The following is a 57,671-nucleotide window of genomic DNA, read 5'->3' as shown; positions in this document are numbered from 1 at the left end:
AGCTTTTCAACATCGATAATGTACCTCTTGCGAACAGGAAACGCTATATATAATAATTAGCAATTAAATAGACTCGATTAATATTGTCAACATACTAAGATAAAAAAAGGTGGGCAAGTCCCACCTTTATCACTAAACTATTGTCCTTGCTCCACTGCTGCCACCATCAATAAAGTTTTGAGGACAGAATCAGGATTAAGACTGATAGAATCGATGCCTAATTCCACTAAAAATTGAGCAAATTCGGGATAATCACTGGGAGCTTGACCACAGATACCAATTTTGCGATTATGGGCTTTAGCGGTTTCAATGGCCATTTTCACCATGCGTTTAACTCCCTCATTCCGTTCATCAAAAAGATGGGCAACCAGGGCAGAATCCCGATCTAATCCTAAGGTTAATTGGGTCAAATCATTAGAACCGATCGAAAATCCGTCAAACACCTGAGCAAATTGGTCAGCAAGAATTACATTACTTGGTAACTCACACATCACATAAACTTGCAAACCATTAACCCCGCGTTCGAGACCATTTTTCGCCATTTCTTCGAGGACTCTCATCCCTTCTTCGGGAGTACGACAGAAAGGAATCATCGGAATCACATTAGTTAATCCCATTTCTTCCCGTACCATTTTCAGCGCCCGACATTCCAAAGCGAAAGCCTCGCGATAATTAGGATCAGTATAACGGGAAGCGCCGCGCCAACCGATCATCGGGTTTTCTTCCTTGGGTTCAAAGGGTTTGCCACCCAATAAATTAGCGTATTCATTGGATTTAAAATCGGACATCCGCACAATTACATCTTTGGGGTAGAATGCGGCTGCAATCATGGCAATTCCCCGGGCCAATTTATCGACGAAAAATTGGGGTTTATCCTCGTAGTGTTTGGTTAATTCGGCGATTTGGTCTTTTACGTCTCCTTCTTCCAATTCGTGGAATTTCAGCAAGGCGCTGGGGTGGGCCTGAATATGGTTAGCGATAATAAACTCTAGACGGGCTAAACCGACCCCTTGGGCAGGAATATCGGCAAAAGCGAAGGCTTTTTCAGGATTACCGATATTCATGAGGATTTTTGTCCGAGTTTGGGGCAAATTGTCCAGGGGAGTTTCAAGAATTTCAAAGGGTAGCAATCCGAGGTAAACTTTCCCTTCATCCCCTTCCGCACAGCAAACGGTGACTTCCTGACCGGTTTTAATCGTTTCCGTGGCATTATTGCAACCCACGATCGCCGGAATGCCCATTTCTCGCGCGATAATAGCGGCATGACAAGTACGACCACCCTGATTAGTAACGATCGCGCTTGCTTGTTTCATAATCGGTTCCCAGTCGGGATCCGTGCGATTGGTGACGAGAACTTCTCCCGGTTTAAAGTTGTTGATTTTATCTACACTGAGGATGACTCTGGCTTTTCCTTGACCGATTGCCGCACCTACACTCCGTCCCACCGCTAAAACTTGACTTCTTTCTTTAATTTCGTAGGATTTAAGGATATTAGCTGCTTTTTGCGATTGTACGGTTTCTGGACGGGCCTGAACGATAAAGAGTTCTCCCGTGATCCCATCTTTTGCCCATTCGATGTCCATGGGGGTGTAGGTTCCGCGCACTTGCGAGTAATGTTCCTCGATTTGGGTCGTCCAACGGGCTAAAGTAAGGATTTCTTGGTCACTAATGCAGAATTGATCCTGTTCTAGCTTGTTAACTCGGATATTCTTGGTTAGACGCGATCCTCCATCATCGTAGATCATCTTGATCGCTTTACTGCCGAGGCGTTTGTCGAGGATGGGTTTGTAGCCGTTTTTAAGAGTGGGTTTAAAAACCAGATATTCGTCGGGGTTAACAGCACCTTGCACGACATTTTCCCCTAAACCGTAGGCTGCGGTGATTAAAGTGGCATTTTTGAACCCTGTTTCCGTATCGATGGAAAACATCACCCCGGAGGTGGCTAGATCTGAACGCACCATTTTTTGGACACCGACGGAAAGGGCGACGGCAAAGTGATCGAAACCGTTATGATGACGGTAGGAAATAGCGCGATCGGTGAATAAAGAGGCAAAACATTTATGGCAAGCTTCTAAAACTCCCCTTACCCCTTGCACGTTGAGATAGGTTTCCTGTTGTCCGGCAAAACTCGCTTCGGGTAAGTCTTCGGCAGTGGCGCTTGAGCGAACGGCCACATCTATGGAATGATAGAGATCATCGCCATAACGTTCACAGAGTCGGCGATAGGCAATAGCGATCGCATGACTTAAATCATCGGGGAACGGTGTATTGAGGATTAATGTGCGCGCTTGTTTACCTTTTTCTTGCAAGTTCTGCACATCATTTTCGTCTAAATCTTGGAAAATTTGTCTTAATTGTGCGTCTAGTCCGGCTTTTTCGACAAAGTGACGGTAAGCGTAAGCGGTGGTGGCGAATCCTGTGGGGACATTAATCCCTTTCGGGGTTAATTGTTGGATCATTTCGCCTAATGAGGAGTTTTTCCCACCGACTAATCCCACGTCTTTGCTGTCTACTTCTTCAAACCACAGAATTAATGCTTGTTCTCTAGAGGTTCTCGCAACATCTTGTAGTAGCATCATAAGTATTTTTACCTCTGTACTTTATACTTTCAGTTTAGCGACATACCATCTTCAAAAACCCTTGAGTTTGATATTTATTTACAAAACTCTATAATAGCAAACTCAGCTACGATCACCCTATCTCTAAAGGGTTTAATTGTCTAGCTAGTTGATACAAAAATTAATAAACTAATCAGGAGTCTCAACAGTAACTTTCCTCAATGATAGCCTTAGTTATCTCAAAATAGTTACAGCAGTTATCTCAATGGTGAGATAAGTAGGTGGGTGGAATTAAATATAGGATGAACGTAGAACGTAGGTTGGGTTGAAGCATGAAACCCAACGCCCGCATAGTTTACAGTACCGCTAACCCATCCTACAAATAATTGTGCCTCCCTACTTAGGAAGTTTTCGTTTTGGGGAGTCGGTCGTCAGCAGTCAGGAGTCAATACCAAATTAGGTTATACTTTTTTTTATGAGAAGGGCTGTAATTTAGCTTTAGGCATTTTCAAGGTCTGATAATAGTTCTTCTTCTGTTAAGTCAATCATCCCTACGCCAAAATCGGTCAATCTCAATAAAAAATTAACCCTATCCACTCCTAATAAATTGGCAGCCATACCCGATGAAATACGTTTCATCTCAAAGAGTTTTACTACCATAGCCCAGGTTGCTTCTCTCTCGAATTCCTCTTGCGTTTTTTGAAGAAAGTCGGGTAAATTTTCAGGATAATTTATGGTGAGTTGTAAAGTCATATCTCGTGCTATATTTATCTCATTTTTCTAGGTTGGATTTCACCTAGTTTATCTCCATCCAACCTAGATTTATTTATAGTTGTGTAATGGTGACATCAACAGTTTTAACCGTAGTTCCCAAACTGGATAAAGGAGGTTGAATTTCCTGTTCATTACCCACCACAAGAGTCACAATTTGATTCGGTTGCAGATATTGTTGGGCCACTCGTTGAATATCGGCAATTGTCACCCCTTTTACCGCTTGTTGATAACGGAAGATAAAATCTTGGGGATAACCATAGTATTCATAGGTCATCAATCGCGATAAATTTTGAGCAGGTTTCTCAAACTTAAAAACAAAAGAATTGAGAATAGCATTTTTAGCGTCTTCTAATTCTTTGGCAGTAACGGGTTGATTGCGAAGTCGCTCGATTTCGCCTAAAATTGCCTTAATAAAAGGTACGGTGGCATCGGTGCGAGTTTGACCTCCAGCAATAAATAAACCGGGATAATCATAACGACTATTCCAGATACCATAGACAGAATAAGCTAATCCTTGACGGGAGCGCACTTCATTAAATAAACGACCACCAAAACCGCTTAAAATCTCATTTAATACCGTTAAAGCGGGATAGTCGGGACTATCCAAACGACCCCCAAGATGACCTAATAAAACGCTACTCTGGGTTAATTGGGGTTGATTGACAACAAAGACACCTTGAAGATTTTTTTGGGTTGCAGAAGGGGTGACAATTTTAGTGGCAGTTGCGGGATTTTTCCAATCGCCAAAAGTTTTATTGATTAATGCTTTCATCGACTGAGAATCAAAATCACCGACAATTCCTAAAATTATTTGGTCGGGACGGACATAGGTACGATAAAAATCGATTAAATCCTGACGGTCAATATTAGCTAAAGTGCTATATTCTACAGTACGAGCGTAGGGGCTATTATCACCATAGACTAGCTTTCTAAACTCCCGACTAGCAATATCATCGGGATCATCATTACGTCGGGCAATCGCCCCTTTTTCCTGAACTTTGGCTAATTCTACCCTCTGACTTTCAAAAGCTGGGGAACGCAAAACCTCGGCAAAGAGATTAAAAACTGTTTCTAAATCTTCACTAAGAGCGCTAAAACTAGCAGTTCCAGCGTTAAGATCGATCGAGGTTTCTACTAGGGCTGCTCTTTGTTCTAATAACTGATTTAAGACATTAGAAGGATGTTTTTCAGTGCCACCACTACGCAGCACGGTTCCAGTAATATCGGCTAATCCGACTTTTTCCCCGGATTCTAATCTCCCTCCTGTCCGAATCATCGCCGTACCACTCACTAAAGGTAAGCTCCGATCCTCCACTAAATAAACCACCATACCATTATCTAGTTGATAACGTTCGTATTGGGGAACTGTAACTTCAGGAAGGGGAGGAAAAGTTAAATCGGTAAAATGTCGCGGGGTTTGGGCAATTGCCGGGGAACGAAAAGCTAGGACACCTATCAGGGTGAGCAGGATTAAACCTAGCCATTGTAAGCGTTTTTTCATGATTTGAGTCAAAATTATCGGAAGGAATAGATAAGAGGGAGTAAAAAGCAAACTTGGCCGCTTGTTACTTCGGTAAAATTCGGCCAATAGTGCGATTTTCGGGGGTAAAAGTCTCTTTAGCCACCCGTTGAATATCAGCTGCCGTGACAGCATTATAAGCATCTAATTGGGCGAATAAATTACGCCAATCGCCGGTTTTTACCTCGTATTCAATCAAGGATCGCGCCATGCCCATGTTAGAATCAAGACCTCTTAATAGGGCTGCCCGTAGTTGATTTTTAACCCGTTCTAATTCCTGTTCCGAAACCGGTTCATTTTTCAATCTTTCCAATTCCAAATTCAAACTCTGCGCTACTTCCTCCACACTGGCATTAGGAGCGGTAAGAGCATAGAATAACAGCAAATTCGGGTATTTATCTCCCGGAAAGCCGTTAAATCCCTGAGCAGCGAGGGCAAGTTGTTTGTCCTCCACTAAAGCTTTATACAGTCGCGAAGTTCTTCCTTCACTCATTAAAGTGGCGATAACCTCGTAAACCGCATGATCGGGATGATTGAGGGCGGGACGATGGTATCCTTCTAAATACCAAGGCTGCGAGGCTAATTTTAGGGTAATTTCCTTTGTTTTGGTTTGGTTCGGTTCCACTACCGTCACCTGGGGGGGTTTCGGTTTAGCGGGAAAACGACCAAAATAAACCTTAGCTAACTGTTTGACCTGTTCTGGGTCCACATCCCCGGCGATAGCTATGGTTAAATTACTGGCAGCATAAAATTTATCGAAAAAGTTTTGGATATCTGAGGGTTCCAGATTGCGAATATCTCGATCGTAGCCGATAACGGGACGTTTGTAGGGATGGACAGTATAAGCTTGATCGAGAAAAGCTTCGATTAATAGACCCAAGGGGCTATTATCCGTCCGCATCCGTCTTTCTTCCAGAATTACGTCTTTTTCTTTGTAAAATTCCCGTTGGAACACCGGTTCTAAAAATCGTTCCGATTCCAAAGACATCCACAATTCCAATTTATTCGACGGGAAACTGTAAAAATAGCTAGTTGCATCGGTGGAAGTGGTGGCATTTAAACCGACTCCTCCCTGAGTTTCGACGATTTGCCCGTATTCGTTGCGTTGGACGAATTTCTCGGACTCTGCCTTCGCTTGTTGAAATTCTTCCGTTAATTTAGCCACTTCTGCGCTTTTACTCGCTTTTTTGGCCGCTTGCAGTTCTTTGTCTATAGCTTCAAGGCGATCGAGGACTTTTTTCTCGCTAAGATAATCGGTAGTACCGATGGTTTTTGTGCCTTTAAAGGCTAAATGTTCCAAAAAGTGAGCAACTCCTGTTTTACCGTCCGGTTCATCGGCACCTCCCACATCCGCATAGGTGACAAAGGAAATAACCGGGGCATCGCGATTTTCTAGGATAATGAATTTTATTCCGTTATCGAGGCGAAATTCGGTAATTTTTTGTTGAAATTGCTTAAGGTAGGGGGTAATCGATTGCACATCGGCTGATTGCTCTTTCGCTTGGGCAAGAAGGGGTGAGAAACTCCCAAAACCCCAAAACACAAGGAAAGCGACCCAAAAGCCGATTACAGCCCGATAATAGGGGTTATTTTTAATGATCATGGATAGTTTTATCAGGTATCGTGGGAGCGAGAGATCGATCGCTATCTTCGATCTTAGCAGTCGATTGTTAGGAGAGGGGGAGTGGGAATTGTGAATTATGAATTATGAATTATGAATTATAAATTATGAATTGGGAAGTGGGGAAGTGGGGAAGTGGGGAAGTGGGGAGAATAAATAAAAGCAATCTCCTGACTCCTATCTCCTGACTCCTGTGTTTTAGACAAAAAATCTCCCCCTAAAGAGGAGAGAAGTCAAAAAAAGCACGAATAACAATGGGGGGGAGGCGGTTTTTATAGGTCGCCACCACGAAAAGCTAGTAGGAAAATGACAAAGGGGCCAGCTAACATGATTAGCGCCACGAAGGTGAGTTGAAAAATGGGTTCTAAATTGAGAGCCGCAAATAATTCCATGATGTCTCCTAACCTGTTTACAATGATTTAAAAGGCTAATCTGGTCAAAACCATTGTCTATCATACAGGGGATGATTCGCTGGTTTTCCTGATTCGATACAAAAATACATAAAGTTTTGTTGCAATTCTGAATTTTCCCGCTTTCCTCTTTCCTTCCCACCGAGGGACCATCTCAATGTTCAACTCTCTGACCACATCTCCCGACTCGTTAACCCGGATTTATACTGGTTTTCAGGCACTCTCGGATCCCCTGCGACTGCAAATTTTGCAACTGTTGCGACATCAGGAATTATGCGTCTGTGAATTGCGCGACCATCTCGATATCGCCCAATCTAAATTATCTTTTCACCTAAAAACGCTAAAAGAAGCTAATTTAGTCCGCAGTCGTCAAGAGGGTCGTTGGATCTACTACAGCCTAAATCTGTCTCAATTTCTTCTCCTAGAAGAATATCTATCCGAATATCGTCGTTTTGCCGCCCTTGTCCCCGCTCGTTTCTGCGAGGAAAATCAGTAACCAATCAAGATTTTTAGAAATATTAAAGCTTTATAACTAGCTTTTACCCTTGACATATCAACTTTTTTTGAAATAATAAAGTTGGGTTGCCCAATCTCCCATTATTCCCTTTCCACCTTTATGCGATGACTAATCAAATCAATCCTAAAGCCGCCAAAGCTGGCGGTAGCCTTAGTGTTTTTGAAAAATATCTTACCCTTTGGGTTATTTTCTGTATTTTGGCGGGAATTGCCCTCGGTCGGTTATTTCCGGACGTAGCGCGGACTTTAGATGCCATGAGTATCTATAACGTTTCTATTCCGATCGCCATCTGTCTTTTCTTCATGATGTATCCGATCATGGTTAAGATCGACTTTTCTCAGGCTCTCCGGGCTGCCCGTACTCCGAAACCAGTTATTTTAACTTTAGTGGTTAATTGGCTGATCAAACCCTTTACCATGGTGGCGCTGGCTCAATTTTTTCTCGGCTGGCTGTTTCTGCCTTGGTTGAGTCAAACGGAGATTATCCGAGGACAGACGGTAAGTTTAGCTAGTTCCTACACTGCTGGAGCTATTTTACTAGGAATTGCTCCCTGTACGGCCATGGTCTTGATGTGGGGCTATCTTTCCTACAGTAACCAGGGTCATACCCTAATTATGGTAGCAGTCAATTCCCTAGCGATGCTTTTTCTCTACGCTCCCCTAGGTAAATGGTTACTGGCAGCTAATAATTTTGTAGTCCCCTGGCAGACCATTGTTCTTTCTGTGTTAATCTACGTTGGTTTACCGCTTATTGCCGGTATCTATAGCCGTCACTGGATTTTTAAACATAAAGGACGGGCCTGGTTTGAATCGCGTTTTCTTCACTATCTCAGTCCTGTGGCAATCACTGCCTTATTGTTAACCTTAATCCTCCTCTTTGCTTTCAAAGGCGATTTAATTGTTAGTAATCCCCTGCATATTTTCCTGATTGCTATTCCCCTCTTTATTCAAACTAATCTGATTTTTTTTCTTAGTTATGTGGCCGCTCTCAAACTCAATTTAGTTTACGAAGATGCGGCTCCCGCTGCTTTAATTGGTGCTAGTAATCATTTTGAGGTAGCGATCGCCACTGCGGTGATGTTATTCGGATTGAATTCGGGGGCTGCTTTAGCGACAGTAGTGGGGGTATTGATTGAAGTACCTGTGATGTTAATGTTGGTAGAATTCTGTAAAAAAACCGCCTTTTGGTTTCCCAGAGATCCAGAAAAAGCCACCCTTCTCGATCCTCGTTGCTTGAGTTCTTACAAATAATTATTCACCATGATCCAATCGACTCACAAACCGAGAATTCTTTTTCTGTATGGCTCTTTGCGGGAACGTTCCTACAGTCGTTTATTAGCGGAAGAAGCTGCCAGAATTATCACTGAATATGGGGCAGAAGTGCGCTTTTTTGATCCGCGTGAATTGCCGATTTATGGCAGTGTTCCCGATACTCATGCCAAGGTGCAAGAATTACGAGAATTAAGTCAATGGTCTGAGGGTCAAGTCTGGTCATCTCCCGAACTTCACGGCAATATTAGCGGCATTATCAAAAACCAAATTGATTGGATTCCCTTAAGTATTGGTGCGGTTAGACCTACCCAAGGCCGCACCTTAGCAGTCATGCAAGTAAGCGGAGGTTCCCAATCTTTTAACGCGGTTAATACCCTGCGAATTCTTGGTCGTTGGATGCGAATGTTTACTATTCCTAATCAATCTTCGGTGGCTAAAGCTTATCAAGAGTTTCACGAGGATGGCACGATGAAAGATTCCCCCTATCGAGATCGAGTTATTGATGTGATGGAGGAACTTTATAAGTTTACCATTCTCCTGCGAGATCAGGTAGATTATCTGACTGATCGCTATAGTGAAAGGAAGGAAAAAGAGAAAAAACGGTGTTAGGGGTTGGGTGTTGGGGTGTTGGGGTTTTAGTTGAATTTCCCCATTTCCCCATTTCCCCATTTCCCTATTTCCCTATTTCCCTATTTCCCCATTTCCCTATCCCCTAATTAAATTTCTAGGAGTTAAAATTGTGAAAAAAGTCATGTTTGCCTGTAGAAAAAATTCCTGTCGTTCCCAAATCGCCGAAGGTTTCGCTAAAACTTTAGGCGCGGGTAAAATTGCCGTCACAAGTTCCGGATTAGAAGCGGCCAAAGTTCACCCCGGTGCAATCGCAGTTATGGAAGAAATTGGCATTGATATTACTGACCAAACTTCTAAATCAATTAGGGATTTTAATCCCGAAGATTACGATGCCGTTATATCCCTATGTGGTTGCGGTGTCAATCTGCCGGAAGGATGGGTTTTACAGGAAATTTTCGAGGATTGGTTAATTGATGATCCCGATGGTCAACCCATCGAAACTTTTCGCCGAGTTCGCGATGAAATTAAGGCTAAAGTTGTGGGATTAATTGAACAGTTAAGTAGGTAGGTGTTAAAAGTTGTCAGATCCCCACCTTATCAAGGAGTTTGGGTAGGGTTGATTCATGAATCAACCCTACTATGAATCAACCCTACTATGAATCAACCCTACTATGAATCAACCCTACTATGAATCAACCCTACTATGAATCAACCCTACTATGAATCAACCCTAGGGGGGCAGGGGGGATCAGAGGCAAAATCTATTTTTAATTTAATTATAACTACTTACTTAAGTTAATTTTCCCCAAAAATCTTCGGCTCTCTTGTCGTTTGTGTGATAGATTTTAGCGCTCGAATCTGTCTTCCTCTCTCTGTCCTTTGTGTCTCTGTGGTTTATCCCCAAGAGAATCTTTTTTCCAGTCTATCCCTTCGGGGAGAAAAATAATAAGGGGAACCACAGTTGATGAAGAATATCTTCATTAATCCGACGCACTGCTAACCATTCCAACATATTGGAACGATGGCAGGTGGCTACAGTGATCGCACCGATATCATCTTCTTCTGCTGCCGTCAAAACTTCTAATACAGGTGTTCCTTGTCGCACTTGGCTCTGTACTTGCAAACCGAGTTTTTCTAGTCGCGCTTGCACCGATTCTAATTCCCGACGGGCATCATTTAAACGAGATTCGGTGACACCGGGATCGCGACTGATATTTTCCACTACCCGGAGGAGAAGACATTGCTCAAAAGAGCCAGGGGAGCGAGTTTGAGCGTATTTTTCTATCTGTTCAATTAGATAAATCGCGTCGGTACTGCCGTCGTAGGGAATTAATAAATGTTTCCAGAGATGTTGACAGCGCAGGGCTAATTCATCGCGAGTATAAACTGATAATAATTGCGGTCGGAAAATCAGCAGCGGAATATCGGTAATACCTGCGATCGCTAAACTGGTACTACCGAATAATTTTTCTTGGACAGCACCGCGCATGGGATTTCCCATCAAAATCACGTCGATAGAGTGATGAGCGAGGATTTCCCGCACGGCATCCACGGGACGACGGTTAGAGATTTCGACAATAACTGTCATGCCGTCGGGAATATTTGCTAAAGCTGGGGATAATTTTTCTTTAGCCGCATCAATTTTTCCTTGATCTACGGCAGCTAGGGTGGGTTGTTCCCAAACCGGAATACTGTGGAGGAAGATAACTTGTTTTAAGCCGCTCAGGGCTAAGTGTGGCACACAATGGACAAGACGATGGAGACCATCGAAAAGATCTGTACAGATCAAAGCGCGCTCGAACATAAATTAACCCCTAGCAATTCGGTTATCCTTCCCTAAGAATAGCTAAAAAGGTGAAGAAATGCGCCCCGCATCCCTAGCTCGTTTCCGGAGAAACCCAGCCGGAGAAAGAGGTCGCCCGCAGGGGTGAAATGAGTTATTGGGGAGCCCAGGGATTAGAATCTAGACCCCACTGGTGTTTGAGAAAAGCTTTGTACATATTTTCTCTGACCATCATTTGTTCGTAGAGCTTGATCAGGAAATCCTGCGCTTGCTCCTGACTCATTTTTTCTACCTGAGTCTGAAAAGAACGAATGTTGAACTGTTGTTCTAAGGAAAGTTCGATCGGTTGAGACATGGTGTTCCTCCTCGATGAAGACAGTGGTTGATAACAAGCGAGATGGGTGATTGGTATCACCTTTTTTAACTAATGTAACAAATACTTGACAAAGTGTCAATGTATCTGTAAAGAGGGTTTTGCTTTTTCCCTCCCGTTAGCTAGGATACCCCGCCGCCAAAAGGAAAGAAGCATATAATGATACATTTAGCAAGAGTTTTAATAAAATTTTGCTTACTGTGAACAAATACTTAAGTAGTTATACTTATTTTTTTCCATGGCAGCCCGGAGCGAGAGAAAATATTTGACAAATTGTGTAAACATTCTGTAATAATCGAAGAGAGCGACATAAATCGGGTAAGTTGAATGATTAGCCCTGTTAACAGCTAAAAAGCGTAACTCCTAGATTCCGTTACTCTCGTTGAAATCGTTAAGGATAGTCAAAATTGACGGCCACAGCCGCTATCGTGCAGAAACTACAAGCTTATCGCTGGGAAACATCCTCCTTAGCTCTGTTTGCCTTAAAAAAATCAGGATACAGGCACGGAATGTCGCACAAGTTTTTACATCACCCTATACTTGGAGGAATCCATCATGTCCGTTCGTCTATACGTTGGTAATTTGCCCAAAGAATCCGTCGAGCGCGAAAAATTACAGGCGCTTTTTGCCGATGAAGGGGATACGATCACCACTAAAGTCATCAAAGATCGCAAAACTGGCAAATGTCGCGGTTTTGCCTTCGTTACCGTCCCTAGTGATGAACTAGCCGACCAGTTTATCGAAAAATACAACGGCCAATCCTTCATGGAAAACCCGATCAAAATCGAGAAAGCTCTCCCCCGGAGCAAGGGAGGTAAAGAAGAAGGAGAAGAAGCAGAAGGGCCGGAGGCCAGCGTAGAAACCCCGGAAAAAGTCGAAAGACCGACTCCGAAACCGACGACGGCAGCACCGCGCAAATCCAGTAGTGGTGGTGGCGGCGGCGGCAAAAAACGCAAGGCTGAACGGGGTGGCAATAATGCTCCGAAAGTTACCAGCGATGGTGACGCTTTACAGCCAGATCCCCGTTGGGCTAATGAATTGGCTAAACTCAAGGAAATGTTAGCAGCTCAGGCCACTAATCCCTAATTGCATTGACAAGAGGGCAAGGGATAGCCGATAACTAAGAGGTTCAAAACATCGCTTTTAGGAATGTGCATCATGACAGCAATCGATCCGGTCATTCTCATGAAACAGGAGGTCGGTAAAGCCGCCGCTAATCTAGTTCAATCTAATTCGGTCGTGGGATTGGGAACTGGTTCAACAACGGCCTACGCGATCGAATATCTGGGTGCTAGACTGCAAAGCGGGGAAATCAGCAATATTGTCGGGGTTCCTACTTCTTTTCAAGCGCAAGTTTTGGCTAGGAAGTACGGAATTCCCCTCACTACCCTCGATGTCATCGTGAAGATGGATATCGCTATCGATGGGGCCGATGAGGTGGATCCCCAGAAAAACCTGATTAAAGGCGGCGGTGCTGCCCATACTCAGGAGAAAATTGTCGATAGTCTCGCCGATATTTTTGTCGTGGTGGTGGATGGCAATAAGCTGGTGGATAAGTTGGGATCGACTTTTCTTTTGCCGGTGGAAGTGTTACCCATGGCCATGACTCCGGTGATGCTGAAATTAGAGGCCCTCGGTGGTAAACCTTCTCTCCGTATGGGAGTGAAAAAAGCCGGCCCCGTGGTGACAGATCAAGGCAATTTAGTTATCGATGTTAAATTTGATAGTATCGATGATCCGGCTGATTTGGAAAGAACTATTAATAATATGCCGGGGGTTTTAGAAAATGGTTTATTTGTCGGGGTTGCTGATCTGATTCTCGTCGGTGAAATTATCGACGGTAAGCCGGTAGTCCGCGAGATTAGGTAGGATTAATTATTCTTAATCTAATAGTGAAACAGGCCTGCGGCCTGTTTTGTTATTATGGGTATATATAGACAAAGAGCAAAATAACGAGAGGCTATAGGTTAATAAAAAATATGTCCCTTTTTGACAGAAAATACTTGGGAAGATTGCAACCAACGGGACTCAAAAGAACTGAGATGAGTGGTGGTAATTAAAGTTTGAAAACGGTCTTCGATCGCATCTAATAATTGATTTTGTCGTTCGATATCTAATTCCGCTAAAACATCATCGAGGAGTAGTAGGGGAGGTTCCCCGATAATCTGCTCTAATAACTGTAATTCCGCTAATTTTAAGGCTAAAACTAAGGTTCTTTGTTGTCCTTGGGAACCGTAGGATTTAGCGGGGTTTTGGTTAATTAAAAAATCCACTTCATCCCGGTGGGGACCGACTACCGATGTCCCTAGTTGTTTCTCTGCCAAACGACGGGTTTCAATCTTATCTAAAAAAGCCCTTTGTACCCCATTGACATCATCTTCTACCCAAGGCACATTAGGAATATATTGTAATTCTAAAAATTCGGTTTTTCCGCTAATACTTTCGTGCCATTTTTGGGCTAAAGGAATTAATCTTTGCAGGACTCGCGCCCTTCTTCTCGTTACTCTTGAACCGGTTTCTGCTAGTTGTAAATCCCAGAGTTTTAGCTGGGATAAATCTCCATAAACTTTTCCCTCTAATTCCTGTTTACGAATCTCTTTTAAGAGAGCATTTCTTTGTCGTAAAACCTGATTATATTGCTGTAAAATATGAACGTATAGGGGTTCTAATTGAATTAATAAAGTATCTAACCAATCTCGGCGAGCTTCCGGACCACCGCGCACTAAATCCAGATCGAGACTAGAAAATTGTACCGCATTAATCACGCCCAAAAAATCGAGATGACGGCGCAGGGGTTGACGGTCACGGATCACGGTGCGACGACCGGAAGAACGGAGAATTAAACTTAATTCTGATGCTCCATAAAGACGATTAACCCTAGCAAAAATTCTCGCCTCCGAGTCCGATTCTAGCACCAGATCCCGATCCTTGCTGACTCGATGGCTCTTGAGAGTGGCCAAAAGTTCGATCGCTTCTAGTAAATTGGATTTTCCCTGAGCATTATTGCCCAATAATATTGTTTTTTTGGACTCGAATTTTAGCAACTGTTCGGCATAATTTCTAAAACTGTGAAGATGTAGGTGTTCGAGATACATTGCAAGTTGGGGGTTAGCTGTTGGGGGTTGGGGAAGTGGGGTGTGGGGTGTGGGGGAGTGGGGAGAAAACAACTGATAACTGATCACTGATAATGGCAGCGGTTTAGGGTTAAGTGAATTTGGTATAATTCCTCTTGACAATCAATATTTTATAGTAGCTTTTACCTTGAAAATTCCTTTTTTGCCTTTAAAACAGACTGAAAGTCTATCTAAACTCGCTTTGATTGCTATACTCGCTTTTGATGCTTCTGTTTCCCTCGCAGGACAATTTCCCGATGGCAGAATATTTTTTGAGAGTTCTCCCACTCTGGTTAATTTCTCCGCTACTTTCCAATCCGTGCGTACTTGGGGGGCAAAATACTATCTTACCATCGCTCTACCGCCGTCTCTCGGGGCACCCTTGGGTAAAGTAACCATACAACAGCAGCCTAATATTCAAACTATTGCTTTTCTTCTCGATCAAACCTTTGCTTTTCTTGGCGATCGCAATCAGCGAGGCGAAAAATTAACCCTAAAATCCACTACTTTTGACCCCAATACTCAGACGATCACGGTCATTTTTGATCCTCCTGTCCCCCCCGGTAATACCGTTTCCATCGGTCTGAAACCAGTACGAAATCCTGATTATGGTGGTGTCTATCAGTTTGGAATTACTGCTTATCCCCCCGGGGAGAATTCTCCCGGATTATATCTAGGTGTCGGACGTTTAGCAATTTATGAGGCTGGCGATCGCTGGTAGGCCGTTCCGCGTCTAAAAACAGTAAACAGTGAGCAGTAATCAGTGAGCAGTAAATATGAGATGACTGCTCTAACTTTCCCCTCTGAGTTTTAGAAAAATTTAACTTTATTCAATCCATGAACATCTGTTCAGATGTTATACTAAAGTCAGTAAAGAAGTTCCGAGGTAGTAACCATGATCGCTGTCACCACCATGAAATGTGCTTGTGAATCCTGTACGTGTCAAGTATCGATCGCCGATGCCATCAAAGAAAACGATAAATACTACTGTTGCCAAGCTTGTGCCGATGGTCACGTTAAAGGGAAAGGCTGTGGACACCCGGGCTGTGTTTGCGGTTAAATTTAGTTATTGGGGAGAAGGGGACAAGTATCGGCATGGAAGATTTGATCGATACCTCCCTTTCTCAACTTTCCCTTAATAACCGATCAGGAAAAAACATGGCCCTAGAGAAAATAGCACCGGTTTGTGGGGAATCCCATCACCAAGAGGGGAAATTTCAGCACTTGCAGGGATTAGAAATCGAAAAAGCCCAAAAAATGGCCGAATTTTTCAGCCTTTTGGGGGATGCCAACCGCCTCAGAATTCTGTCGCTTTTAGCCAAAAGAGAATTATGTGTTTGTGATTTAGCCGACGATTTAGGGATGAGTGAATCGGCCGTATCGCACCAGTTAAGAACCCTAAGAGCCTTAAGATTAGTTAAATACCAAAAACAGGGACGGAGAGTCTTTTATCGTCTTGCCGATCATCATGTTCTTGACCTTTATTATGCGGTCTCGGAACATTTAGAAGAGCCAGCGGACGAGGATTAAAACAGTCCCAAAGCGGGTAAAACAAACTGTAAGAGCAGAGAACCAATCCCCTGCACCATTTGGTCTAATTGAGCGTTGCCACCACCTTGTTCTCGCGGTTTTAGGGCGATTTCCATGCCTTTAATAAAATTCTCTGCCGCTTCGTAACCGGGGGTATTACCTTGTCGTTGAAAGAGAGTCGAAGCCATTTGAGCGTCCTGGGCCGCTAGCGCATTTTGTCCCAGACGATAGTGAGCCATGGCCCGGGCCAGATAAGCTGGAGCATATTCTGAGTTAATTGTCAAGGCCTTATTAAAATTTTCTATAGCGGCGCTGGTGCGTCCCTGTTTTCCTTCCACCATTCCTAGACCATAGAATAGTTCAGGAGTACCGGCACTACTGGGAATTCCCACCGCACCCTGCACGTATGCAGTGTCTAGTTTGGTGTTGTCGAGGTTAGCATTATTGAGATAAGTGCCTCTTAAATCCGCACCCGTCAAGATTGCCCCGGTTAAGTTCGCTCCAGTCAGATTAGCACCAAAAAGAGAGGCTCCAGTTAAATTTGCGCCACTCAGATCCGCCCCACTTAAATTAGCTTGACTAAGATTGGCCCCGACGAGATTGGCCCCATTTAATTTTGCCCCGACTAGATTCGATTGCACTAACCCCGAACCGCTCAGATCGCATTGGGGACATTTTCGGGTGGATAATAATTGCTGTAGGTGGTTTAAATCTTCCCCATAACCAACTAGGGAGAAGTTCAGGGGAAGACTGAGGACGAGGGTTAGGGCGATCGATTTGTACATAGTTTAAAAAGAACTCTATTTATTCTTATTGATAATAACCATGCGATCAGGGCCAATCGCTGAACTAGATTCTGCTTGAGAAATCAGCCCTTGTCCACTAAAATAGAAGATTAGAGGCTCTTAAGGTCAGAAGAAGCGACAAAATCGAGATTTTTTGCCTTTTCAACAGCAGGTTTTTTAGAGGAATTTCCCTATTTCATAATGACTACTCTACACGGTAATTGGCTGATTGGTTCGCAAGATAGTGTTTTTTTTCTTTGGGGTGAACAGTGGCAAGGGAAGGAATTAAGTGAAACAAAGGAAAATCATCCTTTTTGTCTAGAATCCGGGGCATTAGCCCAATTTATCGGGAAATTTTCTCCTCAGCTTGACCGCTATTCTCCAGAATCAATCAAGCTCAGTTTACCTAGTTATTCCCCCCCAAGGAAAAAATATTTTTTACCGCTGCTGTCTGGGCAAATTCTCGAACCCACAGCTAAATCCTTGTCTTGGCAACCATGGCAGATATCAGGATTAACTTTTTCTGCGGGGATGATAGTACAGTTATGGGAGAAATTGCCCCTAGCTAAGGCCGAATTTATCGGCAATGATCTACGATTTTGGCTATATTTGCACCGTTGGAGTTTAGATTTATTAGCAAGGGGGAAATTTTTAGCGGGAATAAATCAGGGTGAAAGTTGCTGGTATCCCCTGCTGGATAGTACCATCGATCGCACTCGTTTAGCTAAGTTTATCCAAACCATCCCCCCGGTCTGTCTTGCCTATCAAGAAAATAGCGAACCACAAACAATTATTCTCGATTGCTTAAAAAATATTGTCGATGCTCGTTTGCGACAAAAGATAGATAGTAGTGTTAATATTTCCCCCTCATTGATGGTAAAACCCTGGTTACAATCTTTAAGCGGTGATCATCATGAGATTGCCTTAGAAGCCAAGAATTTACAGCGTCTAGAAAATGCTTATCATAACTGGGTGTTTCCTATCCAAGAAAGTTTGGTTAATGGCAATAATCGCCAATTAATCGAGAATCAATACCGTGTATGTTTATGTTTACAACCTCCCAGTCTAGGGACAGTGTGGAAACTCACCTATTATTTACAAGCGTTAGATGATCAAGAATTTCTCATTAGTGCCAAGTTGATTTGGTTAGAGGGCAAAGAAAGTTATCATAGTTATCAAAGAGTTGTCAATAATCCTCAGGAAATTCTCTTAAAAGGATTGGGATTAGCGGCGCGATTGTACGAACCAATTAGAATTAGTTTAGAGCAAAGACACCCGGAGGAATGTTCTCTTGATTCGCTCGAAGTTTATCAGTTTATTCGCTCGATCGCTTGGCAATTGCAAGATCAGGGATTAGGGGTAATTTTGCCAACGGGTTTAACTGCTGGTAGTAATGAACAAAGATTAGGAATTAAGATTGCTGCCAGTGTAACTCCCAAAAAAGGAGAAAGATTAAGTTTAACCAGTTTGTTAAACTTTCAGCTTAAATTAGTGGTAGGGGAACAGGAAATATCGAAAAAAGATTTTGATAAGTTATTAGAGAAAAAATCGCCGGTGGTGGAAGTGGGGGGCAAATGGTTAATCCTACAACCTACGGATGTCAAAGCAGCTCAGGCAATTTTAAATAATACCATCGCTCCCCTTAATCTCTCGGTGGAAGATGCCCTGCGCTTGAGTTCAGGAGATAATAATCTAATTGCTAAACTGCCGGTAGTTAATTTCCAAGCGGAGGGAGCATTAAAGGAATTAATTGATAATTTAAATAACAATCAAGGTATTCAATTAATCAACCCACCGCGGGAATTTCGGGGGGAATTACGTCCCTATCAACTCAAGGGAGTTAGTTGGTTAGCTTTCCTAGAAAAGTGGGGTTTAGGGGCTTGTTTAGCCGATGATATGGGTTTAGGAAAAACCCCGCAATTAATCGCTTTTTTACTAGCATTAAAAGAAGAGGATATGTTAGTTAATCCTGTGTTAGTGGTGGCTCCCACTTCTGTGGTCAATAACTGGGAACATGAATTAAGAAAATTCGCTCCCACCCTGGCTGTTTTTGTGCATCATGGTGAAAAAAGATTAAAAGGTCAAGCTTTTGCTCAAGAGGTAAAAAATAAATCGGTTGTTATTACCAGTTATCCTTTAATCTATCGCGATCTGTCCACTTTAGAAGCAGTACAATGGCAAGGTTTAGTTTTAGATGAAGCTCAAAATATTAAAAACTCTACGGCTAAACAATCCCAAGCAGTGCGAAAAATACCCGCAGGATTTCGGATTGCCTTAACGGGAACTCCCGTAGAAAATCGCCTGACGGAATTATGGTCAATTTTGGATTTTCTCAATCCCAATTTTTTAGGAACTCAAACATTTTTCCAGCGTCGTTTTGCCCTTCCTATTGAAAAATACGGCGATCAAGAATCCCTGAATAATTTACGTTCCCTTGTCCGTCCCTTGATTTTACGGAGATTAAAAACCGATAAAAATATTATTGAAGATTTACCAGAAAAACAGGAAATGAATATTTTTTGTGGTTTATCGAAAGAACAGGGACAACTTTATCAACAATTAGTCGAGACAACGCTCCAGAAAATTGAAGAAATTCAAGGAATTCAGAAACATGGATTAATTTTAACCTTGCTAATGCAACTAAAACAAATTTGTAATCATCCCGCCCATTTTTTGAAAGAAAATAGTTTAGAAACCAGTCAAAGATCGGGAAAATTATTACGCTTAGAAGCCATGGTAGAGGAAGTGATAGCAGAAGGCGATCGAGCTTTAATTTTTACACAATTTGCCGAGTGGGGAAAACTCCTACAAACCCATCTCCAGAAAAAATTAGCCGAGGAAATATTATTTCTCTCCGGTTCTACCAAAGCCAAAGATCGGGTAGAAATGATCGAGCGCTTTCAAAATGATCCCCAAGGGCCAAAGATTTTTATTCTCTCCCTGAAAGCGGGGGGAACAGGATTAAATTTAACCCGCGCTAATCACGTTTTTCATATCGACCGATGGTGGAATCCAGCCGTAGAGAATCAGGCCACCGATCGCGCTTTCCGCATCGGACAAAAACGCAATGTTCAGGTACATAAATTCATCTGTACGGGAACCCTAGAGGAACGCATTAATGAGATGATCGAAAGCAAGAAACAATTAGCGGAACAAACCGTAGATGCTGGGGAAAATTGGTTAACAGAATTAGATACCGATCGCCTGCGAGATTTATTATTATTAGATCGATCGGCAATTATTGATGAAGAAGAAACCGATTAGAAGCGAACTACCTGATAAACCGTGGAACCATTCTCAAACAGGGGCCGATAGTAGATACCGCTACAATTGTAATAAAGCGTATTGTCAGTCGTGATTGTGGTGCAGCCGTCGGGAAGATAGGTGACAATCGCACCGATGGGAGGGGCCACCACCGTGTAGGAACTACCGCTAGGCTGAAGATAGATGCCGTCCGAGTAAATGTAGGAAGTGGAACCCACATAGACGGTATTGTAGTAGGGGGGGAGAGTAGCGATCGCTGAACCGATGACTAGGCCAGTGGTCAACCCCACCCAACCCCAACCCGGGGGGACATAATAACCGCCACCGTACCAACCGCCACCACGCCAGTAACCGTTGCGATTATCGTCAATAAAGTTCTGACGGTTCTGTTGGCGATCGCTAACCTGCTGCTGCCGTTCACCCTGTCTTTCGCTGCGTTCCCCTTGACGGGTATCGGTTCTTTCGGTGCGTTCCCCTTGACGGTTTTGTTGACTGGTTTGCCGTTCCCCCTGTCTTCCAGAAAAATCTCTGGAAGGTTGGGAACGATTACTAAAATTCCCCCGGTTTTGCAGATCACTACTGCGGCTAACCCGTGGGGAAGCTCCACCACCCCCACGACTACCACCACCACCGCCACGACTACCGCCACCACCGCCACCGCGAGCGTCCACATAATCCGTTACCAGTAAACTTGTACCCAAGAGGAGGGCGGCAAGAACACATAAGTTTTGACATAAAGATCTTTTCATGGCCCGGACTCCTTGATTTTTTTATCTTCCCAGATTATTTTCTGCAAGCGTTCGACGGTTTCTGGTGCAAAAAAAACGCTCTCCTGTTTCTACACGAACTCTGGCGGGAACATTTTCTATAATAAATCTGGGTTGGGTTCATAATTAATATCGCTCTTCTGGGACTTTTGAGAATGTCCCTGTCAGAACAGAATCGGCTTAATTCTTCTGAGAACATCCTGGAGCAACTGTTCTGGACACTTGCCGATAAAGCTCGCTTTTCTCGCTCGGAAGTCCAACGATCGCAGCTGATCTACCATGATAACTCCTGTCACTGCCTCTCCATCTGGAATCTTGACGTAGAAAGGGTTCTGGCGTTGCGTATTGCTCACCGGACAGACAAAGGCAAAACCAATCTTGCGATTAAAATCAATATGGCTTACCACCAGTGCTGGACGATTACCCATTTGCTCATGCCCAATTTGTGGGTCGAAGCTCAACCGCAGGAAATCTCCACGTTCTGGAATGTATGTCACCAAACCTCCTCTCCCATTGGCCGTCCCCAATCCACTTCCGGCTCCGGTGATTCAACAACCTCAGCCAGTAGTTCTTCTAGGCTTAACTCAGGCAAGGCTTGAATTAGCTCAATTACTAGCTTTCCGTTTTCCACAGAACATTCAACAACGTCATTGGGATTGAGGTTTAGTGCTTCCACCGCATACTTGGGAATCCGAATCGCTAAAGAATTACCCCAGCGTCCAATCTGCGACTTCATTATCCCACCTCGAATTCGTTAGATATTCAAAGTATATCAAAACGCTGATTTAGGGGAATACCGACAAGCGATCGCATTTTATGAACAGGGTTTACTGCTGGGATTGATTATCCCTAGGGGGTAAAAGTTCGATAGGGATCGACTCTGATCCCGGTTGGAAAGTGAAAGTATCGGCGGGTGTACTGGGATTAAAATTCCAGTCGGATAATATTGCCGTGTACTGGGGTGAACCGGGTAGAGTTTTATAGGTGATAATCGCTTTCCTCAGTAGGGGGGTGGCATCCTGCGTGACCCAGATTTGATAATCGCGATCGCTACCGATCAGCAGCAGGTGATACATCGGTTCGCGGTTGACCATGTCGTTGCCGATAAAAATAATTTGCCTGACATCGGCCATTAGATCTGCACAGGGATCGTTCGCTGCTAGATTTGACATGGGAATGCTGATCCCGTACCTTTGCTCTACTTGGTCTAAGGCTTCATCTAGAGTATTCGGTGCCGGTTTCGTGACGTATAGATCCCGTTCCAGATCCGCGAGGGTGAAGGTTTTACCGTCGTAAAAAAAGCGGGTAACTCGTTCGTCTCCAGTGTAGTCCGAGCGCAGGCGATCGGGTTTCTCTACCCAGATGTTTTGATAGGCGCTGTACTGAACTTTCGCCCCGGAGTCGAGTACATCGTCATAGGTGACATCCATATTGACGGTGAACGATCGCTGTTTGGTTAAATTAGCACAGAGCTGCTCGATCACCTGTTCCGCCGTTTTTGGGCGGATTTCCTGGGATAGAGTCGGTATTTCCGCCAAGACTCCTGCGGCGGTGACCGAAGGCAAAAGTAAAGAAAGAATCGGCATAAAGCGACGCATAATCATCTAATATTCTCCAAGGCGATGGATTGTTTTGGTTAACGACCATTGTGTAAACTGACTAAACGAGCGATAAAAACGGCGGGATAGAGAACTCCAGTCATTCCTTCTAAATTGGCTAGAACTCTAGCGACTTTACTGGTAGGAACTATATCACCGTAACCAACCGTGGCCAGGGTAGTAAAGCTGAAATGAAGTAGATCCGCCTGGTTGACGGTTTTAGCGGCGGAGCTAAAGGCATCGGGTTCAAAAATATGGACGATACTATAAGCGGATGCCCAGAAAAATCCTAAGAGAAAATAGACACAAATTCCCCCTTTGATGATATCGGATGTTACCTGTTCGGCGAGAATTAATTCTCGTAAAATCGAGTACACGCATAAACTAATAAAAGCTAGAGAAATTAATGTACTAGACAGATCGAACCAACCGGTTAAATCGCTATAAATAGGGATAATCGTGCCGAATACTCTCAGGATAAGTGCAATTACAAACAGACCGATATTACATCTTAAAGCCAATTTACTGCGATCGATCTGATAGACGGCGATGATCAGGGAGAGGGAGAAGAAAAAGAAAATCAGCAAATCTCCCAGGGGTAGATATACTAAAAATGGGTAAATAATGTAGAGCAAGACTAGATTTGCCAGCAGTCGATTGTATTTATTTTCTGTTGCCCGCATCAATTGACGAAATTTCATAGCAGCGAACCTTTAATTGGCTTAAGCATATATCAACTCTTGCTTTAAGGGCTTTTCTCTCTATTCTAACTCTCCTCCTCTGACAGAAGAGGGATAAGTTAGATCTTAGCGTTCAGATCTTAGCATATAGTACAATTAATACTAAGTAGCTGGTTATAATTAAATTAAAAATGGATTTTAGGTTCGATCCCCCCTGCCCCCCTTGATAAGGGGGGTGTCGATAGGCGGGGGGATCTGATAATTTTTAACGCCTAACTACTTAAATCCCCTTATAATAAATGAAATTAAAAGCTTGACTAACTATCATTGGCTAACTTGTCATTGATTGTTAAGCTAAACGGCGCTTAACCTGCATGATCCAACAGCTATAACCCTTTTGGAGTCTATATCGGTGATCCGAAGTAAAAGCCGTTTAGCTTATCAGCTTTTCAAAAAAGGATTTTACTATTATTTTAGTGAGATTCAATCCCTGGCAGTTTTTTCAATAAAAAACGGTTCTTCTCAACCTAATATGTAAAAACGGAAGAGCCTAAAAAACTAACAGAGTCACTAGCAGTAACAGTGCCAGATTAGTCGGCCAATAAAGTAGCTTTGGGATTAAGTTGTTTTTATAATGAATCCAATCAAGTTTGATATTAGAAGCAAAAAGGATGGCATTAATTGCCACTAAGAGGATCATTATATATAGTATGAAATAGAAATAATCGAAATAAATAATACCTGCCGTGATAATTTTTTGTCTGAGATTAATCTGATCGATAATGATAATAAAAAGAAAGGCTCCACAAGCGGAAACGATCTCTAAAGCGGTAAAATCTTGATTTTCACCGCTCTCTTTATGTTTGATGATCAGTATTTGAATACAAAAAAGCAGTAATAGGACAACAATAATTATCATCATATTGCTGATCAGTATATTGATAAAATTTCGTTGAAGAACAACCGTAAAATAGAGTTCGGGAAAATTGTCCTGGCCGATATAGCTGTTAATGCCAAAATTGGTATTATAGTTATTGAGTTTGTACTGGAAAAAACTACTCTTAAGATTCCAACCAGGTAAAACAAAATCCTCTGCTAAACCGGGTAGGGAAGTAGGAACCATCAAATCGTAGGCATCAAAATCTGGGGTGAGGATGATATTTTTGTAGAAGTCTTTAGGCCAGAGGCGAATCCAGACATCTTTAACATCAAAGGGATACTTAGAATAATCAAAGTTTTCCCGGAGTTTAGCTTCAAAATACCAGAGGATCACTTCAAAATTTTGGTCTTGATGACGATAAATTTCAGTCACATTGGGATCAACTGCTTCGGGAAGGATAAAACCCCGACTGACGTTTTGAGGGATATTCTTATCATACTTTTGCCAAATATAGCCCTTAACAAACACATCATTAGCATCTTCAAATTCTAGAGACTGCACAAAAACTCCTGTGGAAATATAGAGGGGGGAGTCTTTAGGGTTTTCGGATTTACGAGATTGTAAGAATTTATTTAAACCCTCTTCTTTCAGAAGCACTATATTGTTTTTCTGTTCGATTTTATGTTCAGAGATTTGGAGATACCAGATAAATCCGATTCCCGCCAGCAAGACAACAGAAGTGGAAGAAGAGACAGCCCAAAGACTGCGAACACTGCCTTTATAAGCGCGAAATAGTAGGATAAATAGAAAAAAGAAAAAGCTAATTATTTGTAAGTTAATCAGGATAAGTTTATTATATAAGCTCTTGGTGTTTACTAAAATTTCATCTTGAATGAAGACAGCAGCTAATGTCCAACCTGTAGTAGGAATAGGTTCAAAAAATATCCAGCTAGATTGTCCCGTTAAGGGATTTTCAAAATCCATTTCAATCTTAGAGCCTTTGAGAGCTTTTTCGGCGGCAACTCGCAATTTTTCAGATTTATACTGTTGAGAAATTTGCCAGATGTTTTTTTGCTCTTTAACCCAATCTTGTCTAGGACTATAGATAAAAGTTCCTTTCTGAGATAAAAGAAATCCGTAGCCAGTGTTCCCTAGTTTGAGGGAGTTCATTAAGTTTTTTACCCCATCTAGGGAATAGTTGGCGAATACTACCCCAGAAGGAATCTTTTTTTTGGTTTTCGGATTGAGGCGATAAAAAGGAGTGCTAAATTCTGCGAGGAAAGTGTTACTTGCTACTCCAAAATAAGGTTCTAGCCAAACTGAACCGGAGGCTAAGGGATGGATATACCAATCACCCTTTCCAGGTTGAGTATAATCGTAAAAAGATTCCAGTTGCAGTAATTGCAGTTTACCCTGTTTTCTGATGTAGTAGGGACCATACAGACGAATCTGAGATTTGTAAGTATAGGGAGCATAAGCCGCACCGACTCCGAACCAATTGGGATTTTGTTCTATCGTGCTTTTTAATCGCTCAAGCAACTGTTGATCTTTAAGTTTTCCTTTACTGATATCCTGCGCGATAGAATTGGCACTATCCTGGAGTTTACGAAGCTGGTTATCAATTTCTTTAGCGGCGCGGACAGCTTCTTGTCGGGCCTTATTTTTCGCTGTTTCTCTGGTTTGATTTTTCTCCCGCCAGTAAGCATAAATGGTGAAGGTCGCCAACAAGAAACTGATTATGCAGAGAGTCAGGGACAGTCTAAAGATTCGTTGTTGCCAAGGATTGGTTTGAGTTTGCATTTTGACCTAACCTTATTTTATTTTAATAATCTTTGCCGAGAATCCGATCACAAAAATTGCGATCGCTTGCTTTTACTTTGGGGTTATGCTGTAAATAATCCTTTAACCACTTGCAAGCGTATCTTTGGATATCTTTAGGTGTTAAATCGCGAGCCAAATCCCAAATAATTATTGTTTTGTTGCTGCTCCCGGAGACAAGAGTTTTACCGTCTTGACTAAAATGGATAGCGTTAACATCAGCCCCAAACCCTGGCAGCATATTCACTAAAGTACCGTCTAGTTGCCAAATTTTAATGGTATCATCACTACTAGCCGAAGCAATTTGTTGTCCGTCGGGGCTAAATTTAACGTCCAACACCGAATTAGAATGTCCTTTGATGGTTTTAACAGAGGAAGGAAGCCATTGTCCCTTTTCATCAGTCTTCCAGAGTTTAATAGTATTGTCGCCACTTCCAGAAACGAGCATACGACCGTCTGGGCTGAAATCAATCGCTAAAACGGGACTTAGATGTCCTGTGAGAGTAAGAATACTAAGCAAAGTGCCATGGCCATCTAGCCGCCAGATTTTGATCTTATTATCGGCACTTCCAGAAGCAATAAACTTACCATCTGGGCTAATCGCCACTGTCTCAACAACATCAATGTGTCCTCTCAGGGTATTGAGCAATTTACCATCTAGCCCCCAGATTTTGAGTGTTTTGTCCCAATTCCCTGAGACAATAAACTTACTGTCGGGGCTAATTACGAGGTCGTTAACACCACCAGTGTCTCCTTTCAGGGTATTGAGCAATTTACCATCTCGCCGCCAGATGTTCACCTTTCCGTCTGGACTTCCTGAAACAATAAATTGACCATTAGGACTAATCTTGACAGTGCTAACTGAATCTTTACGTCCTGCCAGTTCATTCAAGAATGTCCCGTCTGACTTCCAGAGTTTGAGCGTTTTATCCCAACTTCCTGAGACAATTAGATCAGCATTCCAATCTACAGCCGACACCACATCGCTATGGCCAAAAAGGGTGGTCACTAATTTACTGTAAGGTCTCCAAAGTCTAACCTCGTTGTCGTCACTCCCCGAGGCAATTTGCAGATTTTTACCGTCGTTATGGACATCAACCGTATTAACCGCATCGCTATGTCCCCGGAGAGTCATCAATAATAAAGTGCCGTCAAGTTTCCAGAGTCTGACCGTTTTGTCATAACTTCCCGAAACGATTTGCTGACCATCTGGGGTAAAAGTCAGCCCGTTAACAGAAGCCTCATGCCCTTCCAGTGTACTCAGCAACTTCCCGTCTCGTTTCCAGATTTTGATTGTTTTATCCCGACTACCTGAAGCAATCAACTGACCATCCGGGCTGAAAGCGACTGCCTTAACTGTATCCTGATGTCCTTCCAGTTTCCTAAATAAGGTGCCATCTCGTTTCCAGAGTTTAACAGTTGTATCGTTACCAGCAGAGGCAATCAACTGACCATCGGGGCTAAAAGCAACTGTGAAAACGTGATCCCGATGCCCTTTAAGTGTCCTCAATAAACTCCCGTCTCGTTTCCAGAGTTTAACAGTTGTATCGTTACCAGCAGAGGCAATCAACTGACCATCCGGGCTGAAAGCCACTGCGTTAACTGTATCCCGATGTCCCTTCAGTGTCTTTAATAGGGTCCCGTCTGTTTTCCAAAGTTTGATTGTATTGTCTGTACTAGCGGAGGCGATCAACTGACCATCGGGGCTGAAAGCCACTGCATTTACTGAACCTTTGTGTCCACCACGCTTTTCATCAAGAGTGGCTAATAAACTTCCGTCTCTTTTCCAGAGTTTGAGCGTATTGTCTGCACTAGCGGAGGCAATCATCTCACCATCGGGGCTAAATTTGACTCCTAAAACATCGCCATAATGTCCTGAGAAGATATTAGCTTGTTTGATGCCATAGAGGGCTATCTTGAGCATCTCTTTCAGATCATCTTTCCGCTCGGGCGGTAGATTAACGAAAGGTATTGACTCTAAATCTGTTTCTAGCCGCTTGGCTTTGATGGCTGCTGTCAACGCTTCCAATTGTTCATTTAAGGCAAAGGAAGCTTGACTGGTTTGACGGACTGCGACAATCTCGCTAATGGCTGCTTTGCGATACTCCTTGGCGGCAAACAACCCCGAGCAAGTGGCCACTCCCCCAAGCAAACTGACGACGACTAACCACTGCTTTTGCCGTCTGGCATTTTTTTTCTCTTGTTCTAGGCGTTTTTCTACCTCTTGGGTTCGTTCTTGCTGAAGCTTGAGTAACTTTTGTTGTCGTTCTTTTTCTGCTGTTTCCGCCGCTTCAATGGCCGTCTGACTAGCTTGAATAAATTCCTTATGTAACTCGGTTGCCGGTGGTTGTTTGTTTTGTTGCTCAATTTTCTTTAACCAAGCTTGAGCGAGGACAAATTCACTGCCTCGTAGTAGTAAGTCAGCATTTTTTTGGCTATTTTCCCATTCTTTGGCTCTCTGTAACCATTTGCTATGGTTATGAACGTGATCTCTGTCCGTATGTATGGTTCTAACTAACTGAGTAAAATTGGTCAGAAAGTCCCCGCCATGCTGACTAAAATCAAGCCACTGAATACTAGCTAAGGCAGCGGGCAAATCTTTGGCTGCAACTTTTTGGTGTAAGATCGGGATAATTCGCTTATTTAATTTTTGGGCATATTCCACCTCATCAGAACAATAGGGGGAATTGATTGATTTGGGAGAAATAATAAATACAAAGTTGTCGGAAATTTCAATGCCTTGATAAATTTCTCGGCGAAAATCTTCCCCGGAAGCGATACTTTCTTGATCGAACCAGGTGAGCTTTCCCAGGGAGATTAGGGACTCATTTAATCTTCTTGCTAAATCTGAATCGGCACGAGAATAAGAGATAAAAACCTCTAAGGAAGATGCTTTAGGTTGATTGAGACTGGCGGTAATAAATTCTTCCTGTAGCGGTAAGGGAGGGGATTCTGTTCGCTGTTTAGCTACCTTCAGCCAAGCTTCAAAATGTTGGAGATTATAGCCCCGCAATAGGACACTAGGGTTGTGGGTTTGCTGCTGCCATTTCAAGGCTTTGACCAACAGGACTTTATGACTTTCATGATAAGCAGCATCCCTGTTTAATTCCTTCAATAATTTATCGATACTACTGCGATATTTTTCCCGATCTTCATATTCAGTTAATTCAATAAATTGTAATTTCTGTAACTGGGAGGGGATTAACTCAATATCGGTCTTTTCAATCAGCAGAGGAATAATGCGTTTGTTGGTAGCAAAAGCGTGAGCAAGTTCTAGATAACAGTATGATGATTGCAGGGCTTCTGGAGATATTAAATAAACAAAGTTATCCGCCCCTTCAATGCCTTTATTAATTTCTTCCTCAAAGGCAGTTCCCGTTTTAATATCTGTCTGATTAGTCCAGATGGTAAAGCCTTCGCGCATCAGAGTCTTGCCAATTTTCTCCTTGATGACATTAACTTTTTCCGACGATGACAGAAAGACCTGTGTCATCAAATTATTAGCATTTTTACTGCTTTCGCTAATAAATTCGCAGTGTAAGTCCGTGGGCAAGCAAGGCGGCTGTTCCTCAGTAAATCTATGTTTTAACCACTTTTCTGCTGCCTGTCTCTCTTCGCCAATTAACAGATAATTAGTTTGCTTATGATTCCTCGACCAATTTAAGGCTTTAACTAAAAAAATACTGTGCTTTTCGACATAATTTTTGTGCTGATGAATTGCGCCGATCAAACCAGCAAAAGAGCTTTCAAAATCATCAATTTCTTCTCGGAAATAGATCCAGTTAATTTTGCTGATCACTGGGTGCATATTCGGAAAACTAGAATCCCTTCCCTCAGCTTGATATTCTTGCCAGTCAGCTTCAGTTTTATCTGGATTTCTTTGCCGCCAAGTTTCTTGGCTAATTTGTTCAACATGAAGCAGCGGAATAATGCGCTTATTATACTTAATTGCTAGATTAATTTCTTTCAGGCAATATGGCGAATTAACTGAATGGGGGGCGATGATAAAAATAAAGTTATGTGTCCTCTCGATGCCATCATTAATCTGTTCTTGATAGTCCACAGCCAAGGGAATATCTTCTTGGTCGAACCAGACGTTTAAGCCTTCTGCTGCCAACCTTTGATTAAGTTTGATAGCCAAAGCTTTACTATCAGCACGTCCATAGGAGATAAAGACATCAAAAAAATTTTTCATTTTACTCTCCCTGTGGACTTTAGAGAAAAAGAAAAGTTATTTTCCTACGCGCGCGGAGTAAGTAGTCGGACAAAGACCCTATCTAGTAAGGACTAAAGCCCAACTACAAACCTAATTTTATTTTTTACTGGGTTGCACCGAGTAGGACCCCGTTTCCAAGTTGACGGTAAATGTGTACCAACCACTGGCTGTAGGAGTAAATTGGAGAGGGGGAGGATTGCCGTGAGTGGTAAGCTGTCCGTACACTTTCAAGTCTTCAATTCGGGAATGGGCGGGGTCGGGGTTTCTTCCCAGAAAGTCCCGTCCGTAGCCGTCCAATTCGTAATCGGCAAATACCCAGAGCCAACCCCAATTATTGGCATTGTACTTATACTCATACTTGCGATTGGCTTCCAGCTGGACATCTTTGCTAAAGATGTGAGGGCTAATTTGTTGCATATTGTTGGCGGTACTGGTCGGCTCCCACGCTTGCAGTGGTTCGGCGAAATTCCCCACTAACTGTAGGGTTTCAATCACGGCTGGCGGTTGCAAAGAGGCATTGCTTAAGGATTCAATAGAAAACCGATCTTGAGCAGCGTCGTAGGTGAATTGGTAGGCTCCAGTTTCCTTGACTTCAACGAAAATATTAGGCTCGTTAGGCTTGCCATGCCAACCGCGACCGATCAGTTTGTTGGGGTGATCGGATTCCAGCCAAGCACCGAGGGCCATTGTATCCAAAAAAAGCTCCCCAGAAATGGCAAAATTTGCCCCGTAAATACCCGGTTGTAATTGCAAAGTTTTAGTCCAGATCTTGTCACCAACAGATTCCATATTGTGTTCTGCCTTCGTGGGATCGAATTGAACATCGGGATAAAAGGTGCCGAGTAATTGCAAAGAGGTCACGTCGTTCCAAATTTTGACGGGTCTTACCCCTTCAGGAGCTTTGACTTTAAACTTATATTCCTGGGGATTCATCTGGAGGGTGTAATTACCATCTTCAAAGACTTGAATCGTGATTGCGGAGTGCTTGCTCTGTCCCCCGCCGCTGCCAAAGCCAGTTCCTCCGGTGAGAGTATTTTTGCCGTTATTGTAAGCACCAAATCCCCAGTCCTCGTTGTGGTTGGCAGAGAATAAAAATTGATAGACTCCATCGGCTCTAAAATCAATGCCCCCATTCGCCTTGAGGGGGATTGTTTTCTCCCACCAATCCCCGTTTTTTGTGATTTCGTGGTTGGCACGGGTTTCATCAAATTTCTGGAACATATCTTCATCATCCCAGACAAATCCATTCAGTTGTACCGATTCAATTTTTGTTAGGTAAGTGGGATGAGGCGTGACATCAAAGGTTAAGTTTGAAGGGTTAAAGCTAATTTTATAAACATCGTCACGGTCAACTTTGATGATAATATTCTGGGCTTGGTGAGCGAGTTCTCCTCCAACCAATTTAGGTTTACCTGTACTATCCGTTCGGTTGTGATCGGCCTTGAAGGTCTGTTGCAAGTTTTGATTAGTAACAAAACGGAAAGCATAGATTCCGTTACCGTGGCGGCCTCCATTCGCCTTGAGTTCTAATTCCTTGTAATAGAGCGGGCCGTCTTCAATCATGTTGTTTTCTGGTAAAAAGGGATTCCAGTGCCCTCGGTTGTTGTTAACCGTTCCCAGTAACTGGGCACTGGCGGGACATTGAGAAATGTCCGGGTTACACAGTACCGGAATCGCCATTCCCTCGGTTTTTTGATTGACAATTGGAGTAGAAAAAACCTGATTGCTCACATCAGCCTTAACTGGGTTAACAAACACCACAAAAAAGGCAATGATGATGGTTAGCAACGTTTTCAGCCATACAGAGAGTGAATTAGTCATCATTTTTTCTCCATGATTTAAAGCAGAGAACTCCCATCGGCATCATCGAACACAGATGTTGTCGGAAGTTTTGACAAAAAACATGGCATCTCTAGGTTGAATTGAAATGCCCCCTCTTTCGTTATTACCCCAGCGAGTTATCTGTTTCTGTCCATCCCCACCAACAGTGACAGACATGGGAAAATTGTAGTGCAGTTCTTGATAGCAACCTGCGTCTAAACCAGGCATTTTAGCATCTGCAACATCAAATGTATTGCCGGATTTATTGATCATGGCAATACCTAAATCGCCTCTTTCAATAAAGAGTAAATTTGGGCTATCTCCCCCCGTGGCAATCTCATTACCATTCGGGAAGGACTGAGATTGTCCCATCATTTGCTCATGGAATGCCACCCCCGCCTGAACAATAGGATCTGAAGCATCCTCCCCATAAATTAAAGGTAATCCATCGGCACGGGAAAGCACGAAAGCATTGGCTAAGATACTATCCCTTGAATCTAATCCATAACCCCCATAAAGCAGGCTGCCCGGAACGGTATCATGGGTTTTAGCAAAGGTGACAGCATTGGGACCGGGTAAAGCTCCATTTCCACTTCCGGTATCTTCGAGAATACGCAAATCACCACCCAGACTAAAAGCTCTTTTAAGGGTATTTAATAGGGGGTAATCCGTAACATCAAGATCGTGAATAGAAGTATAGGAAAAAGCCATTCTTGGACTATCTTCGACAATTTCCCCATAGAGATAGACATCGGAGGGGACTCCCTCAAGCACTTCTTGGAAAAATCCCGGTTCAATATGTTTAAGCGCATCAAAACGGAATCCATCAGCACCAAGGTCTAAAAGCTTATTAATGTAATTTTTCGCCTCTTGACGGACATAGGGAGATTCAGTGTTTAAATCGGGCAGTCCCCCTTGTCCACTACCACAGTCTAGTCCTAGCCATCCGTGAGTAGCTTGATAGGAATCATCATAGTTTTGAATGCAGGCCCTGCCGTGGAAATCTTGAGCAGAAAAGCGTGGATATTGCAGGGTATTGGGATAATTTTCATAGTTGGCCATGTGATTAAGCACCACATCTACAATAATTTTTTCTCCCTGTTGATGGGCTGTGTCAATAAGTTCTTTTAGCTCATTTTCATTACCTAAAGGACTATCAATCACAGTAAAATCAATCGGTTGATATCTTCCCCACCACTCATTAGACGGGTTACTTAACTGGGGGGGTGAGATTTGAATATAGGTGTAACCCTGGGCTTTAAGTTCAGGAAGTTCCCTTTCAATCTCCCGAAAAGGAATATTAAAGGCATGATAGATCACATCAGCCTTAACTGGATTAACAAACACGATAAAAAAGGCGATGATTACGGTTAGTAACGTTTTCAACCCTATAGAGAGTGAATTAGTCATTATTTTTTCTCCATGATTTTAGAAATTTTCAACGGATATCGGTGAAGATTACTTCTTGGATAGAACTAGAATTGTCTTGAGTTGAGTGATTAATGATCTCGCTAACCTTGCCCTCATAGAAATAAGGATAGATAAATTTATCCTCTGGTTTCTCCTTAAAGGCATAATAAAGCTGAACGGGTTGACTATGAATTTGCTGCATGGTGATATATCCTACTAAAGCGTGTTCAAATGAATGTAGGGCATTTTTCCAAGAATGCTGTTTCGGAAAACATTTAGACTCGTTTAATGGTTGAGTAGCCAGACAAGGATAAGGTTTATTCGTCTTAGCACTTACCATGTGCCAGATTTCCTTATTTTCTGGATCGACCATGTAATTAAACCAATAGTTATAGGTTTTTGGCAAGTAAACTGCATAGCTTGGATCGACTAACCCTAAAGTTGCACTCACCTGATCCAATTCTGCTAAACTCCACCATTCTTTATCTGGGTCTATTTTGCCATTTTCATCAAACCCCCTTGCCCAAGATCCAGTTTTTTTCAGGTAAGCTGTTTCCAGAATTTCTGCTGCATGATTCTCCCCAAATAAGGTTAATTCTAAATCATCGGTTAGCTTACCGATTTGATAAATTAACCACATAGTTTTAACGGAATGGCCAAAATCCGTATGCGGTGTCCCTAAATGTTTGATGTTACTATTGGTAACAGCACCCCAAAACAGATTTTGTTGAGGACTATAAAACTGATTGATGATAATGTGGGCTAAATGATTTAGCTCTTGCTTCCATTGAGTTCGCTCTGGTTCAGCTAATGTCGGGGTTAACCACAACATATAACCATAAATTTGATCCAGTTGGGAGACTAATTCTTTTTGGTTGGCTTGCTCTCCATCCGGAGAAGGTTCTTTGACCCAATTAATCAGATCCAGAGTCGGCTCGTAATAGGTGTCAAAAATGTAGTTTTTAACCTGGATGATGTCCTTTAAAACAGCAGCATCGCGGGTGAGATAATAGTAAAATCCCATCCCACTCAGAGCATAGGCTAAATCTTGACTGGTTCTTTGTAGTTTTTCTGGTCCGGGTAAATGTTCGGGTTCATGCCAATAGCTATAAGCTCCCCCATTTTGCCGATCTAAAGCATATTTTCGCAGATAATCGGCTCCGGCTCGAGCATAGTTTAAATAAGTCTCATCACCAGTTACATGGAAAGCTACTCCATAGGCATAAACTTGTCGAGATTTGGCGCGGACATAGTCTCGATAATCCGGCTCAACCCAAACAATACCAGGTGCGGCATATTTTAATTCTGGACAAGGTGACTGAGAGTTATATAAGGAACCATCATTACAGCGATAAGTAGGAAAATTCCCCAGCGGTTGACCTAAAGCTGTCTCCATTTCCCAGAAAGGTAGCAGCTCTTCCGTCATGTGTTTCTTCCAGCGCTCACCATTGGGTAACAGCTTCAGCAATTGTTCTACATTAACTGTATTAACGTTTTTATCAGCTAATACCTGAGAGGGATAAGCAACTAAAATTCCGCAACTAAAGAGGAAAGCTAAAACAATAATAGCGATCCTTTTTCCCGTGATTTGTGTTGGCCATGACTGAGTTTGATCTAACATGATTATTGCCTCAATAAATGTTGACAACAGGCAGGATGCCTAGATTAAATGTTTCAGGAATCACACCCCCTCGGTGGTTGAAGATTTATTTAATCAAATTGCAGTTAGTATCTTTCTTGATGGCTGTTTGTACGAGCGCCTGAAAATAAGCTTCTACATCAGCAAAAGAGCGTCCAGTTATTAAATCATCATCAATGACAACTTTTTCGGGAGCCGGAACAAAAATCGCCCCGGCATTATGAACATCTGCCAAAACCACCGTATGACAAATAACCTTACGTCCCTTTAATAAGGCTGGAATGGGAGTTAAAATCCATAAAGCATGACACAAAGCGCCTTTGACAATTTTTTTATTTAACATGGCCTTGGCAAAAAAATCCACTGCTGGGGGAGTAGCAAGTAAATCCGGACTTCCTAAACTGCCTATTGGCGGAATTTCTCGCAATCTCACACTGCAATAATTTGCCGCCATAACCACAATATCGTAATTATTCGCCTCCCGATCTGCGACATCAACATCTACTACTAGAGTATGAATATCTTTAACCGGACGCTCTGGACTATCGATATCACAAACTAACTGTCTGCTTTTTGCTCCCCATAAATAGGACAGTAGCTCAACTTCTGCCCCCAGCTGCGAGAACTCCCTTTGATAATACTCAATCTCGGCTGCAATATACTCTGTCTCGAGAAGGACAGCGACTTTTTTTCCAGCTAAAGGTTTATTCACAGCTATTTTCTGGCTAAGGGTTGATTCACATTTAGCAGAGTGGGCTAGGCCACTGTCAAGTATTTTACCGACAAGACCTAGCCACTCAATGTCGATAGAATGCTCCTACTTCTCAATTAATAAAAGTAGGGAACGCCCATTGACATCATAGGTTGAACCTGTCAGTAATTCTTCCGAACCAGGAGCATTAAAATTGTCCTGACTTTCCATAAAGCCGGCGGTATCGGCGACTCGATACCATTGCTTACCCGGAAGATTAGGGGGGAGTGTTGCCTGGATATTTCCCGACCAACTATTGTAGGCGACATAAATAGATTGTACGCCGTCTCCCAATTCCGAGCCATCCAAACGATAGGCCAGAAAATGTTGGTTCGGATCCGAGAAATAATTGCTATCCGGTTCATTTCCATCACTTCGCAACCAAGTAAGGTCTTTTAAGCCATTGCCATTATTATCTGTACCTTTAAAGAAATCGGCGGGACGTAAAGCGGCATGGGCATTGCGAAAAGCCAGTAACTTCTGACTGTAGTTAAAGAAATGGGGATACTCCTTGATATTGTCATAGTCGAGCCAATTGGCGGCAGAATCGACGTTGTACATATTGTTATTGCAGTACTGGGTACGATACATCTCATCTCCTCCCGTCATCATTGGGACACCTGCCGAAAGCATCTCAAGGGCGAGGGCAGTGCGAGTGGCTTGTCGCTGAAGTGAGGGATCTCCTCCCTGATCCCAGGACAAATTATTATCTGTTCCTCCGTCAGATGGTCCCTTATCCCAAGTCAGTTGGCTGTTGGTTTTCTGGTTACAGTTATAGACATCCCGCAAGGTAAATCCATCATGGGCGACGATAAAGTTGACCGAATGCCAAGGCTTACGACCATCATCCTGAAATAGATCCCTCGAGCCGGCAAAACGGGTTGCCAATTCGTTAGGGGGAACGTTTTCAACTCCTAAGCGGTTTTGGGCTTTACGGAAACTATCGCGGAACTTATCATTCCATTCTGCCCAACCACTAGGGAAGTTCCCCATCTGGTAGTTGGTGACGGCCCAAGGTTCTGCAATCAAGTCCGCCCCATCTCCCCCATTGGCAGGACGTACCGGCAATTCCTTAACCATCCGATTGAGGGCATTTTCCGGGTTGAATTTGTTAAATTGAAAACATCCCCGCTGGCAGTCGTTGCCAATCACCGGCGCGAGGTCAAATCGGAATCCATCTACTCCCAGAGTATCTTTCCAGTAGGCCAGGGAATCAATAATCAAATCCCGCACCACAGGATTGCCCGTGTTCAAATTCGGCCCGACCCCGTTATCACTGTAGTAGTAACGCACGTCGTTGCTGAGTTCGTAATAGGTGGGGTTGTCTAAACCTCGCATCGTGAAAATGGGGGAAATATTTCCCGATGAATCCACGCCTTCTTCCCCTGTATGGTTATAGACTACATCCACATAGACTTTCAGTCCCTGTTCGTGGAAGGCTTTAGTCATCTGCTGAAATTCTTGGGTCGGCCCCCCCGGAGTTTTATCGGCAGCATAGCGGCGATCCGCAGCAAAGTAGTTATAGGGGTCATATCCCCAGTAATTATCTCCAGCCGTAGAAGCGATCGCATCGTTGGTGTCATTTTGCATCGATTGCAGGGGCAGAAATTCCACGGCTGTCACCCCTAAATCTTTGAGATATTTGGCCTTGAGTGCCGCTCCGGCATAAGTTCCCCGCAGGTTTTCGGGAATGTCCGGATCGTTTTCCGTTAACCCCCGCAGATGAACTTCATAGATAATCTCATCTTTGAAGGGACGAGTCGGTTTATTGCCGATGTCAGCTTGAGCGAGCGGCAGGACAATCCCTTTCGGTGCTTGGCTTCCCGTGTCAAAGGCGCGGTATTCTGGACCTGAGACATAAATCCCCCCATTGGTCTGCCCGGGGGCGGTGGGAATTAGGCGATCATGGCTTACCTCCACTGCATAAGGATCTAAGAGGAGTTTATTCGGGTTAAAGCGGTTTCCTTGACCGTCCACATCCCGCACAAACCCAACGGTCGATCCTTGAGTCCAAGAGGGATCGTAAGTCCAATTCGGCCCCCAAGCGCGATAGCCGTAGTAGATGGTATCTTTTATCCCCTTGGCTTTCAGAGTTGAGACGGGTACGCTAACAGACCAAATTTTGCTACTGCTATCTTGGGTTAAAGGAAGTTTAAATTTTTCTGCTGCGCCCAAATTCTGGTCGTAGAGCCACACTTCCAGGTGGGTGGCGGCATTAGAATAGACGCGAAAGGTGACATTATTTTGGGTTGCGTCGAAAGTCGCTCCCAGGTTGTTAGCTCCCACTGCTAGAGCCGGTTCGATGAGAGAGGGGATGGCAAAACTTAACACCAGGGATAACAGTGCTACTAAGAGCCAATGCTTGGGGGAGGAAAATTTCCCTCTGTTATTTGAGTGAGGATGCCATCCCAATGAGAGTCGAGCGTAATTCATGTTTTTCCACCTCGAGCTAATCTTTTTCAACGCCTAAGAGATTTGGTCTGGCTCAACGACATTAGCGTCTAGGAAAGCCTTTTTCACCTGCTCGTTAGCTCCCTCGACGGAGAGGGTAAAGCTGCCGCCTGTTTCACGAGTACGCCGACGAATGTAATAGGTTAAGTAGCGCAGGGCTTCGTCAGAGATGGATGTCAAACTTGAGGCGACGAGAACTACTTTTTGTGCCTGTTGGATTTCTAGGCGGTTAAACTCTTGTTCCAGTTCGCCGATTGCCCACGAGTCTCCTTGATCGATTTCTCCGGTTAAATCCACTTTGGCAACGCCCTCGCTGAAGTCTAACAGAGCCGCTTCAAAAGTAATACCTGTCGGATAGATCAGCACCCGGATTTTCTTGTTGTCGTAGTTGCTCGGAAGCTTGACAGTCAATGCTTTGGCATCAAAGTCATCATAGCGCGCCCCCTCAATCCAGACTTGTTTAATATAAATACTGTCGGGAGGCAGGATATCGGGAGCTACCCGCAGAATGCGATCGGGGAAGCCGCCGGGGACGGGCTTGAAGTAGAAATCCATCGGCTCTTTGAACAGCAGCAAATTGGTATAGACGGCCGCTAAATAGCACAATTCAAAGGAGTGATAGCCGGACATGGAGTGGCTGCCTTTGCCCCATTCTGTTCCCAGCAAATACGGGATGCCATTGGCCAAGACATTGAAATAGACTCCTCCCGCTTCGTGATCGAGGAAGTAGGCATTATAGAAGGCTGTTCCTTCCCGGGCATAGCGTAAAAATTCGGCATTTTCCCGATAGACTCCCGACAAAATGTAATAGGCTAAAATGCCCTGTTCCATTTGCCACCAAGCTTTGCGATCGTGCCAGAAGTATTTATAGAAATTGCCCGCTTTTTCTTGCCGATCCTGCATATCGTACCAACCGCCCCGTTGACGGTCAGAGCCGACTTCAGCAATGCTGGTGGCAATCTTGTTAGCAAAGTCTTTATATTCTTGCTTGTTTTTTAGTCCGTACATCCGGGTTAAATTCCAAGCAATCTTGAGGTTGTGACCAATAACGCCTTTGTTCGGCTGCTCTTGCTTACTGTAATCTGGCGACCAGTCATCATTGAATTTTTCTTGCACAAAGGGACTGTTCTGGTAATCTTGAAAATGCTGGGTTATAGTATCGAAGGTTTCTTCGAGAAACTCCGCATATTCTTCTTTCCCCGTTCCCAGCCAGAGGTTAATTAAATAAGCGGGGGCGTGGTCGCCCACAGAGTTCCAATTCTTCTTGGCTTCATTGTTGTGCGCTTTTAATATCTGGCCGTAGGGCTTAAGGGTAATGGGATCGATGTGGGAATAGTAGCCCCCTAGTTTGGCATCTCGGAAGTAATCCTTAAATAACTTAACCGTTGCTTGAGCATCGGCGAGGATTTTCGGATCGCCCGTGACTCGGTAAGTCTGAACAGGACCTGCTAAGGCATAAGTCTGCTCATAGCAAGGAATGGCATCAAAATCTTGCCAAAACTCCGAGGCAAAGACTTTATCTTCTCGTCCATTTGGTTGCAGATCTACAGCGTGATACCAGTAAACGATACCGGCATTTTTATCTTCAAACCGCAGGTGATCCCGCAGGTATTCAGTTCCCTTGTTAGCGGCTTCCAGATAGCGATCGTCCCCGGTCATTAAAAAGGCTGTGGCAAAACCATAGACGAGGCGAGAAATTGTATCGGTTTCTTGTCGGCCACTTTTTTGTTTTTCTCCCGTAACCCCTAAATTAGTGCGGTAGAGAGAATAGTCAATATTAAGCTTGCCGTCAGGAGTGCCAAACTGAGACTTCAGATAAAAGTCTCCTAATTGCTTGATTTGAGTGATCCACCAGTTTGGTTGTTCAAAGACATAGTCATTGCTATAGTCATCGGAGCGTCCAATAAAGTTGATCTGTTTGGCCTCAAACCGATACTGATGGTTATCGAGGGGATAAAAGATCCCATAAGCAAAAATAAACCGCCCCCGCTGACCTTGTTGCTTGGGTTGGCCTGATTCAATCAGGTCTCGCATCGCCCCCGTTGCATCCTGATAGGCTTGTCCAAGATTGCGAATCAGTTGCGAGTAGGTATTCGAGGTCAGATAGACGGTATATTCGCGATCATCGGAAGTTTTCAGACCAAAGGAATCGGTGGTTTTGTCATAGCTGGTAATGTAGCCAGCGATCAGGTCTGAGAAGGTAAAATCAACAGCGTTAGCCATGGTGATTGCTCCTAAAAATAGAGGGTGGATAATTGATAAATTGATAGGCGGTGAAGGATCTCATGATTTACCAAATACCGCTATATTCTTGATCAGCGAAATTCTGGTCCGATAATCCAGTGTTCATCAGTCACCATTGTGTGGATGTATTTAGATTCAAAAAGATCGGCAAAGTCGGGCAAGATTTTCTGTTCATACTCGGTGGATTTATAGGCTTTTTCCAGTTTTTGAATGTCATCAAACCAGAGCATTGAAACACAATCTAGTAAGGATTCTCCAATCCCATAAAAACTATCCCTGACATGGCATTGAAAATAACGGCGAAGCCCTGGAATTTTCATGACTTTGGCGCTATGACTTCCTAGCATTTTCTGGCGAAATTCTTCTAAAGGCATTCCCGCTTTGCGTTTAACGAGTATCAAGAGTTTTACCATCGTGGATTCCTTTTGTAAAGGCGGCCCCTCCATCAAGACGTGAGTATTAGTATCTAATCCTACGGTACGCCAGAAGGCAGCCCAGTTGGGTTCATCTAGTCGGGCTCCTGCTAAGAACTCTTTTGACTGGAGAGATGCGAGTTGTTCTTGTTCGTTCTCTAGCCAAATTTCAGCAACACCACTAAAGAGCGGCTCTTCTGGTTCCGAACCAAAAGGAATACGAGTATCGACCATATAACGCCTGATTTGAGGGATTTTGCTGGCGTAATAAACTGCGTGGAAATTAACCCAGTAGTTTTGAAATTCCTTTTCACTCATACCGGGCTTGGGATGAGCAAAGATCAGTTGATGAATCATATTCCTATTCTCATAGTACAGGACAAAAAGTTGGAAAAGTAGGTGAGGGTTAGCATTCATTCATAGGCTGTTTTTCCGGCCAGATTCTCCCAAGCGGCAATATCCTCTTGCAGTTTTGCGATTTTACCCCGCATCACACCGATGGCATCACCACCTAATGGTAAGTGTAGAGGAGAATGATCAGATTTCAGAACTTGGACAATAAGGTCTGCCCCCTTATCAGGATCATTAGGTTGTTTTCCCGTCAAAGATCCGAATAAATCCCGCAATTTGGACGCAGGAGTACCTACATATTCCGGCAGAATTTTCGCCGTTGAAGAAGCTTTAGCAGGAAACTCCGTACGAAAAATTCCTATGGTGAGGACGGTGGTTTTAATGTTGAATGGTTCTAATTCTTGAGCTAAGACTTCTCCAAGTATGTCTGTCGCTGCTTTAGCGGCACAATATACTCCTAACCCTGGATAACCTATAAAACCGCCAACGGCGGAGAATTGGAGTATATGACCGGATTGCTGTTGACGCATCGTGGGTAAAACTGCTTGAATTAGGCGAAGTCCACCGAAGAAATTCACATCAAAAATTCTCTTGACTTCTTCCTCGCTTGTCTCTTCGACCGCCCCCACCATACCAGAACCAGCGTTATTGGCTAAAACATCAATACGTCCAAAACGATCAAGAACTTTTTGCACTCCAGACTCAACAGCATCATGATCGGTAATATCCATTTCAACTCCAAAGGCTTTGAGAGGGTTTAAGTCCTCAAATTGAGCAATCTGTTCTCGATTACGCAAGGTACCAGCCACATAAGCTCCTTCTGTGAGCAGTTTTTTAGCCAGTGCCAAACCTAAACCAGCGGACACTCCTGTGATGAGAACTACTTTGTCGTTGAGATTATTTGTCATGATTTTTGGGTAAAATTTTCGAATTAAGTGATCATGGTTTAGGGGTCAAAAGGGTTGAGTAAAACCTATGTGATTGGTTCCAGACCAAGTTGTCTCAGAAAGTCGAACAGATCGAAGTACAGATGATATTCAACGATTAGGCCATCTTCAAATCGCCACACATCAACCGCCGAGACATCAAGGGTTCTGCCTGTAGGAGCAATTTCTCCACTTGGTAAAACTAAGGGGCCGGTGTGGGTTCCCGTAGCGTGTAATTCAAAAGCTAATGTCTGTCCAGACTCAGCAGATAGACCCCAAATTTCATGAGTAAAGTCTGGCAGAGCCCGGAAGTGCATCAACATCCATTCCCGGTAAGCTTCACCCCCAGTAAAAGAGCCGATGGGGGTGCGTATATCTGCCGATGGGCTAATCATTGCCACCACCTCGTCCATGTTCTGAGCATTGAGAGCGGTAAAGAAATGTTGAGCTTTTTCCAGTAAAAACATGACAAGAAGTCTCCTTCAATACTTAACTTATGAGCAATTAGGGTTTAAAAAACTCAAAAGATTACTTTTTTAAGCTTTTAAAACTGGGAAATATGATCAGGTCATGGGATGTTTTCTGAGAAAGTTTAAAGCCGCTTTTCCTACCTCCATAGGATTCATGCTTTGCATCCCGTGAGTAGCATTCATAATGCCAGCTCGTTCAGCTTGGGGTAGCCATCTCATAAGAAACTGTTGAGCTTCTCGAAAACCGGGCATAGCGGCCTCACTATCTAGACCCATCACAGCTAAGACTGGCATTTTAGGCTTATTCTTGACTAATTCGTCTGCTTTTGACATTCTAAATCCCCAATTGACAATGGCTGGAAAATCTATGGTAAAAGCTATATCGGCGGCGACTGCAACTCTATCCCAAACATCCAGGGGATTTGTCATCTCCACAGCCCCAAGGAAACTAGGACCGCAGACATCCTCCATATAACGTTGAGCAGCCCCTAGTTTATCCCCTGCTTGAAACATTTCCATAGCTCGATTAAAGGCTCTGGAGTTGGCTTCTACCGCAGCTGGAGATTCTCGGTTAAAGTAAGGTTCAAGAAGTATAGCAGAATGTACTATATCGGGATAGGAAAGCATTAATTGAAAACCAATCACACCGCCAAAGGAAAAGGCAAGAACATGGGCTTTCTTAATACCTAAATGTTCTAGTAATTCTTTAGCCTGTTGCGCCCCTTCTTCAATACTTAAGCTATCCTTTTCTAAGGTGCTGCCATTATAACCAGCCCGGTAATAACTAATGAATTGGTAATCTTCAAAAAGATCAGGATAGAACTGTAGAGGGGTTATAAGACTGTCAGCAATGTTGGTACCATGAATACAAAGTACAGGTTCACCCTTGCCAATAACTGTATATCTGAGTTCTGCATTACTAACCTTTGCTCTCAGATTATGTTCAATTGACCAATCCCTACCAATATACATGATTGCCTCTGGTAAAATAATCAACGTTACAGAAAATAGCTAGGAAGCAAGCACTTCCTGCAGAATTTCACCCATAACTTCTCCATCTCGAGGAGTTAGGGAAAAGGTGGTTAGGTGGCCAGAAACTCCGCCGATTTCCCGGAATTGGGCATTAGGAATCCTTTGGGCGTCGACCTTGCACTCTTCAGGTTGAAACATTCTGTCACCAGTAAAAGCAAATACAAACATCTTTGCTTTGATTCGGCCAAGAGCTTCGGCTAAATCACCACCTCCACTGGGATCGGCAGTGATAGTTTTACGTGCTTGTGCCACTAGATTGTTAGGGTCTAATGGCAACCAAAAAGCTTCCCAGAATCGGACTACGAAATCATTCACAGAAGCAAAGCCAAGAGAACGCCAGACCTCATCTCTGTAGAAGCCGACCTGTGGTAAAGTCATCGCCGCCCCATGGCCGACATGACGTAGGGCAGACTGTAAAGCTTGAGGATCGTTATAAAATCCATCATTCCATGCTGGATGAGAGGTTATTGGCTCCTCAATCACAGTCCGCAACCAAATCAAAGTCCAAGGGGAAGGTTTCGCGGCACCAGCGATGGAAGCGGCACGTTTAACCATATCTGGGAAGCGCACTGCCCACTCATAGGTCTGTAAAGCTCCCACCGACCAGCCTAAAACCAGCTGTAGTTCTCGAATGCCGAAAACTTCGGTTAAGAGTCGATGTTGTGCGATGACATCATCGGCAATATGGGTTTCTGGAAATGCCCCTTTTTGAAAGGGAATCGGAGTATTACTGGGGGAGGATGACAATCCGCCTGCAAATAGTGCTGGCAAGATAATAAAGTATTTACGCGGGTCAAGAGGACGATTTTCGCCAATATACATCTCTAAAGAGTCTGGAGAACCCGCCAAAAAATGGGGAAAAAGAATAGCATTATCCTTAGCTTCGTTTAACGTCCCATGAGTTCTATAGGCGAGTTTAGCGTTAGGAAGTGTCAGTCCACTGATTAGGCGGAAGTCTCCTAAATCAAAGATTTCCAGGGATTTTTGCTCTGTCATGTTTTTACTTATTGTCAGTTAGTGAATTTGTTGTTTGATTAAATCTGCTGCTTTTTCCCCAATCATGATGATGGAGGTGTGAGGGTTAGCGGATGGAACGGTAGGGATAATCGAACCATCTGCTACTCGTAAACCTTCTACTCCATAGACCTTTAAACAAGGATCAACAACGGACATATTGTCGATTCCCATTTTGCAAGAACCAACAAAGTGATAGTAAGAACCGAGATTATTAATGATCCAAGTTCTCAATTCTTCATCGGTTCGCACATCCCGACCTGGATTGATTTCTGTGAGTCCTAATTTGGCAAAGGCTTGGGTTTGGTAAATATCCCGGGCAATTTTAACCATAGTCACAATCCGATCAATATCTGCTCTTTCCGCTCCATAGTTGGGATTAACTAAAGGATTTACTAAAGGATCACTACTGGCTAGACGAATCCACCCACGAGATAAGGGAGAAACTAACCCAGGCAAGGCTAAAATGATCCTTGGATCAACTAATTGAGCCACTGAGGGAACGGGTTGATTGGTTTGAACCCTTTCAATAACATTTTGAAAAAATCCTTCTCCAAAGGGGGCCCGGTGAACAATACAGATCTCCAAGTCAGGCACAATTAAATCGGGTTGAGATCCCCAGAAAAGAGCTGCTTCTGTCATATTTTCTTGGGGATCTGAGCCAGGTTCTGCCATCATTCCCATCGGTCCAATCATCAGAGGATGATCATGAAAGTTTTCCCCTACACCGGGTAAATCTACGACCACTGGAATGTTAAATTGAGCTAGATGCTCAGGTTGGCCAATTCCCGAAAGCATTAGCAGTTTAGGTGATTGAATCGCTCCAGCACAGACAATCACTTCTTGATTAGCTCTAGCGGTCTTTAGGATGCCATCTTGCCAATATTCAACCCCAACACAACGATTATTTTCGATTAATAGCCTTGTGGTTTGGGAATTAGCACTTAGGGTGACATTGGAGCGTATTAAGGCTGGCTCTAGATAAGCATTTCTCGCTCCACAGCGCTTGCCATCCTTGATGTCTATATGATGCCAACCTGCGCCAAATTCCTGGACATTAAAATCTTCCACTAATGGATAACCCATTTCTACACAGGCATCAATAAAAGTTTGTGAGACTGGGTTGCCTTCAACTTGGGCATTGATAACATTAATGGGTCCCTGTTTTCCCGCCGTTGGATTGGTGTTATCTTGTTGATTTTCTAGTTTTTGCAGATAGGGCAAGACATCTTTAAAAGACCAACCAGCACAACCATTATAAGCCCAGTTATCGTAATCTTGAGGTCTGCCTCTGGTATGGATCATGTGATAAATGTTAGAGCTGCCGCCGATGAGTTTCCCCGATGCACAATAAACTTGTCTGTTATTCAGACCAGGCTGAGGAACACTCATATAAGCCCAGTCTATTTCTGTGAGCAAGAGTTCATTCCAACGATAGGGAATGTCAACGGCTTCTATAATTTTAGTTCCTCCAGCTTCAAGAATTAAGACGGTGGCATCAGCAATTTCGCTTAAACGATAGGCAATGGTGGAACCTGCTGCCCCTGAACCGACAATAATGAAATCAAAACTATCTGCCATAAATTTCTTCCTTGTATCTTGAGATTTTTTTGAGATTTAATATTTATTTTGATTACTACTTCTGAAGAGTAATAATCATATCAGCCGCTTTTTCTCCAATCATAATGACAGGAGCGTTAGTATTTCCACTGGTAATAGTTGGCATAATTGAAGCATCAGCAACTCTTAGTCCTTCTATTCCATAAACTTGCAATTGAGGATTGACTACCGCTAAGTGATCCCTACCCATTTTACAGGTTCCAACTGGATGCCAAACTGTTGAGCAAACTCGCCGAATATATGCGCTCAAATCTGAGGAACTTGTCACCGATGATCCGGGGGCTAATTCTCGTCCTCGAAACTCATTAAAGGGAGAAGTATCAACTAATTCTCGGGCTAGTTGTATTCCTCTAATGAAAACATTGATATCTGTTTCACATTGTAAATAATTGGCCTGAATAACTGCTAAGTCTTGAGGATTATTAGACCTCAAAGAGATAGTGCCTCGACTTTGGGGTTGGGCAACAATGGGAGCAAAGGTAAATCCAGGCCCGTCTGTGCGATATTCTGGTTCGATAAATTGAACCGGACCGAAAAAGAACTGAAGATCTGGTGAAGCGGAAGTGATTCCACTCCGAGTCCAAGTAAACAAACCAGCTTCAGAAAGTAGGTTCGGTAAAGGTTGTTCTTGTTTACATTCATATCCAACTCCTAATAAAAGATGATCTTGTAAATTTTGTCCGACTCCAGGTAAATCGACAATGACTGGGATGTGATGGGCTTTTAAGTGTTCAGCCGGACCGATTCCAGAGAGCATTAATAGTTTAGGAGACTCGAAAGAACCACTACTAATAATGATTTCTGATTGGGCTTTAACTTGATGAAGTTTCCCCTCTTGCAAGTATTCAAGCCCGATCGCTTTATTTGCCGATATTAAAATCCGAGTGACTAAAGCTTTTGTTTCTACGGTTAAATTGGGGTTCCCTAAAATTGGGGTAATAAAAGCTACAGCAGTGCTACAACGTTGATTATCTTTGGTTCGGGTGGATTGATAGAAAAATGCTCCGTTTTCCTGTTGTTGACCATTACAGTCCCATCCGTTACCCTGATAACCTAGTTCCACTGCTGCGGCGACAAAAGCCTGAGAAACGGGGGAAGGATTGGCATAATCGATCACGTTTAATACGCCACCACTGCCCCTATATTCTGGTGATCCACCTTGATAATTTTCTGACTTTTTGAAGTAGGGTAAGACATCTTGATAACTCCAGTTTTCATTGCCCAAACCATTCCAGTGATCATAGTTACGACGATTTCCCCTGATGTACATCATGGCATTAACTGATGTACCACCGCCAAGAACTTTTCCCTGAGCAATAGAGATTTTACGATTATTCAAATAGGGTTCTTCTTCTGTTGAGTATCCCCAGTCTGTTGTGCCACTCCACAGGGAAGTCATTGACTGAATATCTGTGTTATGGATAGTAGGGTTATTATCAGCATCTCCTGCTTCTAATAGTAGAACGTGACAATCAAGGTTTTCAATAAGTCGATTGGCAATCACACATCCAGATGCCCCAGCACCGACAATAATATAATCAAAGGCCTTTTCAAAGTTCATTTTTTAGCTCCCTATCACTTTTTCCAGATCTTGGTCAGATAAACTACCAATCACATTATCAACCACAAATTCCAGATAATATTTACCCCACATAGTTTCCCACAAGCTAAAAGCTAAGTCAAACTTTTCTCCTCGTTTATCTGCGAGTAAGTTTTCCAGAACCCACACAAAATCATCAAACTCTCTTTGAGTAAAATCGTATCTTTGCTGGGCATACCTCATCACTTCGTCTTTTTCTTTTACCTTCAACTCATTTTTTAACAAAGAATCTTCAGCAAGAGCTTTTAAAAAGTTGCAAACTTCTCTTTTAGACATAGATTAACTCCTTAATCAATAACAATTGTATGATCAATAGGTTGAATTAACTGCTCTAATTCTTCCTCACTTAAGCCACTAAGAAGATTGTCTATTATGTATTCTAAACGATATTTACCCCACATTTTTACCCATAAACTACTATAGGGGCCAAAGTCTTCTCCTAATTTCTCTCTAATTATCCTTATTTCCATTGCCGCTATCACCTGAGACAATTGCTCAAACGTAAACCTTTGTCCGATATTTTCAGCATGAAACAGCAATTCTGCTAAATTTCTTGTCTTAAACTTTTCTCTCAATTCAGAATCGTTGAGTAGTAAGTTCAAAAAGGCGGCTACATTTTCCTGAGACATAAATACTCCCTATCGATAAAATTTGATTGTTCTTTGTTGTTACCCAAAGTTAATCTCAATACCTAGTCTCCTTGGCGTGACTTTAACTTAGAGCATCAGTGATTTTAGGGTCATTCCCCATCCCCTGCATCCATCCAGGATAGATAGGAGAAGGTGTCGTCATTTCATCAATCGCCACTACCTCTTCTGCTGTCAGGTTAACCTCAACGGACTTCAAATTGTCCTCTAATTGCTTCATGTTATTAGCTCCAATGATGACAGAGCTTATGAAGGGCTTAGTAAGAATCCAAGCTAGGGCAACTTGGGCCACAGAAGCACTGTATTTGTCGGCAATAGACTTTAATTTTTCCACTACAGCGTAACCTTGTTCCAAATTAATGGGCGGAAATTGAAACTTGTTTCTGCGAGCATCTTCAGGGGCAGGATTCTCCCTGGTGTACTTTCCACTCAGGAAACCGCTAGATAAAGGACTCCAAGCTAAAATTCCTAATCTTTGGTTTTGAGCCAAGGGGACAACTTCATGTTCAATATCTCTGCCGAGCAAAGAATAATACATTTGGGCAACAATAAAGGGGGAATAGTTTAGCCTTTCTTGAATGCCCATCATCTTTGCCGCTTTCCACGCCGGCAGATTACAAAAGCCGATATAGCGCACATAGCCTCGTCGGATAACATCTTCTAAAGCCCGGAGGGTTTCTTCCAATGGAGTCAGGGGATCGACAATATGAATCTGATAGATGTCGATGTAATCCGTACCGAGACGCTTCAGACTGCCTTCGACTGAACCAATAATATGTCGATAGGATAAACCAGTATCGATGAGGTTGTCCCCACTGCGAAAACCGCACTTGGTAGCAATAAGAATATTATCTCGTTTGCCTGAGAGTGCTTTGCCTAAAATTATCTCAGACTGTCCACCTGTGTAAGCGTCAGCAGTATCAAATAGGTTGACTCCCGCATCAATAACTCTAGCTATTAGATCATCGGCTTGATGTTGGTCAATGTGATTCGTTAGTCCAGGAACCAATTCGCCTTGTCCGAATGTCATAGCCCCAAAAGATAGTCGAGAAACCACTAATCCAGAATTTCCGAGTTGAGCATATTTCATATTATACCCTCTATACTCTATAGTGCTTTCTGACATCTTCAGCGAAACTCTGATAGTCCCTTAAAGGCCAAACCACCTCAAATTCTAGATATTCCCTCATAGGTAAACGACCTAGTGCTGTTCGGTCTAATTCATCGATTGATTCCACATCGATAATACCGATAATACGCTTCTGGGCAGCAACTTTATAAAGTTGAGCTTTTACTGTACCGGATTCATCAAGAGATTGAGCATTTTCTATTTCCTGTGTTTCTAAATCCCACAGTTCATCTAACGTCAATCTTCCATCTATGTTCCAACGCATTTGAACGTAAAACAGCATAATTCAAAACCTCATAACTAAGTTTTCATTGCCATTGAAATTCAAGCATTATCAAGCTTGGATTGGATGAATTTAACAATCTGATGGTCTGAACCAAAAACTTCTGTAGCGATATCTAATGGGGTTTTACCATCATGTCCCCTTAGATCGAGTCTAGCTCCTGAATTAATCAAAATTGTGGCACATTGATCATAGCCATGCCAGAGGGAATCATGCACGGCTGTATAACCATTAGTTGCTCCTTGATAATTGAGATTAATCCTATCTTGCTCTACCAACATCTGAGTAATTTCAACATGGCCGTTGTAAACAGATTTATGTAGAGGAACTGCCCCAAAGACTGGCTCGACAGCGTTGACATCTGCGCCTGCTTTGAGCAGTTCGACGACAATCTCTGCGTGTCCGTCACGACAAGCAACTAGCAAGGGAGTATGATGATCGTTAAAGCCATTGACCATTGGATATCTTTGGTCGATATCAACTCCCGACTCAATCAGTTGTTTGACGGTTGTTAAGTCATTGTTATTTACCGCAGCCATGAGTTTTTGGCTTTCGCTCTTTTGTCGATCAGAATCCCGACGCTGATTGAGCATTTGTTCGGCTTCAAGTAACCGCTCTCTGCCAATGATATTGACATTGAGTTCATACTCAAAATGTTGCTGTAAGGAAAAGCCATAATGGGTATAAAGATTCAACCCGGCCTCTTGGTCTAATAGGTATTGCACAATGTCAGGGTACTTGAACCACAAGGCATCCATCAAAGGTGTATGTCCTGTAGTTGGAGCCACCGAATCAATAAAAGCTCCTGCTTCTACCAGTAGACGGACTACTTCCACACTACCCCCCTGACAAGCTTTGTGTAAAGCCGATGCTCCTGCACGACTGTCAACGGTAAAGACATCTGCTCCTGAATCTAATAAAAGCTTGACCATTCTGGGGTTACCATGCCCTGCCGCGAGCAGTAGCGGGGTTAAGCCAGATGGATGTCTTGTATTAACAGACACTCCTTCTCGAATCAAACTTTCAATGGCTATGAAGTCATCATTCTCCACCGCTTGCCATAATCGCTCATCTGACATCTCATAACTCCTTTTTTCAAGTAAGTTGAACCATTCAGGGGGGAAATTACAGACTGATCATCCAATTTTCCTCGTATTCGAGCGACTTCATATCGATGGGGAACTGACTGGATAGCCAAAGACAAATTGGTATGCTAGTTTGTTATCCCGAATTGCCCAAAAATCGGTATTGACCCAATTCCCTCTATCTGGGGTTTTAATGGGAATTTGGAAAAAAATGAAATCGTCTCCTTCAATAAAGTTAAAAGGGGCACCGGCTTCGATAGCACCGTGATTTCGTGGATCAAAAATTGTTCTTTGAGCTTTGATAATTGCCTCTTTCCCCTGATGAATATAAGGAGGAGGTCCGTCGAAGTAGGGGAAATTATGATAGAGGATTGCATCATCGGTATAGGTCTGGTTAACCATAGTGTCTATGTCTTGTGCGGCGACATAGCGCATGTGTTCCTCAAAGAACTGACGTTTAGAAGTTGGTGTGGTCATAATAAAATACCTTTTTTGTTCGTATTAGTTCCAGTGGATGAACAGAGTGAAACTTAGAGTAGTTCGGAGAAATTGACGTACCCAGCCAGAGCTTGAACCTATTTGACCCCAATTTTTTCAGGATGGACATTTGCTTCTAAAACCACGTCTATCAGAAAAGGTCCTGGATGGTTTAACATCTGTTCAATAGCACTGGCTATGTCAGCAGGTTTTTCAACTCTAACCCCCGGTACTCCCAGAGATTGGGCGATAGAGGCAAAGTGAATATCTGGCTTAGATAAGTCGAAACTCAAGGGATAGTCTCGCTCTGGAATATTTCTTTCCTGCCAGTAAGCGTCTATGTTCTCCTGTAAAATGCGATAAGAGCGGTTATTGCAGATCACAAACTTGACATCAATGTTATGACGGGCGGCCGTCCAGAGTGCCTGAATGGTGTACATGGCTCCCCCATCCCCGGCAAATCCAATCACGGTTTTATCGGGATGAGCTAATTTAGCCCCAATCGCCCCTGGAATGCCGACTCCCAATGATCCCCCACGGGTGACAAAGTAGTGTCTTGGTTTGGTAGGTGGGAAATAACGGGTTATAGCAGGGGAGTTAGTAATTGCTTCATCAAAGATGACTGCATCTTCGGGAAGTTTGGCGGCTAACTCTTCCATAAAGCGAGATAGATGTAAGGGGACATGATCTCGAATTTGGCGATCAGCGTCTAATTGGCGTTGATGGTTTTGGGCTTTAGCTTGGCCGATAGCTTCTGTTCTCGCTTTGGCTGCCGCTTTCTGTTCTGGGTTGAGTATTGACTCTAACATGATTGCCAATTTAGCCAAGGTCAATTTGGGATCACTAACTACCCCTATATCTACAGGGTGGTTCTTGGCAATTTCGTAAGCATTGAGATCAATGTGCAGAACTTTGGCTCCAGGTGCAAAGATATCGCCTAAGTCAGGAAAGACTTCGGGCAACATATAAGTGCCAACAACTAAGTTGACATCACCCTTCGTAGTAATAGGTTTACTGGAATAGCCAAACATATGGCCAGTAGAACCTTGATAAAGGGGATGAGTATAACTCATGTTTAAGTCGCCAATATCAGCCCCCCAGACTTCGGCTCCTAAGAGTTCAGCCACTTGGGTAAGTTCAGCCTGTGCCTCCGAAAAAGACACCCCATCTCCGACAAAAATCATCGGTTTTTGGCTTGAGGCCAAAATCTCCGCCATTTCTTTGACCAAAACCTCATCGGGGATTACCCGGGTCGAGGGTAAAGAAGTCGGTCTGACCGGTTCCACTGTAGGTGCGTCTAAAATATCTACGGGAAGGCAGACATACACCGGCCCCATGGGGGGAGTAGTGGCAATTTTGACCGCTCTTCGCAGTACCCGCAATAGAGAGGAGGGTTCCATCACTAGGGTTGACCATTTGGTGACAGGTTCGGCAAAGCCTAATAAATCCCCTGCCATTTGGGCATCCATTGCCTGATATTTAATTCCTGCATCCCCACCAATAACCACTAGGGGAGAATGCCCCCGTTTGGCTTGATATAAGGCGCCGATCGCATTTCCCAAACCTGGTGTACTGTGAATTTGCACTAGGGCAGGTTTTCCTGTTGCCCTTGCATAACCATCGGCCGTCATGACCGCTACGGATTCTTGCAAAGTGAGGATATATTTGAGGTCTGGATAATCGCCAAGGGCATCGAGAAACCCTTCTTCCGATGTACCCGGATTACCAAACATATAAGTGAATCCATCTGCCAGAAATTGTTCTAGTATGGCGAAACGCCCTGTTTTCCCCGCCATGATTTTCTCCAAGTCTGTTTTGAGTTATCAGGTAGATGATTACCAACCGTAACGCCTTAGACCATGCTCCAGAACCTGGATAATTAGTTCTCCTACGAGTTTTGAATCCTGGGTAGAGCGACCGGTTAAAAATGGGTAATCAAGGATTGTTGAAAGAGTATGCCCAACCCCTCCGTGATACTGTCCCTCTGGTCCAACCGCATCTCGGAGAATATATTCTAGGGGATAGAAGGGAGGTCCAAAATTAGCGGAGGTATTCATCGGCTTTCCATCGAAGCCATACATCTGGGCAAATCCTGTACTGTCTTTATAGTCGTATTCACGAGCATGACCCGTAACGTGTTTACCCCAAATAATGCTTTTTCTTTCCGTCCAATCGCGAGCGAAGGCTAAACAAGTCACAGCGTAACATTCGGCGGTGATTAACTTACCCTGAGAGAGAAATCCGAGAATCACGTCATGTACTCTCTCATTGTTCACCATATCGACCATCGGGCCAGACCCACCCACCATCACCAGTGCGTCGTACTGTTCTAATTCTTTCCAACACTGCTCCCGTTTATTATAGTAAGCTTCTAGCTCATGCCCAAAATTGGGGCTGTTGAAATAGGGCATTGCCGGAAACCAGCCAGAAAGATCGATGGGTTTTGCCAACAAATCCGACTGTTCAATTTCTCTTGTCCGTTTGGCGTAGTGAGCACTCGTGACATACTTATCCAAGGCGGGATCGATAAAAGTTTCATCCATACTAGGGGGTAAGGCAACAGGTTTGCGCCCTTTGGGGGTGGCAAAGTCGATGATGTAACCAGCTTCGTTCAATACATCATAGGGACCGACCAATTCTTCACCCCAATATCCCCATTCGGAGAGGATAACTAGAACTTTTTTTGACATGAATTTTTCTCCTTTTCTCCCGACGAGGGAACTGATAAAAGCCACAACCCGATGTAGCCTTGGCTAGACAAGGGTTAGCGATCATTCCTTTGAGCTTCAGGTCTAGATAAATTACTTATGGACTCAGGCTAACACAGAGAACTGAGGAAGCGTAGAGAGTTTAGGTAAATTTTTGTAACTTGTCTATGAACTTTAATAAAGCACCGTTAAGTTATACTAAATCTTGTTTTGAAAAGCTGATAACAATCAATCATAAGTTAGCCAAGTATAGTTAGTCAACTTTTTAATTTCAGTAATTAGTCACTGAGTTTTGAAAACCCACAACCGTTGCCTATCAATGCTTTCAGGGATTTATTGCTTTTGTAATTTTTCCATCTGACGACGAAATAATAAGGGTTTCGGCTTTGAGGCAGATTTTAAGGAGATATAAGTATTTCATATATGTTGATTGAGAACCCCTTACCCGGTAATACTTCTATGTTTAGTCATTCTCAATAATGCTGTCCTTATTGCGGTGACTAATTACTAATTTCATTAGTCATTGTTCCGAGATACTGACAACGGGTTATCGTAATTTCTTCCATTTCTTCAATCGTTTCAAAATGTTCATTAAAGAGAGGTTCATCTTCCGTCTCAGAGAGGATCACCTATTATGAAAAGCAGGTTATGAGCGAGGGTATCAATTGGGTGAGATTAGCACTGGGAGAGGAAGGCTATGCTTTCAGATTTACTAAACAAGGGGCAAAAGAGTTTTGGTACAAAATCCCAAAATGATAGGGATTTGCAAAATTTTTTAAAAGAAAAAGAATGGTTAGGGGAAGTCTCAGCTATTCCCTTACAACAATCTTTAAGAGACTTAGAACCAGCCTACTCTAACTTTTTTGGCTCCTGTCAAGGAAAAATAAAAGGTATAAAGGTTAAACATCCTCGTTTTAAAAAGCGGAAATATAGGCAATCAGCAAAATTTACAAAAGCAGGATTTAAGCTTAAGGGAGAAAAAGTCTATTTAGCAAAAATTGGTAACTTAAAAGTAGTTTGGAGTCGTCCTTTACCATCGGAACCTTCATCGGTCACGGTAATTAAAAACTCAACAGACCGCTATTTTCTAAGTTTTGTTGTTGAGATTCAACCCCAAGCACTTGCCGACAATGGGCGATCCGTAGGGATTGACTTAGGGATTGCCACATTTGCGACTCTCTCAACAGGAGAAAAGATAGACGCACCAAAACCTTTAAAGAAACGATTAAAACGATTAAAGAAAGCACAAAGAAACCTTTGTAGAAAGAAAAAAGGGAGCAAGAGAAGGGAGAAAGCCAGAAAACGAGTAGCTAAAATCCACGCTAAGATTAAAGATACGCGGACTGATTTCTTGCAGAAACTATCCAAGAAAATTGTCCGTGAAAACCAAACGATAATTTTAGAGTATGTAAATACATCGGGAATGGTTAAAAATTCTAAACTAGCCCTTGCTATAGAGTGTGTCAAGATTAAGACCTTGGCGGATAAATTTCCTGGTTCGGATGCAAGCAAAATAAACTAGAAAGAACCGGGTTAAACCGGCGAGATTTTCTGAACATTTGCGATGACAGGAGAAGAGATGAGGATGGCGACTCGATTAAATTTTTCTAGGGAGCGGTTTTCTCTACCCGGGTTAAAGCGTCTGCGATCCTATCGCTCGGCCTGGTTGCGGGGAGATGTCATCGCGGGGATCACCGTGGCGGCTTATCTCGTTCCCCAATGTCTGGCCTATGCGGAACTGGCTGGAGTACAACCGATCTCTGGATTATGGGCGATCCTACCGCCGATGCTCATCTATGCCCTGCTCGGTTCCTCGCCACAACTCTCCGTCGGGCCGGAATCGACGACGGCGGTAATGACCGCCGCCGCTATCATGCCCCTGGTTGCGGGGGATAGTAGTAACTACGCCAGTCTGTGCAGTCTATTGGCCTTACTCGTGGGGAGCGTCTGCTGCGTCGCCGCTTTCGCCCAGTTGGGGTTTCTCGCCGATCTCCTCTCCAAACCGATCCTCGTCGGCTACATGGCCGGGGTAGCGGTGATTATGATCGTCGGTCAGTTGGGAAAAATTAGCGGGATGTCACTGAAAGCGGAATCGCTTTTCGGACAGATCGGGGAATTTTCCGGACATTTATCGGAGATTCACCCACCAACTCTGATTCTTGCCGCCGGTGTTTTAATTTTCCTGCTAGTGGTACAACGTCGCTTTCCCAATGCCCCCGGCCCTTTACTCGCGGTTCTACTGGCCACATCGGCAGTATATTTGTTCCAGCTGAACGAGCGAGGCATCGCCGTGATCGGGGAAATTCCCGCCGGTTTACCGAGTTTGAAAGTACCGAGGGGTTTTTCTTCCCAGCAGTTCGTCTATTTACTCTCCTCGGCCATCGGTATCGCCCTCGTCGGCTATTCCGATAACGTCTTGACCGCGCGCGCGTTCGGGGCGAAAAACAACTATCGCATCGATGGCAATCAGGAATTACTCGCCCTGGGAGCGCTGAATATCGGTAACGGCATCATGCAAGGCTTTCCCGTCAGCAGTAGCGGCAGTCGCACGGCGATCGGCGATTCTCTGGGCAGTCGATCGCAACTGTTTTCCCTCGTGGCTTTTCTGATCGTGATTTTGGTACTTTTGTTCTTGCGTCCGCTGCTATCCCTGTTTCCGAAAGCGGCCTTGGGGGCGATCGTGATTTACGCTGCGCTCCGTCTGATCGAGATCTCGGAGTTCAACCGTCTGCGTTGTTTCAAAACCAGCGAGTTCCGATTGGCGCTCGTCACCATGTTCGGTGTCCTGGCCACCGATATCCTCGTCGGGGTGGGCGTTGCCGTGGGGTTATCGGTGGTCGATCTGTTCGCACGGCTGATGCGACCACACGATGCGGTTTTGGGGGAAGTGCCGAATCTGGCGGGCCTGCACGACATCGAGGATTGGCAGGGCGCGACGACGATCCCCGGATTGGTTCTCTACCGTTACGACGCGCCCCTCTGTTTCGCCAACGCCGAGAATTTTCGGAAACGGGTAATAGCGGCGATCGAGGCGGAGAAAGTCCCCGTCGAGTGGTTCGTTCTCAACGCCGAAGCGATTCTAGATATCGATATTACGGCGGTCGATATGTTGAAAGAATTACATCGAGAATTAATCGGTAGTGGTATTACTTTTGCCATGGCGCGGGTGAAGCAAGATTTATATCAGCAATTAAAAAAAGGAGACCTATCCGAGACGATCTCGACCGAACGTATTTATCCAACCCTAGAGGAAGCGATCGAGGCGTTTCATCGGAAATTTTGGGTCTGAAACCCCGCCGTTCTAGGTTGGCTTTACGTTAGAATTAAAAGGCCAGTCTCGAAAACTAAGTGGACGGCGCAGCACCTTGAAAACTCGGCTTAGGGGGTTCCGACCAGAAAAGCTTGGCCGGGTGAAAAGTCGCGCGCAACAAGTACAAGAAGCTATAGGCGGTCAACGTACCGTGGGACACACGGAATCGGGCTTCTGAAATGGGGCGAAAGTCTGTGGACTCTGTGTAAGACAGTACATGGTTTTTTAACTGTGGTATGCGAC

Annotated in this window: 49 protein-coding genes and 1 pseudogene; 12 read left to right on the top strand and 38 right to left on the bottom strand. The window is 43.5% G+C overall.

What is annotated here, in order from left to right:
- Positions 1-137: 137 nt before the first annotated feature.
- The 5 genes from ppsA to psb30 all read right to left on the bottom strand — a co-directional run bounded on the left by ppsA (position 138) and on the right by psb30 (position 6,864).
- Entirely contained in the window at positions 138-2,579 is a 2,442-nt protein-coding gene (gene ppsA / locus IM456_RS15020; RefSeq protein ID WP_045360340.1) for a phosphoenolpyruvate synthase, read from the bottom strand.
- A 477-nt stretch (positions 2,580-3,056) separates the two neighbouring features.
- Positions 3,057-3,311 (bottom strand): UPF0175 family protein, encoded by a 255-nt coding sequence (locus tag IM456_RS15015; RefSeq protein WP_149985672.1) that lies wholly within the window; start codon positions 3,309-3,311, stop codon positions 3,057-3,059.
- A 73-nt stretch (positions 3,312-3,384) separates the two neighbouring features.
- Positions 3,385-4,833 carry a M16 family metallopeptidase gene (locus IM456_RS15010; RefSeq protein ID WP_149985671.1) on the bottom strand — a complete coding sequence of 483 codons (1,449 nt, stop codon included), beginning with the start codon at positions 4,831-4,833 and terminating at the stop codon, positions 3,385-3,387.
- Between the two features lie 64 nt (positions 4,834-4,897).
- A complete protein-coding gene (locus IM456_RS15005) occupies positions 4,898-6,454 on the bottom strand; it encodes a M16 family metallopeptidase (protein ID WP_287691658.1) in 1,557 nt (518 codons plus the stop codon).
- Positions 6,455-6,744: 290 nt separating this feature from the next.
- A complete protein-coding gene (psb30, locus tag IM456_RS15000) occupies positions 6,745-6,864 on the bottom strand; it encodes a photosystem II reaction center protein Ycf12/Psb30 (RefSeq protein ID WP_002736367.1) in 120 nt (39 codons plus the stop codon).
- A 175-nt stretch (positions 6,865-7,039) separates the two neighbouring features.
- Between psb30 and IM456_RS14995 the strand changes: the two genes are divergently transcribed.
- The 4 genes from IM456_RS14995 (at position 7,040) to arsC (ending at position 9,808) form a co-directional block, all read left to right on the top strand.
- Positions 7,040-7,378 carry an ArsR/SmtB family transcription factor gene (locus IM456_RS14995; protein ID WP_052275460.1) on the top strand — a complete coding sequence of 113 codons (339 nt, stop codon included), beginning with the start codon at positions 7,040-7,042 and terminating at the stop codon, positions 7,376-7,378.
- 125 nt (positions 7,379-7,503) lie between these two features.
- Positions 7,504-8,649 (top strand): ACR3 family arsenite efflux transporter, encoded by a 1,146-nt coding sequence (gene arsB / locus IM456_RS14990; protein WP_149985669.1) that lies wholly within the window; start codon positions 7,504-7,506, stop codon positions 8,647-8,649.
- 9 nt (positions 8,650-8,658) lie between these two features.
- A complete protein-coding gene (gene arsH / locus IM456_RS14985; protein WP_079205466.1) occupies positions 8,659-9,279 on the top strand; it encodes an arsenical resistance protein ArsH in 621 nt (206 codons plus the stop codon).
- 130 nt (positions 9,280-9,409) lie between these two features.
- Entirely contained in the window at positions 9,410-9,808 is a 399-nt protein-coding gene (arsC, locus tag IM456_RS14980; protein ID WP_149985667.1) for an arsenate reductase, glutathione/glutaredoxin type, read from the top strand.
- A 354-nt stretch (positions 9,809-10,162) separates the two neighbouring features.
- Here arsC and IM456_RS14975 read toward each other — a convergent pair whose 3' ends face one another.
- Together IM456_RS14975 and IM456_RS14970 are read right to left on the bottom strand one after the other, a co-directional pair.
- Complete coding sequence (locus tag IM456_RS14975) at positions 10,163-11,044, bottom strand: universal stress protein (RefSeq protein WP_149985666.1); 882 nt, start codon at positions 11,042-11,044, stop codon at positions 10,163-10,165.
- Between the two features lie 133 nt (positions 11,045-11,177).
- On the bottom strand, positions 11,178-11,378 hold the full coding sequence (locus IM456_RS14970; protein WP_002739006.1) for an NblA/ycf18 family protein: 201 nt from the start codon (positions 11,376-11,378) through the stop codon (positions 11,178-11,180).
- Between the two features lie 573 nt (positions 11,379-11,951).
- Here IM456_RS14970 and IM456_RS14965 point away from each other — a divergent pair.
- Together IM456_RS14965 and rpiA are read left to right on the top strand one after the other, a co-directional pair.
- Positions 11,952-12,482: an RNA recognition motif domain-containing protein gene (locus IM456_RS14965; RefSeq protein WP_149985665.1), complete on the top strand. Its 531-nt coding sequence runs from the start codon at positions 11,952-11,954 to the stop codon at positions 12,480-12,482.
- A 72-nt stretch (positions 12,483-12,554) separates the two neighbouring features.
- Complete coding sequence (rpiA, locus tag IM456_RS14960; RefSeq protein ID WP_149985664.1) at positions 12,555-13,265, top strand: ribose-5-phosphate isomerase RpiA; 711 nt, start codon at positions 12,555-12,557, stop codon at positions 13,263-13,265.
- Between the two features lie 98 nt (positions 13,266-13,363).
- On the opposite strand, the gene recF is transcribed toward rpiA, so the two are convergent.
- Positions 13,364-14,491: a DNA replication/repair protein RecF gene (gene recF, locus IM456_RS14955; protein WP_149985663.1), complete on the bottom strand. Its 1,128-nt coding sequence runs from the start codon at positions 14,489-14,491 to the stop codon at positions 13,364-13,366.
- A gap of 166 nt (positions 14,492-14,657) precedes the next feature.
- Between recF and IM456_RS14950 the strand changes: the two genes are divergently transcribed.
- From IM456_RS14950 to IM456_RS14940, 3 genes are all read left to right on the top strand, one after another.
- The gene (locus tag IM456_RS14950; RefSeq protein ID WP_149985662.1) at positions 14,658-15,230 is read left to right on the top strand and encodes a DUF2808 domain-containing protein; all 573 of its coding nucleotides are present in this window, start codon (positions 14,658-14,660) and stop codon (positions 15,228-15,230) included.
- Between the two features lie 174 nt (positions 15,231-15,404).
- On the top strand, positions 15,405-15,569 hold the full coding sequence (locus tag IM456_RS14945; RefSeq protein WP_287691654.1) for a metallothionein: 165 nt from the start codon (positions 15,405-15,407) through the stop codon (positions 15,567-15,569).
- Between the two features lie 35 nt (positions 15,570-15,604).
- Positions 15,605-16,039, top strand: coding sequence for an ArsR/SmtB family transcription factor (locus IM456_RS14940; RefSeq protein WP_172970471.1), 435 nt, complete (start codon positions 15,605-15,607; stop codon positions 16,037-16,039).
- Here IM456_RS14940 and IM456_RS14935 read toward each other — a convergent pair.
- Positions 16,036-16,824, bottom strand: coding sequence for a pentapeptide repeat-containing protein (locus IM456_RS14935; RefSeq protein ID WP_149985661.1), 789 nt, complete (start codon positions 16,822-16,824; stop codon positions 16,036-16,038). The genes IM456_RS14940 and IM456_RS14935 overlap by 4 nt on opposite strands.
- A 201-nt stretch (positions 16,825-17,025) precedes the next feature.
- Between IM456_RS14935 and IM456_RS14930 the strand changes: the two genes are divergently transcribed.
- Entirely contained in the window at positions 17,026-20,088 is a 3,063-nt protein-coding gene (locus IM456_RS14930; RefSeq protein ID WP_287691652.1) for a sll1366 family intein-prone helicase, read from the top strand.
- On the opposite strand, the gene IM456_RS14925 is transcribed toward IM456_RS14930, so the two are convergent.
- The 29 genes from IM456_RS14925 to IM456_RS14785 form a co-directional block, all read right to left on the bottom strand.
- Positions 20,085-20,837, bottom strand: coding sequence for a DUF6515 family protein (locus IM456_RS14925; protein WP_287706905.1), 753 nt, complete (start codon positions 20,835-20,837; stop codon positions 20,085-20,087). The genes IM456_RS14930 and IM456_RS14925 overlap by 4 nt on opposite strands.
- A gap of 182 nt (positions 20,838-21,019) precedes the next feature.
- Entirely contained in the window at positions 21,020-21,352 is a 333-nt protein-coding gene (locus IM456_RS14920; RefSeq protein WP_043995641.1) for a type II toxin-antitoxin system PemK/MazF family toxin, read from the bottom strand.
- On the bottom strand, positions 21,349-21,591 hold the full coding sequence (locus IM456_RS14915; protein WP_002772118.1) for an AbrB/MazE/SpoVT family DNA-binding domain-containing protein: 243 nt from the start codon (positions 21,589-21,591) through the stop codon (positions 21,349-21,351). Before IM456_RS14915 ends, IM456_RS14920 begins: the two co-directional genes overlap by 4 nt.
- Positions 21,592-21,682: 91 nt before the next feature.
- The gene (locus IM456_RS14910) at positions 21,683-22,459 is read right to left on the bottom strand and encodes a DUF2092 domain-containing protein (RefSeq protein ID WP_149985658.1); all 777 of its coding nucleotides are present in this window, start codon (positions 22,457-22,459) and stop codon (positions 21,683-21,685) included.
- A gap of 32 nt (positions 22,460-22,491) precedes the next feature.
- Complete coding sequence (locus tag IM456_RS14905) at positions 22,492-23,154, bottom strand: potassium channel family protein (RefSeq protein ID WP_149985657.1); 663 nt, start codon at positions 23,152-23,154, stop codon at positions 22,492-22,494.
- 529 nt (positions 23,155-23,683) lie between these two features.
- Positions 23,684-25,813 (bottom strand): cache domain-containing protein, encoded by a 2,130-nt coding sequence (locus IM456_RS14900; protein WP_149985656.1) that lies wholly within the window; start codon positions 25,811-25,813, stop codon positions 23,684-23,686.
- 22 nt (positions 25,814-25,835) lie between these two features.
- Positions 25,836-30,026, bottom strand: a complete 4,191-nt coding sequence (locus tag IM456_RS14895; RefSeq protein ID WP_287691649.1) for a TIR domain-containing protein — start codon at positions 30,024-30,026, stop codon at positions 25,836-25,838.
- A 117-nt stretch (positions 30,027-30,143) separates the two neighbouring features.
- Complete coding sequence (locus IM456_RS14890; protein WP_287712787.1) at positions 30,144-31,871, bottom strand: early set domain-containing protein; 1,728 nt, start codon at positions 31,869-31,871, stop codon at positions 30,144-30,146.
- 39 nt (positions 31,872-31,910) lie between these two features.
- Entirely contained in the window at positions 31,911-33,278 is a 1,368-nt protein-coding gene (locus tag IM456_RS14885; RefSeq protein WP_287691645.1) for an alpha-amylase family protein, read from the bottom strand.
- 28 nt (positions 33,279-33,306) lie between these two features.
- Positions 33,307-34,899 carry an AGE family epimerase/isomerase gene (locus tag IM456_RS14880; RefSeq protein WP_149985654.1) on the bottom strand — a complete coding sequence of 531 codons (1,593 nt, stop codon included), beginning with the start codon at positions 34,897-34,899 and terminating at the stop codon, positions 33,307-33,309.
- An 85-nt stretch (positions 34,900-34,984) separates the two neighbouring features.
- On the bottom strand, positions 34,985-35,629 hold the full coding sequence (locus IM456_RS14875) for a DJ-1/PfpI family protein (RefSeq protein WP_253881022.1): 645 nt from the start codon (positions 35,627-35,629) through the stop codon (positions 34,985-34,987).
- Between the two features lie 105 nt (positions 35,630-35,734).
- Positions 35,735-38,101 (bottom strand): isoamylase, encoded by a 2,367-nt coding sequence (locus IM456_RS14870; protein WP_287691641.1) that lies wholly within the window; start codon positions 38,099-38,101, stop codon positions 35,735-35,737.
- Between the two features lie 33 nt (positions 38,102-38,134).
- Positions 38,135-40,342 (bottom strand): AGE family epimerase/isomerase, encoded by a 2,208-nt coding sequence (locus IM456_RS14865; RefSeq protein WP_287691639.1) that lies wholly within the window; start codon positions 40,340-40,342, stop codon positions 38,135-38,137.
- Between the two features lie 92 nt (positions 40,343-40,434).
- Positions 40,435-41,133: an EthD domain-containing protein gene (locus tag IM456_RS14860; RefSeq protein ID WP_008197446.1), complete on the bottom strand. Its 699-nt coding sequence runs from the start codon at positions 41,131-41,133 to the stop codon at positions 40,435-40,437.
- Positions 41,134-41,189: 56 nt separating this feature from the next.
- Positions 41,190-42,035, bottom strand: a complete 846-nt coding sequence (locus IM456_RS14855; protein WP_287691638.1) for an SDR family NAD(P)-dependent oxidoreductase — start codon at positions 42,033-42,035, stop codon at positions 41,190-41,192.
- A 65-nt stretch (positions 42,036-42,100) separates the two neighbouring features.
- Complete coding sequence (locus IM456_RS14850; RefSeq protein WP_287691637.1) at positions 42,101-42,520, bottom strand: ester cyclase; 420 nt, start codon at positions 42,518-42,520, stop codon at positions 42,101-42,103.
- A gap of 96 nt (positions 42,521-42,616) precedes the next feature.
- Positions 42,617-43,495: an alpha/beta fold hydrolase gene (locus tag IM456_RS14845; RefSeq protein ID WP_110543587.1), complete on the bottom strand. Its 879-nt coding sequence runs from the start codon at positions 43,493-43,495 to the stop codon at positions 42,617-42,619.
- A 39-nt stretch (positions 43,496-43,534) separates the two neighbouring features.
- Positions 43,535-44,551 (bottom strand): alpha/beta fold hydrolase, encoded by a 1,017-nt coding sequence (locus IM456_RS14840; protein WP_287691636.1) that lies wholly within the window; start codon positions 44,549-44,551, stop codon positions 43,535-43,537.
- An 18-nt stretch (positions 44,552-44,569) separates the two neighbouring features.
- Positions 44,570-46,150, bottom strand: a complete 1,581-nt coding sequence (locus tag IM456_RS14835; RefSeq protein ID WP_287691635.1) for a GMC family oxidoreductase — start codon at positions 46,148-46,150, stop codon at positions 44,570-44,572.
- 55 nt (positions 46,151-46,205) lie between these two features.
- Complete coding sequence (locus IM456_RS14830; RefSeq protein ID WP_287691633.1) at positions 46,206-47,750, bottom strand: GMC family oxidoreductase; 1,545 nt, start codon at positions 47,748-47,750, stop codon at positions 46,206-46,208.
- A gap of 3 nt (positions 47,751-47,753) precedes the next feature.
- The gene (locus tag IM456_RS14825; RefSeq protein ID WP_008197439.1) at positions 47,754-48,065 is read right to left on the bottom strand and encodes a Nif11-like leader peptide family natural product precursor; all 312 of its coding nucleotides are present in this window, start codon (positions 48,063-48,065) and stop codon (positions 47,754-47,756) included.
- Positions 48,066-48,076: 11 nt separating this feature from the next.
- Positions 48,077-48,418: a Nif11 family protein gene (locus IM456_RS14820; protein WP_287691632.1), complete on the bottom strand. Its 342-nt coding sequence runs from the start codon at positions 48,416-48,418 to the stop codon at positions 48,077-48,079.
- Positions 48,419-48,500: 82 nt separating this feature from the next.
- On the bottom strand, positions 48,501-49,526 hold the full coding sequence (locus IM456_RS14815) for an aldo/keto reductase (RefSeq protein WP_287691630.1): 1,026 nt from the start codon (positions 49,524-49,526) through the stop codon (positions 48,501-48,503).
- A 10-nt stretch (positions 49,527-49,536) separates the two neighbouring features.
- Complete coding sequence (locus IM456_RS14810; RefSeq protein ID WP_149977925.1) at positions 49,537-49,848, bottom strand: muconolactone Delta-isomerase; 312 nt, start codon at positions 49,846-49,848, stop codon at positions 49,537-49,539.
- Positions 49,849-49,889: 41 nt separating this feature from the next.
- The gene (locus IM456_RS14805; RefSeq protein ID WP_149977926.1) at positions 49,890-50,927 is read right to left on the bottom strand and encodes an ankyrin repeat domain-containing protein; all 1,038 of its coding nucleotides are present in this window, start codon (positions 50,925-50,927) and stop codon (positions 49,890-49,892) included.
- An 87-nt stretch (positions 50,928-51,014) separates the two neighbouring features.
- The gene (locus IM456_RS14800) at positions 51,015-51,410 is read right to left on the bottom strand and encodes a hypothetical protein (RefSeq protein ID WP_149977927.1); all 396 of its coding nucleotides are present in this window, start codon (positions 51,408-51,410) and stop codon (positions 51,015-51,017) included.
- Positions 51,411-51,508: 98 nt separating this feature from the next.
- A complete protein-coding gene (locus IM456_RS14795; RefSeq protein WP_287691628.1) occupies positions 51,509-53,206 on the bottom strand; it encodes a thiamine pyrophosphate-binding protein in 1,698 nt (565 codons plus the stop codon).
- Positions 53,207-53,245: 39 nt separating this feature from the next.
- Positions 53,246-54,100, bottom strand: a complete 855-nt coding sequence (locus IM456_RS14790; RefSeq protein WP_287691627.1) for a type 1 glutamine amidotransferase domain-containing protein — start codon at positions 54,098-54,100, stop codon at positions 53,246-53,248.
- Positions 54,101-54,618: 518 nt separating this feature from the next.
- Positions 54,619-54,747 carry a hypothetical protein gene (locus IM456_RS14785; RefSeq protein WP_287691626.1) on the bottom strand — a complete coding sequence of 43 codons (129 nt, stop codon included), beginning with the start codon at positions 54,745-54,747 and terminating at the stop codon, positions 54,619-54,621.
- A gap of 134 nt (positions 54,748-54,881) precedes the next feature.
- On the opposite strand from IM456_RS14785, the pseudogene IM456_RS14780 reads away from it, so the two are divergent.
- Positions 54,882-55,604 (top strand): annotated as a pseudogene (locus IM456_RS14780) (RNA-guided endonuclease InsQ/TnpB family protein); the annotation flags it as partial.
- A gap of 99 nt (positions 55,605-55,703) precedes the next feature.
- Complete coding sequence (locus tag IM456_RS14775; protein WP_149985633.1) at positions 55,704-57,407, top strand: SLC26/SulP family anion transporter; 1,704 nt, start codon at positions 55,704-55,706, stop codon at positions 57,405-57,407.
- Positions 57,408-57,671: the final 264 nt, after the last annotated feature.

The organism is Microcystis sp. M079S1, from assembly GCF_020246425.1.
GTDB lineage: Bacteria > Cyanobacteriota > Cyanobacteriia > Cyanobacteriales > Microcystaceae > Microcystis > Microcystis aeruginosa.
The sequence above is the reverse complement of the archived record's forward strand: the minus strand, read 5'-3'. Positions and strand labels throughout refer to the sequence as shown.

Bases quoted from the DNA above. Each gene is read 5' to 3' on its own strand.
- IM456_RS14850 (WP_287691637.1), bottom strand. From the start codon at position 42,520: ATGTTTTTACTGGAAAAAGCTCAACATTTCTTTACCGCTCTCAATGCT.
- recF (WP_149985663.1), bottom strand. From the start codon at position 14,491: ATGTATCTCGAACACCTACATCTTCACAGTTTTAGAAATTATGCCGAA.
- IM456_RS14830 (WP_287691633.1), bottom strand. From the start codon at position 47,750: ATGAACTTTGAAAAGGCCTTTGATTATATTATTGTCGGTGCTGGGGCA.
- IM456_RS14800 (WP_149977927.1), bottom strand. From the start codon at position 51,410: ATGACCACACCAACTTCTAAACGTCAGTTCTTTGAGGAACACATGCGC.
- IM456_RS14855 (WP_287691638.1), bottom strand. From the start codon at position 42,035: ATGACAAATAATCTCAACGACAAAGTAGTTCTCATCACAGGAGTGTCC.
- IM456_RS14790 (WP_287691627.1), bottom strand. From the start codon at position 54,100: ATGTCAAAAAAAGTTCTAGTTATCCTCTCCGAATGGGGATATTGGGGT.
- IM456_RS14945 (WP_287691654.1), top strand. From the start codon at position 15,405: ATGATCGCTGTCACCACCATGAAATGTGCTTGTGAATCCTGTACGTGT.
- IM456_RS14835 (WP_287691635.1), bottom strand. From the start codon at position 46,150: ATGGCAGATAGTTTTGATTTCATTATTGTCGGTTCAGGGGCAGCAGGT.
- IM456_RS14915 (WP_002772118.1), bottom strand. From the start codon at position 21,591: ATGAAGTCGCAGATTGGACGCTGGGGTAATTCTTTAGCGATTCGGATT.
- IM456_RS14890 (WP_287712787.1), bottom strand. From the start codon at position 31,871: ATGATGACTAATTCACTCTCTGTATGGCTGAAAACGTTGCTAACCATC.
- IM456_RS14970 (WP_002739006.1), bottom strand. From the start codon at position 11,378: ATGTCTCAACCGATCGAACTTTCCTTAGAACAACAGTTCAACATTCGT.
- IM456_RS14810 (WP_149977925.1), bottom strand. From the start codon at position 49,848: ATGCTGTTTTACGTTCAAATGCGTTGGAACATAGATGGAAGATTGACG.
- arsB (WP_149985669.1), top strand. From the start codon at position 7,504: ATGACTAATCAAATCAATCCTAAAGCCGCCAAAGCTGGCGGTAGCCTT.
- IM456_RS15010 (WP_149985671.1), bottom strand. From the start codon at position 4,833: ATGAAAAAACGCTTACAATGGCTAGGTTTAATCCTGCTCACCCTGATA.
- IM456_RS14935 (WP_149985661.1), bottom strand. From the start codon at position 16,824: ATGTACAAATCGATCGCCCTAACCCTCGTCCTCAGTCTTCCCCTGAAC.
- IM456_RS15015 (WP_149985672.1), bottom strand. From the start codon at position 3,311: ATGACTTTACAACTCACCATAAATTATCCTGAAAATTTACCCGACTTT.
- IM456_RS14930 (WP_287691652.1), top strand. From the start codon at position 17,026: ATGACTACTCTACACGGTAATTGGCTGATTGGTTCGCAAGATAGTGTT.
- IM456_RS14910 (WP_149985658.1), bottom strand. From the start codon at position 22,459: ATGATTATGCGTCGCTTTATGCCGATTCTTTCTTTACTTTTGCCTTCG.
- IM456_RS14840 (WP_287691636.1), bottom strand. From the start codon at position 44,551: ATGACAGAGCAAAAATCCCTGGAAATCTTTGATTTAGGAGACTTCCGC.
- rpiA (WP_149985664.1), top strand. From the start codon at position 12,555: ATGACAGCAATCGATCCGGTCATTCTCATGAAACAGGAGGTCGGTAAA.
- psb30 (WP_002736367.1), bottom strand. From the start codon at position 6,864: ATGGAATTATTTGCGGCTCTCAATTTAGAACCCATTTTTCAACTCACC.
- IM456_RS14865 (WP_287691639.1), bottom strand. From the start codon at position 40,342: ATGGCTAACGCTGTTGATTTTACCTTCTCAGACCTGATCGCTGGCTAC.
- IM456_RS14895 (WP_287691649.1), bottom strand. From the start codon at position 30,026: ATGAAAAATTTTTTTGATGTCTTTATCTCCTATGGACGTGCTGATAGT.
- IM456_RS14925 (WP_287706905.1), bottom strand. From the start codon at position 20,837: ATGAAAAGATCTTTATGTCAAAACTTATGTGTTCTTGCCGCCCTCCTC.
- ppsA (WP_045360340.1), bottom strand. From the start codon at position 2,579: ATGATGCTACTACAAGATGTTGCGAGAACCTCTAGAGAACAAGCATTA.
- IM456_RS14880 (WP_149985654.1), bottom strand. From the start codon at position 34,899: ATGTTAGATCAAACTCAGTCATGGCCAACACAAATCACGGGAAAAAGG.
- IM456_RS14885 (WP_287691645.1), bottom strand. From the start codon at position 33,278: ATGACTAATTCACTCTCTATAGGGTTGAAAACGTTACTAACCGTAATC.
- IM456_RS14805 (WP_149977926.1), bottom strand. From the start codon at position 50,927: ATGTCAGATGAGCGATTATGGCAAGCGGTGGAGAATGATGACTTCATA.
- IM456_RS14965 (WP_149985665.1), top strand. From the start codon at position 11,952: ATGTCCGTTCGTCTATACGTTGGTAATTTGCCCAAAGAATCCGTCGAG.
- IM456_RS14845 (WP_110543587.1), bottom strand. From the start codon at position 43,495: ATGTATATTGGTAGGGATTGGTCAATTGAACATAATCTGAGAGCAAAG.
- IM456_RS14795 (WP_287691628.1), bottom strand. From the start codon at position 53,206: ATGGCGGGGAAAACAGGGCGTTTCGCCATACTAGAACAATTTCTGGCA.
- IM456_RS14825 (WP_008197439.1), bottom strand. From the start codon at position 48,065: ATGTCTAAAAGAGAAGTTTGCAACTTTTTAAAAGCTCTTGCTGAAGAT.
- IM456_RS14975 (WP_149985666.1), bottom strand. From the start codon at position 11,044: ATGTTCGAGCGCGCTTTGATCTGTACAGATCTTTTCGATGGTCTCCAT.
- IM456_RS14905 (WP_149985657.1), bottom strand. From the start codon at position 23,154: ATGAAATTTCGTCAATTGATGCGGGCAACAGAAAATAAATACAATCGA.
- IM456_RS14995 (WP_052275460.1), top strand. From the start codon at position 7,040: ATGTTCAACTCTCTGACCACATCTCCCGACTCGTTAACCCGGATTTAT.
- IM456_RS14860 (WP_008197446.1), bottom strand. From the start codon at position 41,133: ATGATTCATCAACTGATCTTTGCTCATCCCAAGCCCGGTATGAGTGAA.
- IM456_RS14900 (WP_149985656.1), bottom strand. From the start codon at position 25,813: ATGCAAACTCAAACCAATCCTTGGCAACAACGAATCTTTAGACTGTCC.
- arsH (WP_079205466.1), top strand. From the start codon at position 8,659: ATGATCCAATCGACTCACAAACCGAGAATTCTTTTTCTGTATGGCTCT.
- IM456_RS14940 (WP_172970471.1), top strand. From the start codon at position 15,605: ATGGAAGATTTGATCGATACCTCCCTTTCTCAACTTTCCCTTAATAAC.
- IM456_RS15005 (WP_287691658.1), bottom strand. From the start codon at position 6,454: ATGATCATTAAAAATAACCCCTATTATCGGGCTGTAATCGGCTTTTGG.
- IM456_RS14815 (WP_287691630.1), bottom strand. From the start codon at position 49,526: ATGAAATATGCTCAACTCGGAAATTCTGGATTAGTGGTTTCTCGACTA.
- IM456_RS14870 (WP_287691641.1), bottom strand. From the start codon at position 38,101: ATGAATTACGCTCGACTCTCATTGGGATGGCATCCTCACTCAAATAAC.
- IM456_RS14775 (WP_149985633.1), top strand. From the start codon at position 55,704: ATGGCGACTCGATTAAATTTTTCTAGGGAGCGGTTTTCTCTACCCGGG.
- IM456_RS14820 (WP_287691632.1), bottom strand. From the start codon at position 48,418: ATGTCTCAGGAAAATGTAGCCGCCTTTTTGAACTTACTACTCAACGAT.